Here is a 57671-nt window from a genome sequence, read left to right on the forward strand (position 1 = left end):
CTAAGGTGCAGATGGATATGGGCAATGATGTGTTTGTGAACACGAAATCGCAAGTTTACAAGGACACAGAGACCTATCAAAAAAACTTTGGTGGTGATTCTGCGTATATTTTGTTATCAGGGACTCAGGATAAACTGATTTCACATGAAACAATGCAGAAAATCCATAGTTTAGATGGCCGCCTGAACAAGATTGATAATGTTCGTGGAACCACTAACATTGTGAACGTGCTTAACGCAACGTTGAAGAATGGTAACGCCTCATCAGTACAGAGCACAGATCAAAATGGGTCTAGCCAAACAAAACTGATGAGCAGCTTATCTAAGAAACAAAAGCGACAGTTACAATCGACGCTTGCTCAGTCCTTGACGCCAGCTCAGCAACAGCAGGTGCAACAGTATACGTTAACTATTTTGACACCTGCTCAAAAACAGGCGTTGGCAGCCAAAGCCGCTAGTCAAATGGCCAGTCAGTTGAATCTAAAGCAACAACAGCAGATTCAAACCTACACGATGTCTTTGCTGACAGTGGGACAGCGCCAACAATTGACTAGTCAAGTAATGGCACAGGTGCCTCGTGTTGAAAAAATGTCGACACCAATGCTTAATGCGTTGATTTTTTCGAACAACGGCAAGGTACCTTCAGCGATGCAACAATTATTGCCGAAGGATGGCCGCCACGTTTTGGTAGTGGTTAATACTTCCGATAAAACGGACATGAGTACGTACGTTAAAATGACGCGGGATATCAATCACGCCATTAAGCAAACACACTTTCAAAAAGGTGTAAAAGTGCGTTTGGCGGGCTCACCAGCAATCACTAGTCAGGTTCAAACGCAGGTAACGCGAGCAATGATGATTATGCTTGGCCTTGCTATTGTTGTCATGGTGATCGTACTATCATTGATTTTCCGCGTTCGTCGTCGATTGTTCCCCCTGTTGTTTGTCGCTGTTAGTTTGATTTTGGACGTTTGGCTTCATGGGTTGGACGGGCATCTCACTAACATTGGCCACGATGGCGACATTACCCATTATTATTGGTTTGGGAACTGACTTTGGCGTTCAATTTCAAAATCGGTATGAAGAGACGTTTAGGCAACAACATAATCGTCAAGATGCCTTGAATACTGGAATTGGCAAGATGGGACCGGCTGTCGGGATTGCGTTGATTGTGATGACGTTTAGCTTCCTGACAATGTTCTTGTCAAAGGCGCCGATGATGCAACAATTCGGGCTAACGTTAGCTATTGGCGTTGTCAGTGCCTATCTGACAGAACTAATTTTGATGTTTAGTTTGTTACCGTTCTTTGATCGGCACGCTGAACCTGTAAAGACAGATGAGCCTCACAAACTGAGTCAACCATCCGGTTTGGCGAAGGTATTAGCGCGTTACGCGGCATTTGTGACCAAACACAGTGTTGTTGTGCTGATTATTGGTGTATTACTAGGCGGTGCCGGCTTTGCGGTGGAACATAACATTAACACTGAAACTGACATGACCAAGATGATTCCGCAACAGATGACTGCGCTTAAGGACACGAAGTATCTGCAAAAACAAATTGGTTCAACCACTTATATTACCTATTTGGTGAAGGCCGACGATGTTCGTGACAAACGTGTTATGCAGTATACGGATCAGTTTGGCCGGCAAGAACAACGACGATATCATGATGTGACTGATGTTACGAGCCTGCCGACCAGTTTGAATTTAAGCGGACAACAATTAGCCGATGCTAAACAAGGCGCCTTGAATAGTGGCGTTGCCAGTTTACCTAGCTCTATGAAGCAGGTCTTGATGAGCAATAATCAGCATTACGCGACACTGCAATTTAAAATCAATAAGAATTTGTCGAGTGCCGACCAACTTAAATTGATGAACAAAATCACCAAGGATATTAATTCCCCACACGGAATTCACGTTGCGCCAGCCGGAGCTGAGGTCATGATGCTGACAGGAATTCATAATATGACGGCAAACCATTGGCTGATTATTATTGCCGGGATTGCGATTATCTTCCTCGTTCTGTTTGTGATCTATCGAGATCCGCGATTCGCTATGTATCCGATTTTGCCGATTCTGTTAGTGCTGGGACTGTCACCGCTAACGTTATGGTTGATGGGCACATCATACAATCCGCTAACGATTTCGCTGAGTTCCTTAGTTCTTGGAATTGGGACTGAATTTACGATTCTAATTCTAGAGCGGTACCGGGAAGAACAAAAACGAGGTAAGTCGACAGTGGACGCGACGATCAGTGCTGTTTCATCCGTTGGACAGGCCATCTTCGTGTCTGGGATGACAGTTATTGGTGGCTTCTCCGCGATTATCTTTGCTAGTTTCCCTGTGCTGAAATCGTTTGGTCTAATCACTGTGATTGATACTGGCTTCTCGCTGATTAGTGCACTGACGATTCTGCCGGCCATCATTGTGTTCATGCATCGTGGTGACAAACGGAAACGCGTGTAATCATACTTGCTTTAATGTTAGCTTTGTTGTTAGCAAAAGAACCAAAAAACGTGTCACGCTGAAAGACAGTGTGGCATATTTTTTGGTTCAGTAGGATTATTTTTCTTAAAGCTAATTTACCTGTAATCACGAGTCTTGTCTGGGAAACTTAATGAGTTGCTGATGGCCAAGTTAAGTCGTATTCGGCTAGGGTTGCCGGAATGTTCGCCGCAATGTTTGCACAAGATGCAGGGTCATGAAAAGTGGCAGCCCCAACTTGAACAGCGTTTGCGCCAGCTAGCATGAGTTCTACAGCGTCCTTACTGGTAAAGACACCACCGACGCCGACAATGGGCAGTGTGGATGCCTGGCGAACTTGGTGCACCATATAGACGGCGAGTGGGTGAATTGCTTGTCCAGATAAGCCACCAGTGCCATGTGCCAAACGCGGTTTTTGCGTTGCGAGATCAATTTCCATGCCCAATAAGGTGTTAATGAGGACAAGACCGGCAGCCCCGCCAGCCTCGGCTGCTTTAGCAATCGGGACAATATCCGTTACATTCGGTGTGAGTTTGACAAACACTGGTTTATCCACGGCGGTCACAATTTTGGCGGTCAGAGTTTGAACAGTTGCTGGATCTGTGCCAAATGCAAGGCCGCCATGGTCGACATTAGGGCAGGAAACGTTGACCTCAATGAATTTAACGTTTGACGCTGTGGTTAGCTGTTTTGCAACCTCAACGTATTCATTCATGCTACCGCCTGCGACACTGCCGACAATTGGTAGATCAGGATAGTGGGTGGCAAGCCAAGGCAGCTTTTCGGTCATGACATTTTTAATGCCGGGATTTTTTAACCCAACGGCGTTTAGCCAGCCGGCAGTTGTGTTGGTTGTCGTTGGCCAAGGATTGCCTGTTCGTGGTTCAGCGGTCGTTGATTTAATTACTAAGGCACCAAGCGCATTGAGATCAGTCTTTTTGGCCAGTTCCTGACCGTAACCGACCGTGCCACTGGCTGCAATGACTGGATTTTTCAAACGCACACCTGCAAGTGTAATAGACATGTTAACCTCCTGATTATGATGAGTTGGGTTGTCGACGAGTATTGATTTACATTGATACTGGCTGCCAGTGCCAGGGGTCATTATGCCAGGCTTTGGCCAATTCGCAGTCTGTTTCACTTAACTCATGGTGGTTGGTGAGATGCTCAAGTAGTAGGTGATAGTCCAGTAATGGCGTCAGTGATGTTTTCGCTTGTTCAAAATTAGTCGTTGCGTCAGGCAAGTCATAACTAAAGACAGAAACGACACCGTCTACGTGGGCGCCAGCCGTGCTGACAGCCTTTGCTGCCCCCAGCACACTGCCCCCGGTTGAAATGAGATCGTCAATAAGCACAACATGATCCTTGGATGACAATGCCCCCTCAATTTGTTTGCCAGTCCCATGATCCTTTGGGTGGGAACGTACATAAATCAATGGCAGTGAAAGTGCCTCGGCTACCCATGCAGCATGTGGAATACCGGCAGTAGCGACCCCAGCGATGACCGTCGCATTTGGATATTGGCGTTTGATTAAGGCTGTGAGACCTGTTGCGATATGCTGACGCAACTCGGGATAGCTGATCGTCATCCGTAAGTCCGTGTAGACCGGCGAAATCATTCCGCTAGCATATTGAAATGGTTTGCTTGGGGATACTTTAACGGCCTTGATGGCAAGCAGTTCAGTGATGATTGTTTCAGTTAGGTCAGTTGTATTTGTGTTTGAGGTATTATCCGTGTTAGTCATGAATTAACCACTCCCTTTTGATTGTCATATAAGCGTCTGCAGGTTGATTAGATTGAGTTATTGGACGGCCAACGACGATGGCTGAACTGCCAGCCTCTGCCGCTTGCCGAGGTGTCATGACACGTTGCTGATCATCGGCCGGGTTCGTTGTTAACCGAATCCCGGGCGTGACCAACAGAAAGGTTTCGTTAACAAACGGTTTAATCGTTGTGACTTCCTGTGGGGAACAGATGACGCCATCTGCGCCTGCCGTTTCAGCCAGTTGAGCGAGTTGGCGAACCTGATCGGTCATTGGTAGGCTGACGTGCTGCTCATTAACTAACATCTTTTCTGAGATGGATGTTAGCTCGGTTACTGCCAGTAATTTTGGCGGCGTCACGTGCGCTTGCTGTGCGCCTTGCTGGAGGCCACGTTTGGCCGCCGCAATCATGGCCTTACCACCTAACGCGTGGACTGTAGTGTACTGGATGCTAAGTTGCCCGAGCTGGTAAGCAGCACGTTCCACAGCGTTGGGAATGTCATGTAGTTTCAAGTCTAAGAAGATGTCAAAGCCGCGTTGTTGAATGTGGCGAATCATTGCAGCACCTTCACTGTAGAATAGCTCCATACCGACTTTTACCGCAGGTCGGTCATCTGTTTGTGACAGTTGATCAAGTAATTGATCGACTGACGATGTTGTACTTACATCAAGGGCGACAATAATTGAATTCGTGCTGGCGTTCATGAAAACTTCCTTTCGACCACTTGGGCACAAAAAAATGGATCATCTGCCCGGCTAACCGTTCAGACGATCCATTACTGGCATACATTTCGCCGTAATATCGGATTGAATTTGAGCTAGCTTACCAACCTCACAGGATTGGTTTAAAGCGGCGCTTGTTTAATTGGGGATTATGATACTGTTTTTTTCAGCGGCATGCAAGAGGGAATTTTTTATGTGATACAAGTTATCAGAAACGCACACTTGCAAATTATTTTTCGACGTGGCATGATAAGCGACAAGAAAAAATAACGAATGTCAGTGAGCATTCATTTTGGAGGTAATCGTGATGAATCAAGCGCCAGTAGCTTCTGCGATCCATACAGACAGTCAACAGAAATGGACCATTGCATCCACCAGTGCCGGTTTTGCGTTGGAAAATATGGATGTGATGTTTTTGTCATTTGCATTAAGCTCAATTATCACAGAACTACATCTATCAGCAGGTCAGGCAGGAATGATTTCTTCAGTGACTAACCTAGGTATGCTGGCAGGTGGTTTACTATTTGGATTATTAGGTGACCGGTACGGAAGGGTAAAAATCTTTTCGTATACGGTCTTTATTTTTGCCATTGCGACCACGGCCATGGCATTTGCAAACTCAATTGGTTGGATCTACTTATTCCGATTTTTAACGGGAATTGGCGCTGGTGGTGAGTATGGTGTGGGCATTGCGCTGATTTCGGAACGATTTGCCGCCAACAAGATTGGTCGGATGACTTCGGTAGCTGCTATTGGCGGTCAAATTGGGGCAGCATTGGCAGCCGTTCTGGCGGCCGTCATTTTACCAACCTTGGGCTGGCACGCATTATTTTTCCTTGGCTTAATTCCAGTTACGTTGACCGTCATTATTCGGCGTCATGTGCACGAAACACCCGTATTCTTAACGGCTAAACGAAGTGCCAACACACAGTCGGTTAACCTACTGGTGTTGTTCAATAGTCCACGCAGGGCATACCAAACGGTTGGACTCATGTTGATGTCAGTGGTTCAAATTGCTGGTTATTTTGGGCTGATGAACTGGTTGCCGTCAATTATGCAAAAGCAGGCTCATGTATCGGTATCCGGATCGGCCATGTGGATGATTGCAACCATTGCCGGCATGGTCATGGGGATGTTCGTCTTTGGTAACGTACTAGATAACATTGGGCCTCGATGGGCGTTTGGCATTTTCCTCATCGGTGCAGCCATTTCGGTTTATATCTTCACACTGGCTAAAACAACAGCCACAATTCTGCCCGCCGGTGCACTAATCGGATTCTTTTCAAACGGCATGTTTGGCGGTTATGGTGCCGTAATCAGTGAACTTTATCCGGTCACGATTCGCTCAACGGCCAATAACTTGATTGTGAATGTTGGCCGTGCAATCGGGGGGTTCTCCTCGGTGGCAATTGGCCTACTTATGGAACACTTCACCTTGCCAGTTGTCATGGCTAGCTTGGCAGGATTATACATCTTTAGTTTTATCGTAATGTTGACGATTCCAGCCTTGGTCAAACGGGGTGTTACCGCTTAAACCAAATTAAGATTATTGGTTTCTCTAAGAATGAACAGTTTAGGATAACTCGTTTAACGTTTGTTTTACCGCAGTATTCTGACTCACGGTACAGATGGATGGAAGATATTTGACACAGGACGAAAAATGCCAAACAAAGAATATTACCCGGGAAATAATCCCTTTAAAACAAGACACATATAAAAAAAGACATTGTCCCGTGCACTGGCAGTTGTATACCATGCGTGGAGACAATGTCTTTTTAAGTCAGCTGAGGAAACTCTAATTAATCATTTGGATCCTCGTCACGCTTGCGGCGCCTAAGCCCTGCCAGTGCAAGCAATGTTCCCAATAAACCTAAACCAACTTCTGCTGCTACAGTATTGGCATGTTCGCCGGTGTGTGGCAATTCGGTCGTTTTTTCTTTATTAGCGAACGTGGGTTTCGATGTGACAGAACTGTCTGCGACGGATGGATCTTTTACAGAAGTGCTTTGATTATGCACATTGCTGGTCACAGCATCTGTAGCCGCACGTGACTTAAGCGTCTGCGCTTTCTGATGAACAAGTGATTGTGTTGTTTCACTATTGTTTTGCTTCTCAGAGACGTGTGGCACCGTTGCTGATTGTTGAACGGCTTGACTGAGTTGTGAAACATGAACCGATGATGAAGTGCTTTCGTGCTGTTTTGTGGTGGAAGCCTGACTCTGCACGGAAATATTGGCTTGCTGACTTGCTTGAGAACTCTGGCTCTCGTTGGCCGATTCAGGGACATTGGTTGCTGGACCCTTAACGGTTACTGTCGCCGTTTTCATGACAGGATCACCAAAAATATAAATAACTGTATAAACACCCGGCTTTAATGTGTTGACATTATCTGCGTTTTTGACAATTCCGTTTTGCATAATGAATTCTTGCCAGTTGACTGAGACACCACGATCATTTTTAGCATTGACGAAATTCATGCTTGGATTCCAAGTGTCTCCCTGTGTCAACGTAATATCAGTGACGTTGAGGTCAGCGTATGACTTGATGGTTAGTGGAGCCCCAAATGTCGTTACCGTGTAATTTTGAGCGTTTTTAACGGCAACATTAACATCATAAGTTCCTTTGTCTTCGTTCATATTAGAACGCGTGTAAACGAGCTCATAAGGGTTTGAATCTAGCCACCCAACAACATCACTGGCATAGTTATCTGGGTCACCAAACGTTTTTTCCGCGTGGTGCATCGTAACGGTTAGCGGAGCCGGTGTGACCTTGAATGCCGCAACGGCCGGGCCACCGACAATATCAAAATTAGAATTGGCTTCGCGGAATTTTGCCAATCCGCTTTCAGATAGTGAAACGGAATATTGACCAACGTCTCGTTTGTTTGCAGTCGGTGTCAAAATTGTAAAATCAGTTGCAGTTAAGTTAGCTGGCATTTTGATGAGGTTTGGAATGACGATTGTATAGACTGATGGAATGGGTTGAGCATCATAGGTTTTATCGGCCACGACTGGTTTGAATTCGTTGGCATTTACTTTAGCTTTTTGAATTGTATAAACACCAGATGTAACGCCATCGAATGAATAATCGATATTTTGGGCTCTTAATTTAGCAAGACCAATTTTATTCAATTGAATTGCGTAAGTGCCGGCGCCTGTCAAATCGGCAGTCCCCGTAATTGGGCTAACATCAAAATCATCAGATGTCAAAGCAGCTTGTTGCATGAAGGTTGGCATCGTTAATGCAAATAGGTTATCCGGAACTACTGCTGGTTGACCATCATAAACTTTCTGTGTGTTGCCAATCTTGATATCTGCTGTTGATACCGGTTTAACTGACACATATAAGGAACCTGTATCGGTTGCAACGTCGTAATTGTTGGTTAGCTCGTCTTCGTTATCAACAATAACCAGTAACTCATAATGCCCGTTTCGAATGTGAGTTGGATTGGATGCAATTTCAACATGGGCTTTCACCGAATCTGGCGAGATGAGTCCAGTAGTAGTGAATGAAAGATTCAAGTTTTGATCACCGACAACCGTGTGTTGATCCGTGGCTTTGAGAGAAAGCTTCTTTTTGTCAATGAAGTAAGTGCCCGGATGGACACTACTAATACTGTAATTTTTGTTGGTATCCTGAATCTTTTTTAAACCTGACGCAGCAATTTGAACCTGATAGGTTCCAGCCTGAATCATATAAGAACTGCCTTTTATAACATTTGTGATAACAAAGTCGTTACGATTTAAATCTGTTGGCATTTGAAGATTTTGTTCACTTTGAAATTGGATTGTTGGTAGTTCAGCAGTGCCATCATAAACTTTGCTAAATTTGACAATCGATACAGTCGCTACGGCAGGCGTGATCGTAAAAATTCCGTTGGTATTGGTAATAGTGTAATTACGGAGTGTTTGTAAATCTGCATTCACTTGCGATGTGACGCTGTAAGTACCAACTGATTCGCCAGCATCTCGACTGGTAGAAACCGTAATCACGTCGCTACCCTTTGTCCCAGTGATTGTAGCGGTTAGTTGTGGGTCCTTTTCGCCGAAAACCTTTGTCTTGTTAGTAGTGGTCACAATCAGATTAGCTGGCGTAATTTCATAATGACCTGAAATGTTAGTTAAGTCAGTTTGGGTAAATGCAGTTCCAAGCTGCGTTTGCACATGTTGAATACCGGTAGAAGTAAGGTGCCATGTGTATTGGCCGGCGTTACTTTCAGTTGTTGGGTCAACGTTTTGAGCAGATTCATTGGTAAAGGTGTAATCTTCTGCGGCTAATGAGACATTTGGAACAGTGCCGTTGTATGCCGTATTTACTGGTTGAATCTGCAATGTCGGCACATACTTGGATGAAATTGAGGCACCTTCATAGGAGCTTGAAGATGATCCGGTTGTTGGTGTTGCTTTATAGTCGATGGTGTAATAGTAGTTTACATCATCATTAGTCGTGGCGAAGATACCAGTAGCATTTGTTGGTGTTTCAATTAGCGTGTAACCGTCAATTTGTGCGGCACTCGTTGTGTATTGACTATTAAAATTACCACTCACAATCTTTGTAGCAGCAATTTTGTTGGTTGTGCCCGCAACGTAATAGTTAGCACTAACAGTTTCTTGAAGGGGTACATATTCGTAATTAACTTCTGCAGTATTTGTACCAAACGTGCCGTTGGCATTTGCGGGCGTAATGGCTAATTTATAACCGTCAACATTGGCCGCTGCGGCTGAGTACTTGCCATCAAAGAAACCATTCACAGTCGTTGACGCTGTAACCTTACTCGTAGTGCCCTTAAGGTAGTAGTTAACGCTAACTGATTCCGGAAGTGGCGCATATTCGTAAATAACTGGCGCGTTAGTAATGCCAAATGTGCCAGTAGCGTTTGCTGGTGTCCCAACTAATTTATAGCCGACGATATCTTTAGAAGCTGTCGTGTACTGAGTGTTGAAGTCACCTTTTACTGTAGCTGAATCTGCGAGTGCAGTTTCTGTACCTTGAACAAGATAGCGAGACTCCACGGATTCATTATCGGCCGTGTAGAAGTAATCAACGTCTGTGTTTGTTGTACCAAACGTCCCAGTGGCATTTGCCGGCGTTTCATCGAGTGTGTATCCAGCAACTTGAGCGGCAGGGGCCGCGTATTGAGTATTGAAATCACCATTTATAATCGTTGAATCTTTAATCTTGTTGGTCGTGCCTTTAAGGTAATAGTTAACGTTTACCGATTCTGACAGTGGTGTGTAGACGACGTTAACTGTGACCCCAGGGGTATCAGGAACAGCGGGCATGGTTTCTGGTAATGCATAACCCGAAATTGCCGGTAGGTTAACGCTAGTCTGAATTGATTGACCAGGTGTGCCTGTGCCAAGCAGTCCGTTAGCGATTTTATTACCCTTACTGTCGACTGGCAAAGCCGTGTAATTAACGGTGTAATAGTAATTAACGGTGTTTCCCGTTGGGGCGTAGATACCTTGGGCATTATCAGGTGTGGCTACTAACGTATAGCCATCAACGTCTGCAGCAGAAGTTTGATAATTTAAACCCGCGGCACCATTCGTAATGATTGAATCGACAATTTTAGTCGTCGTACCGTTGACATAATAATTAGCAGTGACAGTCGTATTTTGACGATATTTAACTGTTACCGACTGGTTTCCCTGATCCGTCAACGTATAACTGGTTGGTTGACTAGGTACAAGTGAGTACCCAACGACAGTGGGCTGTTCAATTGAGATGGTATTTCCTACCTGTTGGTCATTAACTGTCTTAGCAGGTACAGTTGCCAGTTGATTGCCGCCCTGGTCAACATAAGATACTGTCACGATTGGCGTAATTGTCAGTGTTCCATCAGCAGTCGTCACCGTGTAATTAGGATTTAGGCCATTGGTAACAGAAATTTTGTAGTTGCCAGGTTTTTCTCCTGTTTCACGTGTAACACTCACGCTTAAACTAAAATGCTTTGATACCAAGGAATCTAGCGTGTTCCAGAATCACGGTGGCACAGTTTTGGCACACCGGCACGCTATCAAATTATTTAACATTTTGCGGGGCCATAATGAGATTTCCAAGCCTCTCAGCAATCTCAACATTACTGTTAGGATATAGGTGCCCGTAAATACCTAAAGTGGTTCTAACATCAGCATGTCCTAAACGTTCTTTAATACGCAACGGATTCTCACCCATATGGATTAATAAAGACGCATGTGAATGTCGTAAAGCATGAACTGTTATACGATGCACATGCGCTTTTTCTGCTGCACTGTCGACCATTTTAGCTAAGCTGGATTGGGCTAAGGGGAGTCCATCCATGCTTAAAATAAAACTGGATTTATTCATGATGCGCTGGTCTTCGTACCAAGCCAACAGAATATCCATTGTTTGTTGGTCAAGACTCAGTGTTCGATAACCTGATTTAGTTTTAGGTGTGGAAAAAAAGAACTTATCTATGCCTTTACGAATGACGGTCTTATTGACTGTGATTGTATGATTATCCCAATCCAAATCTTCCCATTGCAAAGCTTTCGCTTCACCAGAACGTAAACCAGTCATGAATGAGATCCAGACACATACAAAAGTGAAATGATCGGGGAAACTATCAACTGATGCCGCCGCAATTACTTTTTCAAATTCTTCTTTAGTCCAAAAATCAATTTCGGGTTGATAAGCTTTGATGTTACCAACGATGCGGGCCGGATTCTTAGGAATAACTTCTAACGTTACAGCGCGCTGTAAAACCATAGACAGTGTCATAAAGATGCGACGAGCGTACAACGCCGAATGTCCTTCAAGTAAACTGTTTTGCCACTTTTGAACGGTTAACGAATCAAATGCCGTGATTTTCATATTCCAGAACTCTTTGAAATAGCGTTTCATCAATCTAGAACGATCATCAAAAGTCTGAATTTTAACCTGTGTCTTATACCAAGGTTTGAAGGTATTTTCGACAAAATCTTCAAAATTCACCAAATGCTCTTCTTTTTGACGCAATGTTTTAAAATCTGTGGCTAAAAGTTTGTAGTAGGCATCCTTTGCTTCAGCCTTAGTTCTAAAACCGCTACGTCGTCTTTGAATTCTTTTGCCAGTTTTGGGGTCAAATTTTAAGCTAGCTCGAAAAGCCCAGGTACCGTTTTCTTGTTTCTTAATAACTGCATTCATATTTGACATTGATAAAACTCCTATCTTGTTGGGATAGGCGTATTACCCGCCAAACCTTCTTGGACTGGAATGCCAAGAATTTCTTCAACTGCTGAAACTGGGACGCGTCCGAGTTTTCTCGTTCGATAATAGCCGTAGCCTTTCTCTACCATCAGTGCTTTTGCCTGACGGATAATGTCAGCAGAAAAACCGGGGCCATAACCTAAACTAATCAGCTCACGCTTTGTCAGTGTAATGGGCAAAATAGGCGCGTTCATAAAAAGTCTCCTTCCAGATGACGCTTGAAAGTAAACTTACAAGCTCATTGTACAAAATATAGTTAACAAGTGACACAGTAGAACCGGGTATGCCCGGTCAGTTATTAGTAGTTTAATGACTAGTTAAACCGCACAAAGCGCATGGGAATTTCACCCCTACTCGTTACGTGGTAGCCTCGCGGAAGTATCATTATTTATTTTTTTGTGGCACATTTTGGGTCTAAGAAATGTGATTAATAGCTGTTGATCGCTCGTACCCACAATTTGGCGGCAGTCATGGCGCAAATAGTAATCAACACAAAAAATAGGAAAGTATTTAACCAGTCTATGTAGTTTTCAAAGATCAGGGTCTTAAATATGACCTTCATACTTAATAAAGAGTAATTTTGACGCAAAAATGCAACCTCTCATTAAAGTTTTATTTAGACTCAGTAATATGAAATTTATCTGAAATTACCGTTGAAAGGCACACGTATGCTGTACTCAAAAAAACAGCCGTAACTTCCAATTACTTGAAAGCTACGGCTGTTTCAGTTTATTACCCTTTATGGGCAGTGATTATCGTATAACTGTGAGCATTGATTGTTAAAACAACCTCATTAAGTCGAATATACCAATTTTTACCGATTCGTTCGCTTGTCGCATCCGGATTCAACAGAAGTCCCACACACACCAATCAACCACATCTTTATCTGGAATGGTTAGTCCAAGATTCCGTTTGATTCGTCCTACTCCAAGAGTGGTGGAGTGAATTAAGGTTTTGCGATCCACCAGTTCACTAGCTGTAGACATTTAAAACTCCTTTACATTAGGGCTAGTCTTCATCCCAACGTTTTTTGAACTGAATCTCTTTTTGCGCCACCGGCCAGCGTTGTCCCATGAAACCTGTAAATTCGATACTCAGCTGTGTACGCTGTTTAATAGCCTTTATAACCGTTTCTAGATAGCCTAAGTCATAAGTATGCACACTATGCAATGGAATTGAGTGGGGACGTTTATGTTGAGGCTGTGTAATGAAAAAGAAGTTATAGACCTGGTCGTATTTGTTGTTCACACATTGAATGTGATACATGGTTCTTGGGACACGTTTAAACAGTGGCTCAATTCGTTCAATAATAGTATCAGCATCATTTTTCATTACTTAACCCTCAAGTAATTTGTGCCACCTTTACTGACATATTGTGCATTTGTTTCGTCTATCCAAGCATCAAACGATTTTTGAAATTGAACTAACCTTTCAGGGTCCGTCTTAGCAACTTGATAAAAAGGTAAGTCAGAAAGATGAAAAGTTGATCCACGACTGATCGATAGAAGTTGCGTTAGCCACCGCTGGTTGTTGTTTGTTAATGACATTCTTGTTACCTCCGTACAGAAATGATTAAACAAATTATACGAATGTACGTTCGCTTAGTCAAGAAAACAAAAACAGCAAAACCACATTTACATATATGGTTTTGCTGCCGATTACTTTTAAACAACGAAAATATATTTTATTTAGCGAGTGCCTGCAAAATCGCTGGTACAAACTGTGGCAAATCATCTGGAGTTCGGCTTGAAATTAAATTGCCATCTTCAACCACTGGTTGATCAAGTGTGATTGCGCCAGCCAAGTACAAGTCAGGACGAATTGATTCGTAACTTGTCAGCTTACGACCATTGATTAAACCAGATTGAATAAAGAATTGTGGCCCATGGCAAATTGTAAATAAAGAACGGTTATTGATTAAGAAATACCGCACAAAACTTACAAAGCGTTCATCCGTCCGGAGCTGGTCAGGCGAGAAACCACCCGGCAAAAACAGAGCATCGAAATCTTCAGGCTTAACATCATCAATAGCTGCATCAATGGAAAAACTTCTGCCCATGACACCACTAATATCGTCTGTAGAGCCATTGATTAACGTGACACTGTAACCAGCTTGGCGCATAGCGTCTGTGGGTACTGCAAGTTCGTCATCTTGAACCATGTTTGTTACTAAAACCGCAATTTTCTTTTCCATTTTCGTTTCCTCCTAATTATTTACCAGTAAATGAATATCACGAGTTATCGCTACTTCCTTTAATCGATGCAATACATCGGCTAACTGTTCATAATCGTGATGCTCAATATTGAGTTCAAGTTCCTCAATAAATCTGTTCTTCGTGTCTTTATTCATTCCATTAAACGCTAAGCAAGTATCCTTATGGTCAACAATACGCTGACCCCACGCTACCAACGGGTGTACCAAGTCAATACTGATTTTAGAAACATCCGCAGCCTTCTTAATCAGAATTTCGACAGTTGCCTCATTCTTTTCATACAGTGCTTTATATAGGCCACTTCGCAGATCTTGTAGTTCTTGTGGCAATGACAGTTCATAGTACATACGATCTAAACGGCATAACAGAATAGTTCCTTGCCCTAGCGTTGAAGAGGCAGTTTTGCGATTGATTTCCAATATTTTTTCAACATTCAGCTGTTTAAAGGGACCCTGATTACCATTTTCGTGATCCATGAAGCGTAAGATTTGGGCGCCACCGAGTCCAATGCCATCTGTGCCAGATAATACGATATCAGGCAAATGTTTGAATCTGAATCCTGCAGAAAAATACGTTAGCAATCCTTGTTCATGAGCTAGGTGCACCAGTTCCAGAGCATTCTGGTAGCCTAATTGTTCCATGATTGGGTCACTTGGATACCAGTCAGCCGTGCCATCAAATGTAACTTTTTCAAAACGTCCAGCTTTAGCTATTTCGATACCAAGTCTTGCAATATCCATGCGATCAGTGACTTTAACGGGCTGACCGTTGTTCTTAGCCATGACCGCTGGTCGATCATCAATCAATGGATAGTTGACACAAAAGGCAGCTGCTAGCACTTGTAAGTTACGGTCACGAACGACATTGGCGGACACCGCCTGCATATACTTAATTGCTTGCATGACCGTCATGCGTTCAATAGCAACTTTACATTCGGATAAACCATTCATAAAGATAGCTGAACAAACGCCCACAGTTGTGTGCACACTCTTAATAAACGAATTTTCAAATGTATCTTCGAACATCGGTCGGCCAACGTAACTGGAAACTGACGTATCCCGGCCAACTGCCATCTTCACTTTTCCCATCGTTGCTAAATCAGGCAGCCGATATGGCTCCACTTTTTCGCGGTTTGTTTCTGCTCCTCGTTCCAAGAACTCCACATGTACATTGGTACCATTGATGTATCGCATACTGTTTACTGTGCCGGTTAAATGACCTAATCCGGGATCAGTAATTGAAGCCTGCGTTTGAATCGCGCGGAAACCACTATTTCCCCAAGGAACAATCGGTGACTCCGCATATCCACGAAAGCCGACCATTTCAAAACCTACCTGAATTGCGATGTACTCAGCAATCGTTGGTTTGCGCTCTTCGTGTCTGATATGTTGAAACAAAACACTAGCGACATTAATAAAACGGTTATTGTCTAAACGCGGATACTCAAGAGTTTGAGTGTTATTTGTATCGTCGACAACGTCAACCAACAGCAGTGTACTGCTTTCTCTCAAAACTATTGATGCGTTTCCAGAATGGCGTGTCTGTAAGAAATCAATGATTTGGTCAGACAGGCGTAAAATATCACCAAAAACACGAATTAAAACACGAGTGTCATTATATGAATTGACCATTTCAAGTTTTCCTAGGAGCTCTTCAATAATGGGTTCCGTTTGTTGATCCCCGTAGTTTGCTTGCAAACGCTCAAACCGTTGTGTCAGTTCTTCGCTCATTTCATTGTTAACACGGCTAAACACTGGGCGATATTGTTGGTTGTCTGTAAAGCTTTCATCGGTTAGCTCTCGCTTTTCAACTAACTTACTTTCTAAACGGTATTGAATTTCAATTAAGGTATCGTAGATGGTTGATTTCAAAAATCCAGATGTTAACACTGTGTAACCTGATAAAATTTCAGGAACATAACGTCTGTAATACCGATCGTTACCTAGCATTTCATTTTCTCCCCATTTTTTTAATCATTCGTAACAACAATCTTGCCAATATTGTGATTCGTTTCAATAATCCTGTGAGCTTCTCTTAAATTAGCTGCGTTAATCGGTGACAAAGTTTTCGTTAATGTCGACTTAACAATCCCTTGATCCATTAGATTAGCGATTGCATTGAGAATTTCGTGTTGTGAGCTCATATCTTCTGTTTGAAAATATGATTTTGAATACATCCACTCCCAAGCAAAAGTAGCTCGCTTCTTAGTTAGCTTCTTTAAATCAATCGGACGTCTATTTTCTGTAATAGACGCAATACGACCATGCGGTTTAATCAAACTAGCGATTTCATTCCAATGTTCATCCAAATGACTGAGACCTAAAATATAATCCACGTCTTGAAACTCAAGATTGTGTAGTTGCTTAACTAAGTCTGTTGAATGATCAACAACAAAATCGGCTCCGTGATCCAAGACCCATTGATTAGATTCTTCATTTGAAGCGGTGGCAATAACCTTTAGTCCGGCAAAATGTGCTAATTGTGTAGCAATTGATCCAACTCCACCGGCACCGTTAATAATCAATATTGTATGTTGAGAATTTGTGTCACGATCCATGTAGTCAATTTGCAGTTGTTCAAAGAGTGCTTCCCAGGCCGTTAATGATGTTAGCGGCATTGCAGCAACCTGAGCATCATTAAATGCTTTGGGTGCATTACCAACAATGCGTTCATCAACGAGTTGATATTCACTATCACTGCCAGGGCGTTTAAAGGAGCCAGCGTAGAAAACACGGTCTCCTGGTTTAAAGAGTGTAACCTTTTCACCGACTGATTCGACAATGCCTTCAGCATCCCAGCCAATGACCTTTGGAGTTTCGAGAATTGCGTGTCCACCGCGGCGAACCCCAATATCGACTGGGTTGACCGACGTAGCGTGGACATGGACTAACAAATCATGACCTTTGGAGATAGGCATAGGTTCTGTAAAATCAATTAGTGATTCTTGATCCTCAATCGGCAAATGTTTCTTAAAACCGATTGCATTCATAGTCTTTAGCATTTTTATTCTTCCTCCCTTTCACCAATTGAGTATAGTGGCTTCATTTTTAACAACAATCGTGAATTTTTAATTACATAGTCACAAAAATGTTACTTGAGGCTAAATTAGAATTCAGAGTTGTGGTGATTTTTTATTCAGAGGATTACACTAACCCTGTTGCAGACATTTGAAATGAGGAGAATGAAGATGAAACGCCATATTTATAATTGCGAAGAAGGTTGTCCTGTCGAGAGTACCTTGCAGATTATTTCTGGAAAATGGAAAAGCGTTATTTTATATCACATCATTCAAGAAAACATTTGTCGTTTTAGTCAATTTCAACGCTGGATGCCGGAGTGCTCACATCGTATGCTAGCTCTTCAACTGGCAGAACTAGAGGAAGATGGTGTTGTTCAAAAACGAGTGTACCCAGTTATTCCGCCAAAAACCGAATATCGATTAACAGACTTTGGGAAAACCTTAGTACCCGTGATTGACGCAATGGAAAAGTGGGGCAACTTTTATAATCAAGTACATGAAGAGGATTATTCAGCGCCTCTGGATCAGACAATTAAAAACTAGATAGAATGCTAGCTGAATAAAAGTTTGGTTGTTATCAGTTATGCATTGAGCGTGATTTGGTTCTAAAACTTAAAAATATAACTCAAAAAGCAGCGCGACTCCCGAAGTAAAAGGAATCGTGCTGCTTTTGATGTACAACCGAAGCAAATGCGATTGTATTCAGTATTTAATTCTTACGCTTCTTAGAAATACCAAATACTGCTAATAAGCTCATCAAACCTGCGCCAACCATGCCAAGAATGCCAGTCTGATTTTCGCTGGTTTGTGGTAATGCCTGCGCATGCTTCATCGCAGCTGGCACCTCAGCCTTAACAGGGCGAAGATCGTCACTTTTAACTGGCTTTTGCGGTTCAGTCAAGTTAACGCTCTTGTTGCTGCTCTTAGCTACTTTCTGGGCTAACGGCAAAGCAATCGAAGGGGTGGATTGTTTTACAGTCGTTGATTGAGTAGTTTCAGATAACTTAGGTGTTTTCGCTGTTTCAACATGACCAGTTGTTTGCGTTTGAACATCAGCTGGTACGGCATGAACAACAGGCTGTGCGATAAATGATACTGGTTTACCATTAACTGTCCCTGTCACAACATAACTTGGTTCATTAGACGCAACTTGAACAGTTGGCTGTGTAGCAGCGCCGTTTGGTTGTGTCGTTGCAGTTTGTGCTGGTAACTTGATGTAATACAAGTTTATTGCATTACCCTTAGTTGCCTCATCAGCCACCGTATAAGTTGGATCACCAGTCATTGAGACTAATTCATAGCCTGTAATTTGATCGTTAGGAATATCGTAGTCTCCACCAACGGTCCCAAACAAATTGTCGTCAGTGCCAATTTCACCAACAATATGGTGAGCAGCATCAATCAGATAATGGTGCACTGCCAAATGAGCTTCTTGACCAACATAAGCCATCATCGAATCTGGCAAAGCATCGTTCAAAGTTGCTTTTAGCGATTCACCAATATAACCGTCGATCGTTGGTGTCTGTTCTGTCACATCCTGACCGTATAGTCCGCTAAATGTCAGGTTCGAAAGTTCAATCGTGTGCCACTGATTGTGATAGTCACGAACCGTAGCCAACAATTTAACCGTCTTGCTGAAGGAATCTGGTGTTAAGACCACTTCATAGACATTGTCATTAGTCGGTTTAACAGTCTGTGGTTGGTTAACCTGCTTAGAACTTGGTGCCAAGTGATAGTGAGGGCTTAAGGCTTGATCAATTACCCCAGTCGTGCTTGGCGTAACCTTAGAATCAACCTTAACTGTCACCTCATGTGTCCCTTGCAACGGCAATTTGTCTTCCGGATTAGTGGAGACAACCTTGATTGTGACCGGTTGTTCCTTCTTTTGGATCTCAACCGTCATGGTATTGGACTTGGTGTTCTCAATATCAGCACTTGGATAACTCTTGTAAACATACCCAGTTGGCAAAGCCGGTAAGCCCTTTTCGTGACCAGTAAAGACATACGTTGAGTTAAATGGCACTGCAACACTGACTTTAGCGGCATTCAGCGCGTCCGCGGCAGTACTGTTGTCTAACGCACTGAACTTCAAATCAAGAGTTTCACTGTCAGGTGCCAAGTAAACGGTAAATGTTGACGAACCATTGCCAGCCACTGTCACATCTGGATCAGCCTTTTCAGCCGTGGTTGCTACGTGATAGCCGTTGACTGTCAGCTTATTACCTAACAAACTTTGCGCATCAGCTAATGTGTACTTTGTATCAGTTGTCGCCGTTGTCTCTTGATCAGCTGGTAGCGTCACTGGCTGCTTGCCAGACTGCGTCAAGGCCGTTTTCACCGTGACTTTAGTATCCGTCTTAGGTGCCAACAAGACTTGATACGTGTCCTTAGTCTCATCGTTATTAACGGTAATAGTCTTAGCTTGCTTGTCTTTAGCAACCAATTGATACCCAGCTGGAACCGTAAACTTCGTCTGATCAACATCGCCATAGCCAAAGGTGGCGTCAACCGCACTCGTTTGGCTGAATGCTGGAATATTCAAATCCGCATTGTTTGTTGCCGCAACAGAAACTGCCACTGTCTTGACATCTGGGGCAATCAGCACGTTGTACGCATTGTCAGACGTCTTGATAGTTTCATCAGCAGCTTGCTTATTATCAGCGACTAATGAGTAACCAGTTGGTACATCAACCTTCAGCTTGGTCAAATCGGCCTTAGCCTGGGTGATACCGTATGAGCTATTCATATTAGCGCTGGTAGTTGCTGACTTATAGACTTTGCCACTGTCATTCGTCTTGACTAAGTTAAGCGTTACATTTTCAGCATCTGGTGCCTCAACAACTTGGTAAATATTCTTCGTGGCATCAGTTCCAATCGTCTTGCCAGTTGCCTGTTTATCAGCAGTTGCCAATGTGTAGCCTGGAATAGCAGTAATCTTCGCCACTGGAACATCAGCATAGCCAAAAGTACTGTCCATCTTTGCCGTAAACGGAATACTTTGTTGCACAGTCTTCGTTGGATCATCGCCACGAACTACTTGCACAGTCCCATTTTCATCTTGAGCGACCAACTGAACCACATAATTATTGTTGGCAGTGCCCACCGTAATGTCATCATTCTGTTTGGCTGCATAGTCATAACCAGCAAAGGTTGGTAACCCAGGAAGTGCCTTAACATCTTTAATGCCGAAGGTCGAATTGTAATTGGCTTTTACATCGCCATTCACTTTAAGTTTCGCAATAGTGGCATTTTTATTATCAGCGACAAATGACACAGTGATTGGTTCTGAATCGGGGCTAAGTTTCAAGGTGTAACTGTTGCCCGTTGTGGCAACGGTAATGTCTGGATTTTGCTTGTCCTTTGATTCAACTGTATAACCAGTCTCCGCTGGCATAGTTGTAATATTGCCAAAGCCGAACTGACTGTCCATCTTGGCCGTCGCAGTTGTTGGCGTGCCAGTCGCCATTGTGGTTGCCTTGCCATCAGTGTTTTCATAAGTCAGCGTCACGGTTTCATCTTTAGGTGCAATCGTTGCCGTGTAATTATTAGTCCCAGATAGACCAACTTTGTTGGTTGGCGTCACACTATCCAATGAGTAACCATCAGGAACGCTGATACTGCTCAATTGATCCTTACCAAAGGTAGTATTGTAATCGGCATTCGTGGTGTAAGTCCCGCTCGTACCCATTTTCTCTGCTTTAGTAATCCCTTTATTGCCATTGTTAGCCGTAAAGGTCACGGATACTGGTTCACTGATCGGTGCAATCATAACCTTGTAAGTGTTCTTAGTCGCATCGGTTCCAACTGTAATAAATGAGCTCTGTTGGGCAGCCTTGGCTAGTTCATAGCCAGTTGGCATATCAGGTACAATCACGTTGGTGTAATCAAAATGGGAGCCTGTATCGACCGAAGGTGTCTGAGTGGCAGGTAGGGTCGTTGCGCCATCAGTGGCGCCAAATGTAACCTGAACATTTTCCGCCGAAATATTTGTTGGCTTGATTGTTCCGTTGACAGCCGTCCCAACTGGCGTAGCCCCATCATTTGGCGCATTGTATAGCGTATAATTCAGGCCGCCAGAGTTTTGATAGTCGTCTTTTTTGGCATAGCCAATCAGAATTTCTTTGGGCAGCCCAGTTGTTGGATCATTGACAAACGAATGAACAGGCACGTAAGTGGTCAAAGGTGTCGATTGATCATTTGAACCCGGCAACGACTGTGGATCAATGGGAATTTCATTAGTAAAATGATCGATTCCAACTTTAGGTGCCTGATAAACGATTTTGCCATCAGGTTGAACGATAGGTTTCTGATAACTATCTTCAGATGGTTCAGCGGTATTTAAGTTGTTCAGTGAAACATCTGAAAGTTTGTCCAGTCCAAAACTCTTAAAAATGTTAGCAATTGGAGAATCCTTAAGAACATTGCTATCCAAAGAAGTCTTTAGCTGCGCATCGGTTAATTTTGTATCAGGTGTTGTCACAATCGGTGACACTTCTGATTCAGGCACAGGACCAAGTTCTTTACCAGTATCATCGACTAGCGTAGCTGTGTACAAATCAGTTGGGTCTGATGGATTAACCACTGTCCCAGAAAATTGTTTAGCTTGTGTGAACTTAAACCGTAAATACTTGCCTACATATTTAGATAAATCAATTCCGGTATTTTCGTCTCCGTAGATAGGCACATCAACGTAAAATCCCAAAGTTTGTCGATCTGTAATTCGCACTAACATGCGACCTAGTTTAGCGCTATCACGTTGATCAACCGCATTCTGATCACCGAAAGTCGGTGTAGCGGGTTGACTAGCATCGTACGGAGCATAGACGGCGCTAGTATAGGGCTTTACAGCTGAATTGGAACTATCGTAAACCGCATTAGTATCTACAGAAATCTGACCTGTCTTATTATCTAAATCGAACGATTTTGTCTGTGTTGTCATACTATCTTGTGAGGAAGCATTTGTAGTTGCAGCTGCCGTGGTGTTGGTAACAACAAAGGAATAATTTGTAGCCCGTTTTGACACAGCCTTAGTCACATTAGACGTGGCCGTTTCTTTATTATTTGAAATTGGTGCTACGACCTGATTAGCACTAGCAGGTGTTGACTGGACTGCCACTGACACAGGTTTATTAGCAATGCTCTTTGCTGCTGTGGAATCGTTGGCCGGGGCAGTACTGTTGCTGGCCTGGCTAGGCACAGCTGAACTGTTACTGATTACTCTACGTGTAACAGTTGATGAAGCCGAAGCCTGAGAGACGGGCGCAACTGATGCTGTGTTAGCACTCTGTGAAGTCTGATTCATTTTGCTAGTTTGCGAATCGCTAGGTGAAACCGACTTTGCAGCACTAGCAGAGTTGGCTTGTGAATCTGCTTTGAGCGGCATCGAATTATTACTAGTAGCTTGACTAGTCGCACTTGTATTACCGCGCGTAATTTGCACAGTCGTATCAGGGTCACTTGGACGGCCCGCATTTTGAGGAACCGCATCAGCTTCAGCAACTGGAATCGTACCAAAAACGATAATTGTTCCAGTCACAATTGTGCCCACGACCCAATGCCGGCCCTTTTTATACATTTTCTTACGTTCAACAGTCTCAGCTGTCATAATCTAGACCCCCATCGCGCTACTATTGATACTATTACCCAAAATGTATCGTAAGTTTAAGGCCAGTAAATCGTTGTCATTCGTGGCTCCGGTCATTTGATCATTTGTCGTATTACCTTGGTCCGCCGGATAAATCAGACCATTATGAGCTAAGATAACATGTTCAATCAGGTTGACTACTTGCGTCTTTGTTAACTCAGTCTCTTGGTTGCTAATTTTCAATTCAGTGCCTTTGACAGTCCAACCAGTCACCGTATTGTAATCGCCGGTGCCAACAAGATTGCCACCAATAATTGTTGTGTCTGCACTATTTCCAATCGCAAAACTCAGTTTATTGATAGTAGGGTTGCTATTTGCTAATTCATTGAGTTGTGAAACAGCATCCTGTAACAAGCTACTGATAGTGAAGCTACCATCATGAGTGACAATTGATCCATCTCCAGCCTTGACATTAATTATGGCTGGAACAGCATTCTTTTCAGTGGTAAACCCGGTCAACTGGTCCAAAGACTTTCCAATAGTCTTCAACGCCTTGGCATAGTCATTGATCTGACTCTCATATTTTTCAATATCTAAAGTGGAGTAGAGCATACTGGTAATTCCAGCAGTATTCAGACCAACGGTCAACGACTTCGTGGCAGTAAACGTCTTACCTGTAACATCCTTCACGGTACTAGTGATTGTGGTCGTTCCTGGAAGGAGTGCTTTAACAATGCCTTGATCGTTAACAGTGGCAACATCCGGATTACTTGATGTCCAAGTCATACTTTGATACCCAGGATCAACCGGATTAAAGTTGTTCGTTGGCGTCAAAACATTACCCATTAAGGCCGTGTTATCTGTGAGGTTAGCGTAGTCAAAACTAAAACTATTAATACTCTTAGCCGGATTAATAGTAATTGTTTTCACTTCTTGTGTCCCGAAGGAATTGAAGTGAATTTCGACTTTGCCGGCCTTTAAGGCCGTAAATGTTCCTGTATCTGTCAAAGATGCTTCGCCGTCTAATTCTTTTAAACTCAAGTCAGTTAAGTGACTCAAATTGAAATTAGTTACATCGCCAACAGTGGTACTAAAGTCGCCGGCTGACATTGGCATTTCCAACTCCAGGTCGCCCTTTTTCAATTCGGTAACTTGGAAGATGTACCATTTTCCTGACAACTCAGCTGAAAGTAAAATATCTTTTTGACTGGATAAGTTCTTATCCACAAATAGCGTACCTGCGTTATTAACAGGACTTGTTAATGGGTCACTAGAAGTCCAAGCATCTGCTGTTACAGCTTTGCCGTTTGCATCAATAAGCTGATAGTTATTTGCTGTACCGGCAAAAGCAAACAGTGGACCACTAATTTTAGTCACATTCGTAATTGGTACCGATTTAACAACCTTTAAATCAAATTGCTTGGTGACTGGGTTATTACCTTCTTGACTTGAGACAACAGTAATCGTAACTGTGCCTGGTTTCAGACCAGTAATAGTAGCTGGCCCATTATCAGCGTTGGAATCAAACGTAATAGAAGCAACTGACGGATCAGAACTCGTCCAAGTGTTTGTAAAGTGTGCGTTTACCGGGTCAATTGATTGAACAGTTGCAACAAAACTACCATTAACTTCGATTTGTTTATCAGCACTGACCTGTGTTGACTTCAGAGGAGCGTAATCAACGACATGAATTTTGGCCGTCTGAGAGCCAAGGTAGATCGTCCGCTTATCTGTAACTTGAGCCTGAATCTGGAAATCTCCCGGCTTCAAGAATGTAAAGACAGGATTGTGTGCGTCAGAACCAGTGGACATCGTGTAAATAGTTCCGTTATTAACTACTGGAACTGTTTTGCCAAATTGATTAGTTTGAACGACTTGCCATTGATAAGGTGCCAAATACTTTAATGCGTCGCCAGGCTCAACCGTAACTGATAATGGTGCTAACGCCGTATTCACATAAGCAAGTCGTGGAACATTGGTAACAACAACGTCTTTGGCTTGAATCAAATCAATAACGTTGACATTCTTAACAACTTTTTGAATATTGCCGGCCGCATCAGTGTAGTTCCAAATCAAATGTGCAAAGGTACTACCATCTTGTGGTGTTGCTTTAAGTGCTGTTACCAAATATTGGGTCTGGTTTTGCACATTTGATTGCCCAGAATAGTTCACAGACAGATACTGTGGGGTATCGGTAGTTACACCATTAAACGTCCAACCCAAATCACTGTCTGTATATGGATTAGTAATGTTGTAGTTTGAAACATATTGTTCATCATTTAATGCCATCGTATCTTTTGGCAATACAGTTTGAAAAATATCTGCTAATTTTGAAATATTGACAACAACATCTTCAAAGCTGGCAGTCACTGTCGCTCCCATGGGGTTAGTGGCCGTCCAGTTTGTGGTTATTTCTCCAGTTTTATAAAACTCAATCGAGAACTTATTATTTCCGAGACTAGTAATCTTACCATCAGCTGGGTTAATGGATCCTGTGAAATTATACTTAGTTGAATCTGGGACTGGGTAATTATTGGTTCCATCATTAGATGGGACATTATATAAATTGCTTAGGTCCATCGTTACTACTTTAGGAACATTTGCGTACCAACCATCATTATTGTTAATAGAGTCCCCGTAATTAAGTTCCCAACGAGTATCATGAATATAATAATAATCTTTAGGAGCTTCAACCGTTACGGTCACAGCCTTAGACAGGATTTGCCTACCGGTTGTTTTATCTGTAACCGTAATATCAATTGTCCCTTGTCCAGGCTCGACTCCAGTTAGTTTTCCGTTCACATCTGTAACAATATCCGGAGTTTCATTTTTATATGCAACATTATAAGTTCCATCTTTTAAACCGCCCTTACCGTGAAGTCCATCATTTCGATAATAACCGGCCGGAACAACCGCCTCACCAACACCACTAAATAAATCAACGTCGGGTTTGTTGACAGTCATTGTGCTGTTATAACTAAATTTTTGACCTTCATCAGTTAGGAACATTGTAATTACAGATGTTCCTGGCTTTAACGAAGTGAGTGTATGCCCAGATACGGAAACAACTGTGGGATCACTCGAAGTCAGTGTGTATTCATCTTGACTGAGCCGTGCTGTATCTTTAACAAGACCACCAAATGAATATACGCCATCAGGCTGTTGCACAGTGCCTGGATCATTCTCCCAATATGGTAGTCCAAAGTACATGCTCGTCATCTTTTCAGGAGTGTGCACTGACTGTTCAAAAGACACGATACTTGTCTTATTATTATTTCTTAACAGGCTAACCTGAACTGTTGTATGTCCAGACTTTAAGGCTTTAATTGCAATTTCTTTGGTTACGGGATCAAGAGTAGCAGTTGCTACCGTAGGATCGGAGCTTGTAACTGATAAATTATGATAAGTTGCATCACTCGGATTGGTGAAGGCTTGAACATTATACTGATTACCAACCCAAGTGTCTGCATTTTGTTGCCAGTCGTTTGAAATTCCCCAGTTTGTAATATTATCTGTCGTAGCAGGCTTGTAGTCAGATACTGTGTCCACAGAATTTGCTGGTGAAGCATTACTTGTGGAACTTTCAGAAGTGTTCGATGTACTGGTTGTTGAAACTGGTGATGCAGAGTTAGGCTCAGCGAGTAACTCAATGGTATTGGCCTGAGACGCTGGCTGATCAGTTTTTACATCAGTCTTTGATACGTTTGAAGTAGCTTTAGGTGCGGAAGCAGTAGCCGTCGTTCTGGCCTGACTAGCAGGAGCACTCGAAGCTGTTGTAGTTGTAGAACTAGTAACGGTTGTATTAGTCTTGACCGCGACAGAATTTGCTCGCTGTTGACTAGCCGGTGCGCTGCTATTATTGTTTGCTTTAGTCGCTTTACTAGTTGATACATAAACTGATTTAGCGGCTTCACTATTTGTCGAAAAAGTGGAAGTTTGACTAGTTACATTAGAGACGGAACTCTTTGCAGTTGACATTAGTGACGCTTGTGATTTAGCGGCAGGCATTGCACTAACAGGTGCCGCTGATTTTTGCGTATTAGTAGAGCTTGCTTGTGAACCTGCTGTTGAATCTTGGCTTGTGACCGTCGAAGTAGGAGCTACTTTATCAGTATTATCAGTAGTCGCTGTCTTTGTTTGAACAACCTGTGGCTGCTGGTTAGCAGTATCAGCTTGAGCAGTAGAAACAAAGCCGCCGAAACTTAACACGGCCGCAAAAATCCCCGCAAATAGCCACTTTTTGCCGGCTTTGTACATCTTATAGTGTTCTTTAACAGATGAATCAATATTTCCATTGTGCTTTAACATGGTAATTCCCCTCCTGATTTTAAATATCTAGGCTTGGGGTGTTAGCAGCTCAACATGAAATTTGCTGTGTTGTCAGCACTTAAAGTCGCTTTAATACTCTTACGCCTTTATATTAGTTCCTTGAATAAATAATTGTCAAAGAAAGTATCACTATATTTTTCAAATCGATATTTATAAAGCAATCTAACAAAGAAGTAACTTCCTTGCCGGCTTATCGTGCAGTTTCACAATAAAGAATGAGACTATACAAAATTAGAAGTAAATTCCATTACAAGTAAAAAATAAAAACACGATCTCAAAAAAGATCGTGTTTTTCGTTCAGCATTTCACCATCAGTCTGTTCGCTTTGAGGGGCGGTCTCTTGGCTTCTGAATTCTGTAAAATATCCAATATAGCCAGAAAACCCATGATTTTCAAACCAATCATGGCAAGAACATCATTATTATCTTCATCGATTTGTGGTAATGTTTGAATCTGTTTCATTGCGACTAATGAGTTGGAAGGGCTTAATAGACTGTTTACGTTAACTTTTCATCAAAAATAAGCCCCTTTGCGAAGTAATTAACCATCAGAATGTCACAATTGATTTTTTAATATCAAAGAATCAAAGTTCGTTACCCCGGTGAGAATATGCTTTTCCATAGATTAATTAACTATTTAAAAGCTTCTTTGCTGTCCCACTCAAAAGCATTTTGCGTTCTTCTTTCGAAAGCTTTAGTCCCTTTAAAATGTCCGTAGGCAATTGATCTCCAAAAGGATAGTCAGATCCGGCCATATAAGGACTTGTTCCATACCGGTCAAATAACATTTGAAGTGTCTTTTGATCGTACAGGCATAAATCATAATGAAAATGCGTAATGTAGTCTGATGGGAATGGCAATTCCACATTCATCATTGTTTCCTCAGGTCGATAAATTGCGTTACGGTCAACACGACCGGGATAGAGAGGCAGTGTGCCACCACCGTGTGTGAGCACAATATCCACATCACTAAATTTATCCATTTTTCCCTCATAAATCATAGAGGTCATAAACTTAGTTTCCTCAATGTTTTGACCAATGGAATTCCACATCACATATTTGCGATACCAAGGATCGCGAATGCCATCTGGATGCACAAAAGCAACCAACTTATACTTTTCAATCAATTTCCACAGATAGTCAAACGAGTTGTCGCTTAAATAAGTGTCACCAACACGCACAGGGAGTTCGACTACCTTCGTATGATAATCACGTACCATACGTTCCAACTCTTTACGAGTAGCATCCGGATTATTTAATGGCAGAATCATTGTCCCAATAAAACGTTTTGGATACTTCTTTACCCATTGCTGATACAAAAAGTCATTTAGTTTGCGAACGGCTTTGGGTTCATCTTTGCTAGACAGATAAAAGGTGCCTTGCATAACTGTTGACGATGAAATCACATGCTTTGTAACCCCGCGTTTGTCCATATCCTGAATTCGAACTTTGGGATCAAACACATTGTCAAAGCGACCGTCATCATTAAAAGGTGGGACGGGACCGTCACCAAAGTTTGCTAACGCATTATGTGGTAATGCTTGCTTAAGAAAATCGGCTTGCAAAAAGTGCGTATGAAAATCAATAATTTCTTCTGTCATTACAACTACCTCCTATTTTTGTTATAGAATCACTCACACATTAATTTAGAAAGTAAAACGGCGACCATTTTAATTAATGATCGTCGTTTTACTAGGTAATATTGTTTTTAAAACTTACGACCAGTTTCATCTTCACGACTACCTAAATCGTGTTTGTGTCGATACTTCTTGATACCAAGCAACGCTAGACTACTAGTAATAATACTTAATCCAGCTACCACCAATGAGCTAGAATTTTGCTCGCCAGTTTGTGGCAAACGAGAGGTACGTTGCTTTGACCCAGCTGTTGCCGCATGTCGCGGTGCATGACTGCGACGTAACTGCGTCATTGGTTGTTCTGTTAACTTAATGCCATGTGATGATTCAACTTGTTCAACTGGTGTTGATACTGGGTCGACGAGATCAGAAGGATCATCAACCACGGGCGGATCAACAGGATTGGCAGCCAAGACATCCGGATAATTTGGCATTTGAGTCGGCGTTACTTGAGGGACATCAGGATTGACAGGATCTGTTGGCACTATACCACCATCTGGGTCAATCGGACTGACAGGTGTACCAAAACCAGTAGTCGTTGGGGCATGTGGATCAGCTGGTTGTACAGTGTTGACCACACAATAGTAGTAATTAACCGTGATACCACCAACTTGATAAGTTCCATCAGCATTTGTTGGCATCGCAACCAGACGATAACCGGAAAATGACTTAGCTTGTGTCTGGTATGAATCACCGAAATCACCCGTTAAAGTGACTGTCGAATTGCCATCAACGGGCGTTGAACTATTCACAACATAATAGTGAACGGTAACAGTCTCAGTTTCAGGTGTGTAAACTACCTTAACTTGTCCTGGTTTATCCGGCACATTAGGAACGGTCGTAACTGTGTAGCCAGGAATCTTAGGCAAAGACGTCTTCGAATTAACTGGTTCACCAGGTGTCCCAGTTCCAGTCTGTGGTTTTACAGGTGGCGTATAACCAATAGGCGTCTTGCCACTTGGTGTCTCAATAACTGGTGTGTAATCAACTGTGTAATAGTAATTGACTGGTTTATTTGTGTCGCCAAGCGTCCCAGAAGCATTTTGGGGAGTCGCAACTAATGTGTAACCCGTAAGATCAAGCGCCGTAGTGGTGTATGCTAATCCAACCCCACTATCTGTCGTCTTAGATTTTGCAATCGGTGTATCTGTACCAACTAGGAAGTAATTAGCGATTACCGAGGCATTTTTACGGTACTTCAAGGTAACTGTCTGCTGGCTATCACTCGTGATTGTGTAACTAGTTGGCTGACCAATTTCAATCGTATACCCGTTAATCGACTTTTGCGTAACTGTAACCGTCGTATCAGGCTTATCGGTACTAGTCAGCGAGGTATCTGATTCTCCTGCAATTGGCTTGCCGTCTTGGTCTTCAATATGCAACGTGACAACTGGTGTAATGCTCAGCTTTCCGCCAGTATCTGTCAAAGTATAGTTTGGATTAGTACCATCTGTAACCGAAATTGCGTAATCACCCGGTGTTTCACCCCTAGCACGTGAAAGCGTGTAATTCAAGGTATCACCCTTAACTAGTCCCGATACAGACTTACCAACAACTGTACCTGTAGTAGCTGTTAATGTTGGATCAGTCGCACCAACAGACTTAGTTTGATCTTTGACAGTAACACTCACTGGTCGTGGTGTGATGGTAAACAACCCATCTTGAATATCATCGTCATCAACGGTGAAGTTCAAGTTTGCGGCTCGCAGTTTCTTGAGCCCGGCAGCGCTCAACTTAACAGCATATGAACCGACATTCTGGCTGTTAATTCCAGTCGTGTCGAAATCAGCGGCCGTGAATGTTTTTGGAATCGTGAAGGTACTGTAATCACTTGGTCCTTCCACAGTATATGTGGTTGGATCAGAGGCGGCCGTTCCATCGTAGACCTTAGTAGCCCCGATAATTGTCAAACTCTTTTTAGCCTGTGGCGTATCTGTCTTCGGCTTATTGTCGTTTGGCACACTAGGATTAGCCGGGTTCGTTGGCGTATTTGGTTTCGCCGTCGTCAGCGCTTGTGGATCAATCTCCAATAATCCAGCTGTCACAGTGATTGTGTAATTAGGATTGTCAGTATCCTTGGCCGTAATCGTCATTGGATAACTGCCAACATCCTTATCACTGGAAATATCTGTCAGACTATAAGTCAACGCCGCTCCATTAGCTGGCTTCCCAGTAACTGTGGCTGCATCATCAGTACCAGTATAAGCATTGCCGTCATACGTCTTCTTCAAAGTTGGTGCGGCAATCGTCACAGCGACCTTGTTAATCGTATACGTTCCCGTTAATTGCGTGTCATCAATTGAGAAGTTAGCGGCTTGCGTAACTTTACCACTGGCATCCTTGACTTCACCCAGTTGAGCGTCAATCTTGGCTTTACCGGTATCATTCACAGTCCAAGTGTACGTGCCAGCATCCTTGACTGAGGTGTAAGGAACCACATCGCCTTTAGCGTCCTTATAGGTAAAGTCAGTTTTAGGATCTAAAGAAATTGAGTCAGGCACCTTAGTCGTATCACTCTTTTGATTCTTGAAAGTGATGTTCGTAAAGTCCTTCTTGTCGGTACTTGAATCGTCAGTCCCAATATCGTTGCCGTTATAATCACGAATGCCATTGTTAACAGCAACATCCAACGGATCAGCTGTAATCGTATACTTGCCACTCTCTAAAGAATCATCAGATAACAAGAAGTTTAAGTTCTTATCATCACCATCTACATTCCCCAGTCGTTGATAAAGCACTTTTTTACCAGCAGCATTCAGCTTCCAGACATACGTCCCAACATTCTTAGCAGCACTCGCGGCAATTGGCGTTGTGCCATCGGCTAAAAAGTAATCATAATCTTGTGAATCAGTTAACTGTAGATCTTTAGGGATAACCGTTGATTTAGGATTACTTGACGTAAAGACTTCTGTTGGCACATAAGCTGAACCATCTGAATTAGTGCTATCGGCTGCAATTGATTTACTGCTATAAACTCTTGTTGTGTCCTGAGTTGTTGACTTAATTGGTGCTGGATTAATTGTTAACTTTCCAGCCACAATCTTATCGACAGTCGATTTGCCAGTAGCGTCAGTAATCGTGTAATCCGGGTTAGCGGCCTGCAAATCCTTAATACCTTGGTCACTAAGGGTGACAGTATAATCACCAACCGGATCTTGGGTTGGATCATTAGCAGTATTCGTTTTAGCATAGGTCCGCGTAAAATCGGCAGATTGCCAACCGGCCGCTGGCGCTTTCAACCATGATGACAAACCAGTCACAGTATACGGCGTTGTTGGATCGGTCATTCCATAAAACTTGGATTGCGTTCCGATTGTGGCCGCCACTTTTGCTGGGCCATAAGTCCATACCAGATTGTCGGCTACAGTGGCGCCACTATTATCGCCCCAGCCATGAGTGGCTGTATAAGTCGCTGTACCGTCAGCGTTCATTTTCAATTCTGATGCTGGAACCGCAGTGCCATTAAAGGTCGCACCAGTAACCACGTAACCGGCGACTGGTTTGGAGGTAACATCATCTGTACTCTTCAAGTTTTTACCAGTTAAGTCAGGATAAACCGGTTTGGTAATTCCTGCGGGCAGACCAGTGCTGTTTTGCGTCAAGTCATTGGTCAACGTCAAAGCTAAGTGAATCCCAGAATCAGCTGGTGAATCACTACTGGTACCGGCAATCAAAATCGCGCCATTTTGCAAACTGCTTTCTGGCGTTGAACTCGTATCTAACGTTGCCACGACATGCGCCGTACCATCCGTATTTAACGAGATGGTCATGGACTTAACGCTGCCCCAATTGTCAGAGCTGTACGAAGAATAGCCCTTTGCGACATCAGTTGCTGAAGAATCATTCGTCAATACTAAATTTTGACCTTGAGCTAATAACGTTAATTCTTGCGTGCTCAAAGCACTCGTTGGCACATCAAATGTGTAAGTGTGCGCTGTCGCATCATAGCCTGAACCACTCTTGGACACATCAATCGTGGCCGCTTTCGTGTAATTCTCTAAAGCAGGTTCAGCTTTTGTTTCAACATATAAGGCATTGTTTAAAACTGGAGTCGTACTGCCAGTGACTGTCTTTTGATCAGTTAACCAGCCGTTTAATGGCAGCCCTTCTTGATAAGCATCAGCCATGAAGTCCAGATCATCAGCCCGTGTTTTGGGTGTAAAGGTGACGGTGACCGTTTTGGCAGCTTTGTTCACAACCGTTTTAACATCATACTTCGTTGAAGTATTGGCGTCAGGTGTAAAGGTGACCGTATTCCAATCATAATCTGCAGCTTCTTTGCTCAGATCAATGGTTTCAGTCACACCATCAGCAATTGCTGCCGTCTTATTAACAGTAACCGTTGGCTTGTTAGGCGTCACGCCTTGAATAACCCCAACCGTCTTGGCGTACAGATATGTCTTGTCGTTTGTGCCAAACTCAACGGTGGCATTATCAATTTTGACAGCAGTTGGGTCGTTAGTTGCTGTTCCGTTAATTAGTTTGTAAGTAGCACCATCGAAGTTAGCTGTCTTATCAGCCGCAATTGTAGCGGGAACAGTAACTGTGTACGTACTGCCAAGAACGGCATTTGTCAGAGTATAAGCAGTTTTAATATCAGTGCCTGTAGCCGCATATGAAACATTTGTTGACTGATCATTTTGTTTAACCGTTGTATTAGCACCGCCCGCAGCGGCCTTGTACGCTACTGTGACATTGCCCTGCATGTTCATATTAAGAGTCAAGCCAGCTAAAGGCGGTACCGGATTGTCAGTACTATCTTTTGTGGTATCTGTGCCAGTATTCGAAGTAGTACTAGTTGCATCAGTAGTCTGTTTTTTCTTTAACGTTTCATCTGGCACATACTTATCACCTTTTGCATCGACAGTGAATGGCAACACTAGTTTAATAACATTAGTATTTGTCTTAACCTTGTAATTACTAGTGGCTTCATCGTCATCATAGGTAACGACAATATCACCGTCAGATTTTAGCGTAACGGCAGCAACACCTTGAGGCAGCGGCATTCCATTCATTGTACCGGTATAAGTTCTTGAGGTTGAGCCAGCTGATGTAGCCCATTTTTCAATAAACTTTGTGACCAAGTCATTAGGATCACTGGGTTTACTTGGATCTGAATTAACTAGTTTTTCCAGTGCTTCGTGAGTAAAGGTGTACTGATTATTGGTCACATCAGTCGTTGAAACATTGACATCTTTCGTGACAGCATTTTCTGATTTGACGTTGGCAGTAATAACTAAGTTCATGACATCGCCATATTTATCAACCATTGCCGCACGCGTAGCATCCTTAGCACCAGACCAATTAATTGTAATAGGACCGTTAGTTGCTGCAGCTAGCAAGGCTGCAATGTCGGCTTTATTCGTTGGTGTGTAGGTTAGCGTTTTAGTATTATCGTCATATGTCCAATTTTCATTGTTTAAAGCAGCTTTGTTAGCCTGATACCAACTCGTCCAGTCAAAGATAGCCGTCCCAATATTATCGCTAGCTGCTTTAACTGCTACATCTTTGCTTGCAGCTCGAACTGCTGGTGTGATAACCCCATCAGCATCAAAGGACGAAGTCGAAATCACTTGTCCAGCATTAACACCATCAGTATATTTACCTAACGCAATTGTCAGTGTTGGAGTTGACGTATCGATATTAATCGTCGCAGTTGTACCAGTCCCAGCGTTAGAAACGTTATTAGCAACGTATTGCAAAGTTGTGGTCGTGTTACGTGCTTGCCCATAATCCAAGCTCATGTCAGTAGCTCTCAATGCTGCTCGAAGATTATTAGTGGCCGTATCTTTGTCACTAGCATCATTAAAGAGTACCGACTTACCATTGGCGTCTTTTACCAAATTTATATCAGGACCAGTTGGATCAATAACTGTCCCTTGATATTGCAGACCATTAGTATTGGTACTGCCGTCATCATCATACGTACTGGTGATACCGTCCTTATTGATACCAACTGTCGTATCTGCACTAAAGACAACCCCTGGATGTAACGCACTAACAGGCGTCACAATCGTAGTTGACGTAAATGATGGTTCAACATTATTACCGACTGTGACACTGACATCCGCAGTAGTAGCCTGGTTTTGAACATTCAACTTATTCGCCATTGTTGACTGAACGCCGGTTTCACTAATCGTAATCGCGTCGTTAGCAGTTCGTGTAATTGTAACTGAAGAAGGCTTGGTCACAATTGCTGAGTCAGGAGTTCCATCGACAATTGGTGTAGCGGGGGCATCATCATTAGTAACAGTAATCAGTTTGTCATTAGCTTTTAAAATTAATTCGCCGGTTGGATTCGTTGTCGTTATGTTCTGTTTGTTGGCCGGTGACAGATTTCCTTTAGTGTCATAGACCGTATAGCCAATATCACCGTTTACATACAAAGTGACCACAGTATACGAACCATCCAAATTTGTGACCGTCTTTTGCGTATAAGAACCATAATGGTTGTTAACGTCACTACTTGGAATCAATTGAACAGACTGGTTTTTAATCACTTCACCCTTTGAATTTTTACTTTCAAAGAAACCAGCATATGTTTGGTCGGTTGTTAACTTATTGGTTGCTTGTCCATTTTTATCTGTGACATCAGGATTTTTAAAATCTGGATCAGCAACTTGTTGAATAATTGTGTTATATGCAATAAACGACTTGCGATAATCCCAACCATCCTGATACAAGTTACCTTTATTTGTTCCATCAACATCAACAACATTAGCCGTTTTTGCTTTGGCAGCTAAACTAGCAACATTGGCATTAGTGAAACGATAGCCAATTGTGCCATCTGGATTGGGAGTAAAACTGATTGTCGTTAATTTAGTTTTATCTGTCGGGTCTGTCGGATAAGCAGTAACTAGTGCTGTACCAATTGGCGCTTTGATGAGACCTGTGTCCACAGGCGTGGTTAAACTGCCACCACTAGTTACCACTTCCATCGTTGTGATATCACCGATTTTTTCACTATCAACCGGCTTAGCCCGATTCAAGGTCACCAAACTGGTCGTGCCATCGGCGTTATTATATGAAACTGAATAACTAGTCGATCCATCCGTGTTTGACGTAGTTGCCACATTAGGTTTTAAAGTATCAATAATTGCTGGTTGTGTGCCAGTTGTAACTGTATTGAGAGCAACCCGATTAAAGTTATAGGAAACTGTCCCATCATCATTCACTGTGGCTTTGACAGTTGTGTTTTCTTTACCATCGGTTGTTACACCAGCATGCAAGCCGATACTTGGATAACTTACGCTCGTCGTGTTTGTCGTTTGTGGAGTGCTGTCTTTTGATGTTGTCGAGCCATCAGCAGCTGTGATGTTATTAACAACGGTTTCAATCGTTGTCACTTGACCAATCTTCTGTTCAGTCTCTTGCAGGGCTGTCAGTTTACCAGTCGCCGGGTCTGGTTTTAGGTTAAGTACAGGTGCCGTTCGATTAATTGTAATGATCGTACTAGAGCCATCTGCGTTGGTGTAATTGACAGTCCAGACAGTTGAACCATCAGGATTAGTTGTCGTCAAAACAGGTGTTAAATTATCGGTGACATTACTAGTGTTTTCAAACGTATAGGTATCACCATCATTTGGTCCACTTAAAGCCGATTGTTTATCTGCAGGGGTGACATTAAGAGTCATTTGCACTTTAGCATAACCAGCTTCATAAGCCGGAATTGCCATGGCTTCTTCGTGAACATAACCATAATCAACCGCATTTTGAATCGTTCTAGTGGCAGCAGTATTTTCACCCTGTAGTTCGGTACCGGCAATTGTGGTTTGCGCCGTTGGCGTGACTACGGTCGCCATAGAAGCATTGCCATTCAGATCTTCCGAGTAAGGCGTAGTGTAGGTAGTATCACCATTCAAGATAGTATTTTGTGTGGCATCAATATGCGCAGTTAACTCTGGTTGTGGGTTTTTGCCATCGGATGCAATATATTGACCGATTGCAGTTTCGATAGCTCTGGCTTTTTCAATATCTTGTGCTACTGGGTCACCATAGTGTGAGTCACCATCTTGTTGAACGTAGTTATCAGCATCTTTAACAACTGAATCAATAACACTGACCAAATGATCCTCAGCATCTTTAACAACCAAATAGCCCTTGTATAAAGTGCTAAATACTTTGTAATAGACATAAGAGTTCTGCTTATAATAAGCCCATTGTTGAGCAGTCAAAATTCCTGGTTTGTCCGCACTTGGTAGCATATCTGCAAGATCGGCAAGTTTGGCACTATCTCCCTTGTTGACTGCTAGTTGAACATCCGCTAAGAAGTCGAGTTTAGCTTGGTTGGCAACATTCCACGCTATCTGATACATATCATTTTGGGCAGCAGTGGCAATCCAGTCAGCATTAGTATCGGAGTATCCCTGAGACTGAAAGTTCGTTCCAACACTCGCACTCTTGTTAACGCCATTTTCTGTATTAATACCATTGCGAGCAGTATTAAAGGTGTAACTTGTCCCTGTTAAAACTGAATAAATTGCTAAATCCAGAGGTGACTCCACACTGTTTGCATCAGTTATGACATTAAGTGGCGTGTTGCCACTCCCGAAGCTGCCAAGATGAGTTGTGGCGTCGTTGTCTGACTTTGGTTCATGACCAGTCAAGTATGCCTTGGCGAATCTATAAGCATTCTGATAGAGCGCTTGTTGATGTGTGTTTAAACTGTATTGATGCCCATTATAAGAATAGACAGGATAAGTTATATTACTGCCTACGGCGTCAGATGCATTCAATGCAAGGCTATTCCCAGCAAGAGCATCGGATGTAGCCTTGGCAAAAGCATCGTTAACAATGGTTTCCCACTCGTCATAATATGCGTGAAATGTAGCATTCGTTAAATCCTTTTCCAGTTGCGTTAAATTATCTACACTTGCAGCGCCTGTTAGTGCATTGACCGCAAAATTTGAAGAATTAGCCAAAAAGTTTTCATGAATTTTATCAAAAGTAATAAAGTACTGTGCTGGTATACCTTGTTGCATTTGAATCGTGGGTCCAGTTGTAATATTTTGCAGCGTAGACGCGTCTTTAGTTTCAGTACCAGCCGTAGTTATTGGGCTGCCTGATATAGTTCCTACTTGATATAAAAGCGTATCATTGCCGTAATCATCCGTATCCAAAGGATTGTTTTGCGGATTGAGTGTACTTAAAACAATTTTGCGTTCACTGTCCTGACCAGAAATCCAAAATAACGTCATCGCACGCCCGGCCTGATAAGCATCCTTAAGTTTAGAATCTGTTTCAGTATCAGTACTAAAACTATTAACTGCATTTAAAAGAGTCGCAAAATGCGGTAATACATTCCCGCTCGAATCAGTGCCTGCATCATTATAGCCCTGGGTCCCATAATATAAACTGTTGTCAGTATTATCAGTACTAGTTACTAGCCATAAATAGTCAGCTTCCGTTGTCAATGAGCCCTTGATGAACTCGCGAATTGTATCAGTATATCCATTTTGAATATCTGTGTTTGTTAGCTTATCATCACCCAATGCGGCAAAAGCATTACTGGATTTAATTTGTGTCCAGTTGATGCTAGACATAATATTATTGATCCAATTTTTGATAGTGTTCTGGGCCGAAGTAGTGGCTACGTTCAAATTTTCTTCAGTAGCACCCTTTGAAATAATCTTCTGAGCAGCGGTAAAGTCTGGTTTTTGAATATTAGTACCAATCCAATCAGATAAGGCTCCTCCAGCCGAATGACCACCTGTCCAGAACCCCTGTCCTAAGTCTGAAATAGCCGCATCAACGCCAGTAGTGTAATCTGTGTTAGTTGCCGCATCTATAATATTAATTACTGCTTTTTTTACATGTGCTTCAGATAATACTTTTTTTGCCTGTCGAATATCTTCGATGGAAGCTCCGCTTGGAAGACTTACAATCAACGTATCATTATTTGAATCTTCAATTTTTGTACCCTTAACAAACTTATTTGGATCAATCAAACTCAGTGTTTGCATGTTTTTGTTAGCAGACGAAGCTATCGCCACTAAGCTCATTGGGACTGATGACGATGCAGAATTTACCGTCACAGAAGACGTCGTAGCAATCTCCATCGTTTGAGAAGTTTCACTTTTGCGATTAACAACGGGGGTTGTTGTATCAGTCCATGCAGTATTTGTAGCAATGCTTTTAGCTAATGGAGCAGTACTAGTAGGTTGAACTGTTTGTAGCGAGGAAACAGTTGCCGCCGTGCTTTGAGTATTGTCCGCGGAAGCAGAGCTAGAATTAGACTTTGCCTGTCCTTTATTAGTTGAGTCATTCGAACTAACAGATGTAGCGGATTGTGAGCCTTCTGCCGCTTTATTTTCAGTACTGCTGTTAGAAGTATTACTTGATGCTAAAGAAGCCGCCTGAACTTTCTTGGCGACTGAGGTACTTGTTTCATTTGTTTGGCTTGCCTGAGAGTTAGCCTGACTAGCCGAACTAACACTTTTTGATTGTTCTGATGATGCCTTAGTTGAACTTGTGTCCTGTGAGCCGGTAGTCGCGGCATCACTTGAACTATAATTACTTGATATTACTGATTTTTCGTTACTTGTTTTGTTTAAATCTGCTGACGAGCTGATACTACTTGCTTTTGTTGATGACTGAATCACGGCGCTATTTTGCTGTGCGCTTGAACTGCCATTAGGCGATTCAGTATCTGTGTTAGCTTCTTCATCAGCTTTAACAGGCTTGATGGTTGACGTGGCTACAGCCGCGCCTAAACTTAGGATCACGATGTTCGCGAACAACCAAGTCTTGCCAGCCTTATACATCTTGTAATGATTTTTCTCAGCTACGTGTCTAAACTTGCTTTTTAGCATAACTGGCCTCCCAAATGAAACTCTGGATTCTCTTTGACTCTGACAAATATTTTCTTTTGGATTACACGTATGTGAAATTTTGACTGTTTAACATTTGCTAAACCTATATTTTTTGTCTGACTCATTTCGCCAATCGCATAATTGCAGCTTTTTCTTCTTGTTCGAATTCTTGTTTCATTTCATTTTGTAAGACACCTTGGACAGATGTTGAAATATCGGCGCTAAGTTCGATGTTATTAAAGTTGCTTTCCGCCGTTGGCGTAATTACTGTTCCCGTGTTGTCATTGGAATAGGCTCCAGTATAAGTTCGGTCAGCATTAAGTTTTAGATTAGTTGAAGTGTTTATCTTGACAGTCAAATCAGTGTATACAGATTGTGCTTTCTCAAAACTAATAAATGGAACATTGCCTTTATTTTGGTGAGTTATAGCAACATAGTTATCTGCGTCTTTAATAATTTCTTGTTTCAGTGTTCCTAAAGATTTATTAGTCAAATAAGTTTCAACTAACGTCTCAAATACCTTGTAATAAACATAGGAGTTCTGCTTATAAAAACTATATTGGGAACTAGTTAATATGCCTTGGTTGTTTTCTGATGGCAAAATGTTGTCGTTCAATATCAGCTCGGAACCCTGTTGATTCATAACTTTTGCATTTATATCGGTGAGAAAATCATTTTTTGCTTGCTGTGCTACTTCATAAATTTGTTCATACATATTTTTTTCAATCGGATTACTTAACCAATCTGTATTCGAATTCGATATTTTTCCAATCTGAAACGGTTTTGAGACTATTAAACTACTTCCGTTTATTGAATATTTATATGGCTTACCTGTTAATGTGGAGTAGATTGCAAGATCAAGTGGTGAAACTATTTTAAAACCGTTCTCAGTATTCTTTGCCTCTTGATTAATTGGTGTATTCCCGATGCCAATCGGGAATCCTTCCTGTGTAGAATAGTTGTAACCTGTTAGGTACATTTTTGCTAATCCATATGAATACATAAAAAGCCCTGAACGATCGTACCTAATGTTGCCTTGAATGTAATTTTGAGGCATGATTTCTTTTGCGCGTTCCGTTACATTATTGTTTCCGCGTTGTGTCAACAAAGCGGCACTATTACCAGCAAGTGCATCCTTTGTAGCAGCATCGACACCTTGTGTCACGATGTTCTGTAAGCTGCTGTAGTATGCGTCGAACACTGTCCTATAAACCAATTTTTCAAGTGAGTTATAGTTGTCAAAAGAGTTGTTTGTATCTGTCATAGAATAAGGCATTTGTCTGTTTGGATCAGAGACAGTGGCCGTTTTCCAAAGATAATCATGATTAGGGAAGCTTCGTCCAAAGAAAATTTGGTTTTCGACTAATGATAAATTCATTTCTGGCGTGCCATACAAACTAGCGATATTTCCAATCAATGAATCGTCAGTATCCACGAAGGATGTAAGCACTCGTGCGTTTAAAAAATCATCTACTTTTTGTATTGAGGTAGAATTTGCACATATTGCAGCGATGACAGCCTCAAATCCGGCGTTGAAGCTTGTGGCTAGGTTGGTAGCAATTGGAAATGTGCTTTCCATTGTCAACATTTGTGATCTCAACGTTGCAAACTTATCTACATAACCATCTATTCCATAGAAATTACTGCTATCAGACTCTGATATAGCATTCAATAGCCACAAGTAGTATGCATTCGCCGTCAATTGGCCTTCAAAGACACTCTTTAGGGTGTCTACGTAGCCGTTTTTTTCATCATCCGTAGCTAAAACCAGAGGATTATATTCGTCATATGCGGCTTTAAATGCATCGCTAGAGGACAACTGAGTCCAATTTACGTTCTTCGTTTGGTCTATAACCCAAGTTGCAATTCTTTGTTTAGCCTTTGCATCAGAATCTTGATTAATTGATCCATCAGCATTTAAAGATAACCCATTAAAACTAGAGCATAACTGACTCGCATCTACATCTCCCATCCATGACTTAATATCATAATTACCAGCATAACCACCATAAAAATTCCAGGTAAGAGCTTGAATAGCCTTTTGTTTGCCACTGTTATAAGCGGCATTAACGACCGCTTTAAGCGGTTCAACGGTGTCAGAACTATTTGTACCGCGCATATTTACAGACTGATTGTTTGATTGAATTGAATTAGATAATGCGTTATTCGCAGAAGAGTCAGCTTCTGTACCATCTTTGCCTGTCGCAGCGTTGCTGTCGTTGTTTGCCACACTAGTGAAAGCTTTCGATTTCAGGCTCGTCGCTTCATAAGTAGAATTAGCAGATGCAGATTTTGCAGCTGAACTAGAAAATGTCGGCTGAGAAGCGTTTTTGACACTTTCATTGCTTTGATTATCTTGCACATTAGTTGCATTTTCATTTGAAGATTGTTGACTACTTTTAACTGTTGGCACACTATTCTGAATAATCACTGGCGTCGTCGATTGAGGGGTAATAGCAACAGTAGAGGAGGAACTTGTTTGTATGGAAGTAGTTACGCTCTGCGCCATACTACTGGACGCAGCAGGCTGAGCACTACTTGAACTACTAGCAGAAGAGTCAGTCTTTGACACAGTCTGTTTTGTTGTAACAGCTTGTGTTGTTGGCGTTTCATCTGCTTGTGCAATTGTCGGTTTAGATGTGCTGACTGCTAGTCCAAGACTAAATGTAGCAATTCCAGCAAATAGCCAAAACTTTCCCGCCTTGTACATCTTGATATGTTCTTGTCGATTAGAATTTTGAATTTTGCTCATTGTTGGTGCCCCCGTATGTAAAGACTTTTTATTGTTTAAAAATTAACAAGGAGATACTGATTCGTACTTGAAGCTAATTGCGTCTCAGGTCAACAAAATGGTGACTTTGATGAAATTCAACCCATATTTATTTTTTCAATGACACAGTGAACTAATCGAACATGCAGGTTCCAAATTGACGTTGAAAGTATTAGCTTTAAAAGTTCATTTAAAAAGCTCATTTTTGAAAAGTATATAAATCAAACAATAATTACTTTCACAATAGGTCAACTTGTTAACAATTTCAAGGACAAGGACGCATTATATTCACTAATTGCACTCAATTGTTAATGCTTACCAGGCTTGTTAGGTTAGCAATATAAGCAATCTATACCGGCCTAGAATAATTAATTTCATATTTTAAATATTCGTAGGTAAAACTAATTTCATTTTAATTCAAAAAAGCCGGTAACCAAAATCATTCGGTCATCGGCAAATTTTAATTATTGTGCGATACAGAAATACTTGGATTGAACATATTTCTACAAGTCTGCATTATCACAATGCTTATCAATATTGAATTTACGCACTAGATAAACAAATAGCTCTCTTAGATCTTGATAACAGTCTTCATCAAATTGATTGTTGATAAATGCGTGTTTAATCAATAACGCGTCAAACCGCTTTAGAAGAAATGCCAAGGACTCTGTATCTCCATTTTGTGCTTCTTTAATGTATGGCAACAAGTCGATATATTCTCTCTTATTCATTTAGTTTCCTCTTGATACATGTTCAAGATTTTCGCCAATGTTTGATGTCGCCTTTTCGCAACTGCTTGCCGAGAGAGTCCTAATCCTAAAGCAATTTCAGCATCACTTCGCTTGGTAACGTATTTATCATACATAAGTTGTTTTTCTTCCTTAGTGATAGTACTAATGCACCAGGCTAACCGATCATTGGCAATATAATCTTCCATGTGTGCGATATTATTCTCAGTGAGCATTTCTAAATCTTTTATTTTTTCTTTACTCACCAGTTGATTAGCAATTCTTTCATTAAGTTCAACCTGAATAACCTGATTACTTCGTTTCCAATGATGGATAGCATGGTTGATGATTGATCTTTCAATATACTTCACAAATCTTTTATTAACCTCGCGTTCCTTAGACATAGTGTTCTCCTTTTACATACGCAATTTGTTGGCATATCACGCTGCAATCCGTAACAATAATTGAAAGATATTTGCCATTTGCGCTGGGGTCTCTTCGAAGTTTTGGGATTCCCAACTAAAAGTCAGTGCCGATAAGCCATTGGCAAGATAATCAACTTCGTAATTAGTTGGAACATCCAAGGACAGGACAATGTTGTGGTGCATGAGATAGGGTAGATATTCGATCATACATTGTGTCAAAATGTGTTCACGTTGATTGATTCTCAAAAGGTGAATTAACTCAGAGTGATGCATCATGAAATTGAAATAATACTTGTACAGTTCATTTGGAGTCTTTCTGGAAAGTGACTCTACTCGCTCAAACAGCAACTCAAAGTGGCTATCAAAATAAAGTTCGATAACTTGTTCTTTGGATTCAAAGTTTCTGTGGAAAGTACTTCGAGAAACCCCAGCTACACGACATAACTCTTTAATACGGATATCATCTATTTTCTTTTGGCGCATCAACGTGAGTAAAGCTGACAAAATAGAATTGCGTGCAACCTTGTTTTCATTATCCATCGGAAACATGTATAAAAGTGGAAACATGCGATCATCTCCTAAAAGTGTTGCATCATCGAATAATTTTGGGCAATCAAGTGCAAATTTCATCACGTCTGATGCGGTTTACACACAAATATCTGACTTTATTAATGCAATAATTAAGATTATAATAAGTGGCATATTCTAAAAAAATAGCCGCACATCACTGTATTGATGTGCAGGCCAAAATTTCTAAAATATTTCAAATAAAAAATCACAAAAGTTAGCTCGACGGCCATCTTTTGTGATTCAACGAAAATTGATTTACTTTTAATGCATTGGCATGCTAACGAACTCTAAATTAATTGGTCTGTTAGCATGTGAAACTTGGGCCGTAGTCTGGTTAGAATTTTCATTTTTTGTAACCTCTGCATTAGCACTCACAGTGCCAGCTAAGCCAACGCCTAATGCGACAGTCATTACTACCATAAGTTTGTTGAATTTTTTCATTGTCTCCACCCCTGTAATGTTTTTATTAGTAAATCCTTAAATCCGCGTCAATTATAGCACGTTATGATAATTTTTGTCATATTATCAATATTTATATTATTTTCTAGGAAGTGATTTTGTGATTGACGGTTCTATTATTCGTAAAAAAAGAAGATCAATGCACCTATCTCAAAGAGACCTTGCTGCCAACATCACAACGCAAACTACTATTAGTAACTTAGAGAATTCAAGTGGAATCCCTAACAGTGAGCTCTTTAATAAGATTCTTCGGCGACTAGGATTATCAATGGATGATGTATTCACCGAAGATACTGCCGAACCAGGTCCTTATTTGTCTAAAGCAGACGACGCTTCTAAAAATTTTGACCACCAGGGGGTTCTTGATATTCTAAAAAAGATTGAACCCAATGAGAATTTTACTGATGAAGATACTCTCCACTATGACTTTCTAAAAGCTGACGCAGAGATGTGGCTCACAAAAGACTACATGGGTGCAATTTTTAATTACAATAAAATGCAAGAGTTTGCGCGAAATAAAACTGACCTCAGCATATATTCTGTTCTTGCAGTATGTCAGCTTGGCACGGCATACTATTATTCCGAAAGAGTTGATTCAGCAATTCATTATTTTAATGAACTGCCAAAGTTACTTGAACAAATTGATATAGAGAACAATCTTTATTGGACACTATTCATCATGGATAATTTGACCAATTTTTGGTCCAAACAGCATGAATTCAAAAAGAGCATTGACTTTGGACAAAGGGCACTGGAAATAACCGAAAAGTATCACACCATCGATTTCGCTGATACTCTGAGTTTTACTGTGGGTGAAAACTATGCTTATTTAAAAGGTTGGGACAATAAAAAAGCTCAGGAATATCTAGCCCAGTCCTATTTTCTTGTTAAGTACACTGGTAGCAAAGTTGCTCAAAAAGTTATTAAAGAAAGACTAACTGAACATCATATTAGTTTTCAATGGTAGTTGATTGTATCAGGATAGCGAAAATGATCATATATACTAACCATGGTTCATCGCTCAATTAGTTAAATACTATGAAATCCCCGCAATGCGGGGATTTTTTTTTGCAAAGATCATGGTCCGTTTAACATCCTTGATAATAATATTTAAAATGCAATCAACTATAAACCAAATAAACAATAAAAGTATCTCGGCTACTCGTGCATATTTCTGTCACATTATGGTTTTCATCAAAGCAGTTGTTGGTCTTATTGAGAAGCTGCATCCTTTTTTGAAGAATTTTTTCATCACACAAACAAGTGCTAAAACGCGCTATTAATAGCAAAACAAGATAAATAAGTTCTGCTGACTTTTAAAAAGAGACGAGGCGTATTTTATTTAATTCATGATTAGTATTACAATCATATATAAATTACCTACGTTAATCATCCGAATAATGGACAAGCGGAAAGCTTCTCTTAGCATAAATCGCATACACTGATTAATTCCATCATTTTGACAAAGGACGTGACCAAATTGATTGATGGTAAAAGAGTAAAGATCACACGAATGAAACAACACGTTTCTCAACGCGCCTTAGCTGAGGGAATCACCAGTCAATCAACAATCAGCAAACTTGAAAATGAAAGTGTGGCACCAAATCCTGATGTGTTGGCACAAATCGCTGACAGACTAAACTTGAGCATGAGCGATATAGTCATGGACAATCTAAAATCTGCTGATACCTTACTGAAAGATACAGATTTAGCAATCGGCAAGCATGAACCCAAACGGGCTAACAAGTATTTAAACCAAATTAATATCGATGACATTTACACAAGTCATACAAAACTACATTACTTATTTTTGAAAAATGATATTAACTTTCTGCTCACGCAAGATGCCGATGAAGCCATTTTTAACTTTACACGATTACTTGATCAGGCTGATGCATTTAAGAGTACAGATAGTATTTATACGCATTTAGCACATTGTCAATTAGCAGAACTATATTTCTCTAAAGGTAATTTTGAAGCCACTCAATACTATCTAAAGCTTGTTCCTAAGAAATTCAGTCAAGTGGAAATTAGTGTCAATATGCATTGGATTATCTATCTCAAGCAACATGTTGCTCAGACTTTGTTTAACCTTCATCAATATTCGTCGAGCTTTGACTATGCTAAGCAAGCTTTAAGTCTTGCTAAGAAACGCGACACATTGGATTTAGTGGATTCATTAACGTTTCTAATTAGTCTTAACCTTAGTCATATGAATAACGGGTGGAAAAACATTCAGGCAGAACACTATCTAATGCAAGCCTGGGCATTAGCCGAATATACAGAAAATCGGGAACTTCAAAAAAAAATTTATGCAGTACTAAATAGTAATGAGTTAACAGCCGATTTCTCAATACAAGCTTTTGCAAAAGGTTCCCTATAATCTGCTGGTGACTTTTCAAAAGATCATTTGACGTAAATTTAAGACTTCAAAACAAACATTCTATCTTCTTACAGGAAGTGATTCATTTGATCAACAAGGAAATCGTACGAGCTGCTCGTAAAAGGCTATCTCTATCACAATATGATTTAGCAGCAGACATTACTACTCAGTCCACGGTTAGTCGCATGGAACGTGAAGGGGTGGCTCCTGCACCAGAAGTCACAGCTAAACTACTAAGTCGACTTCAGCTCAGATTAAGTGACGTGCTAATTAACCCAGTACCTGATTTCAAACTTTATTTCGATCAGGCTGATGAAGCTGCCATAGCATTTAATTATGAAAAGGTATTAGAAAACATTAATAAAATCGATCTAAACAAGCTTGTAACTGAGAACGATCGGCTGCATCTTGAATTTTTAAGGGCCAATGCCACTATGTGGACTAGTAAGGACTTCATGCAAGGCATGTTTGATTTTAAAAAATTACTAGACTCTGCCAAACATAATACGACCAGTATTTATTATGTCCTTTCTGTTTGTCAGTTGGGAAAAGCCTATTTTACCAATCAAAAAAATGACGCAGCAAAATATTATTTTGATCAACTGCCCGCGCTTCTCGATTATATGGATGTCTCTAAAAATTTATTCTGGGTCTTATCCATTTATGACAACCTAATAGACTTTTTATCAAAGATAGAAAAATATGATCAAAGTCTCAAATACGCAAAAGATGCGTTAACAATCAGTGAAAAGTATCAAACCTACGCTTTCGTTGCCAGCATCAGTGAAAATATTGGTCGAGATTATGCCATTTGCGAGAGTTGGAATTCTAAAAACACTCAGAGGTACTTCCTTCAATCGTGGGTATTCGCGCAAATAGAACATAATAATACGATGCTCCAAACTCTTAAAAATGAGTTTCAAAATCATGGTGGTTTGCTAATTTCACTGTAGGAAATCAAAAAAACAATCGCAAAAAGCATGATTTTTATGGGTTTAGAGAGGGGCTAATCAACATGTTAAATGGTCATATTATCCGTGATGCTCGCCTAAAGCTGCATTTAAGCCAAGCTGAGCTAGCTAAAGGTGTAACAAACAAAGAAACTGTCGGTTTTATTGAGCACAACATGGTTACACCACGCGCAAAAACAATTAATGGGATTTTAAAACGCTTAAACCTCAAATACGAGGACGTTGTGGCTGAGAAAAATCATGACGCCAATTTTGCCTTAAAAGATATTGAAAAGTTAATTATGAATCGACAGTATCAGGCCGCTTTATCGCGGTTAAAATCATTAAACGTTCAAACCTTAACCAGTCATACAAAACTAGAAGTTGACTTTCTGACCGCATTTGCCGATTTAAAGCTAACTCAAAACTACAATCAAGCCATCTTTGAATACAATCGGTCAATCACTGGTAGTAACACAAAATCGACTGATATTTTTAGCATTCTGATTATTGAACAATTGGGCATGATTTACTCGAAACAAGGGAAAAAAAGCAACGCAAGATTTTATCTTGATCAGATCCCCAGACTTTTACAAAACTCCGGTATTGATTCAAGTTCTTATTGGTTTAAATTTATTTACCACGATTTGTCTCAGTTTTACGCACAGGCCAACAAGAAACAAGGTAAACATTCGATTTTAAATGTTGTCCAAAAGTCCGTATAACAAAAATTTCATTTTATTGGGAAGTGAACTGCTATGATTGACGGTCACAAAATTCGTAAAGCCAGATTGGCAATGCACTTAACACAAATACAACTTGCAAAAGGTATTACCGACCGCTTAATAATTGGAAAAATTGAGAACAACAAAGAGGTTCCCCACGATAAGTTACTGCGAGCAATACTCACGCGACTCAATATCGATTACACTGACGTCTATTTTGATAGCAATCAAGTTGAGTTAGAGAAGTTAGATCAACTAATCATAGATGGACATTACATCTCAGCTAAAAATGCACTACCAGGAATCATGAAAAATATTGAAAATGAACACGATGAGTTACATGCAAAATTCTTAGAGTCTTATGTGTCATTCCGCCTGCGTTCAGACCATTATAATCAGGACTTACTTAATTTTCGCCAGTTAGCCGCGATTGAGGGCAAACATCCAGAGGACGTTTTTTCTTTTTTAGCAATTGATCAATTGGGCATGGTCAACGAGCGATTAGGAAATACTAAGCAGGCTGAAGCATTCTTTAAACAAGTAATTGAGTTTTTGCCACAAATCAAAGAAAAAGCCAATATTAATTGGATTGCATTCATCTATCGTGACCTAGCAGATCATTACAGTAACATTGAAGACTATGGACTCAGCAATAAATATGCAAAACAAGGATTGGAGCTAGCAAGCGAGCATAACAGCACCGTTCTAGCAGATTCATTGAGCTATGAAATTGCTCAAAATACCGCAAAATTAAACAGTTGGAATGATCCAAAGGCGATTGATTATTTAATTCAAGCATGGACTTTTGCAAATTTCACACTCAATTATGCCAATACAAAATTCTTTAAACACATTTTGGATACACATCATGTTGCAGTCTGTTAAGCCTCAGTGTCTTATGACAATCATAAATTGAACTGAAAGGATTGATGGCTTTGTACAATGGTCGTGTCATTCGTGACGCTCGTCTGGCTCAGCATTTAACACAAGCAGAACTAGGGGCTGGCATCTGTGACCAGCCCGCTATTAGTCACATTGAGAACAGCAATGAGTTACCCTCAGATCGCATTATCAAGATCCTTCTTAACCGCTTGAACTTACGCTATTCAGATGTTATAGACAACAAAAACGTCAATGCAAATTATGCACTGCCAGAAATTGAAGAGCTTATAAGCAAGCAGCAATATCAACTGGCAACGGAACGTTTAAAAGCTTTGGACAGAGACACATTAACGACTCACACCACCCTGGAAGCCGATTTTCTGATCGCATATGTGAACTTTCATTTAAATAAGAATTATGACCAGGCAATTTTTGAATTTAATCGTAATATCCTCGGTGACGAAAAACAATTGATTGATCCTTTCGAAATTCTGTCTTTGGATCAGTTAGGGCTTATTTATTGTTTAAAAAAAGAACTCGATAATGCCAGATTTTATTTTCAGCAAATACCTGACCTACTATCAAAAGCAAATATTGCTTCTAACACCTATTGGATTACACTAATTTATCATGACCTGGCCTTCTTTTATTCACGCACACACGAATATAAACTCAGCAATCACTATGCTAAACGCGGACTAGAGCTGCTTAAAGAAAATCATCAGAGTCAGTTCGTGGATTCACTCAGCTTTACGATTGGAAAAAACTATGCCAACACAACGCAGGACTGGAAGAAATCGAGTGCCAAACATTTTTTACAGCAAGCTATTACTTTTGGGAAATTCAAAGGCAACCTCGATTTAGTAAAACGTGCAGAAGCAATTATTGTGCAGCATGAACAATCGTATACAAATTAGTCGAACAGTCGTTGAATATCAGTCTAAATACCTGACTGAATATTCCAACGATTGTTTTCTTTTATTAGGTGTAGCTCAAATTGCGAAAGTTGCGTCATATTAGTCTCATTATCCAGGTATTTAACGGTAACACTGACCCTTAATCCCTGCTTTTCCTTGTGGAAGATTGGATTAACCAAGTCATCAAGCTTGTAGTCCTTATGCAGTGGCTGAATATTTTGATCGGCCACGTAGTACTTCAATTCATTCTGTGACCCTTGTGGATAGAGTGCGAAAAAGGTCTTGAGGAATTTCGTTGCGTCAGCCACGGTGTCTGGATTCACTGAGTTGTCGGTTTGTGACTGGGTTTCCTTAATATTGGCCTTACTTGGCGCCGCCGCAATCGTTGGATTCTTGGTAATGACTAAATTGCCTTGGTTACTTTCTTGCACGTTAACACTATAAGTACTTTGAACATGTTTGATTGACGGTTCGGACTTCTTGTCCTTATCGTCTTTTTTGTCGTCCTTTGGTCCTTTATCATGATCCACTTTCAAGGTTTGATTGATGGCAAATAGGACTTCGAATTGCTGCTTAGCAAGCTGTTTTACACGCCAAATCTTAACTTGGTCGATTGATGAGGTTGATGGAATATCGCTGCGCACCGTGTCGGCATCCAGTGTTTGTAAACTATTAGTGAGATAGTCTTTTAAATTAGCTTGCCGTTGGTCTAAGGCTTCGTGACTTGGTTCCCAGCTAAAGTAAACTTTCGCAAAGTCAGATACAAAGGTCGTCACGGCGTGTGTATCAACCACCACGGTACGCACCACTTCATGTTCATGAACGGTGTGCGTGTCAATTGCTGTAAAACTTTTATAGACACCAAAACTAGTGCCTAGTATTAAGACACTCCAACACAAGACGACTGTCTTCTTGCGCAAGCCAATGCGTTTGAACCGCAAACGCGGTTGTGGTGGTTTGACTTCTTTAGTTTCGCTGGTCTTTGCTACGGGTTTGTGTTTTTTAAACATTTTGATTGACTCCTTTTTGTTCGTAGGGTTTGTAGTAAGCTGGGTAATCACGTAAAAATCGTTTGAAGATTGTTTGGAGACGTAACCGTACATAATCGGCGGCGTCCATTGCCATATATTCGTCATACATATCGTCTTCTAAGAAAAATTTCTCAGCCATGAAGTGTTCACGCCCAATGATGAAATCATAATCACCTTTGATGAAGTGCTTATTCGCCAGCCATTCTTCGACATGGGTCACATGTTCATCAGCCATCAAATATTCTTGTCGATGACCAGCCTTTAACGTGGGTAATTGCGCTGCCAAGTATTCCAACTCTGTAGAAAGGTCATCCGTATTAGGCAGGCGTTGCTCAAAGAAGTGGATTCGTTCCCAAGTTGACGAAAAGTGATCGGTAATTTGTTTTTTTAGTAACTGATTATCGCCGTAGGATAAATCGATTTTTTCATCTTTGATGGTGGTAATCAGCGTTTCAGTCAACAGTCCCAACCAAGCTACATAGGAGTAGCCTTCGGTGTCTATCATCAAATGCACCTACTTTCTTAACCGGCCAGCACCGATTAAATGAGCTTGCCAGTATGCATTATTTAAGTCGGCATAGTCTAGTGGATCACCAGCGTTGTACATCTGGTTATGACCAACGTAAATACCCACGTGAGTCACGTAATCAGGGCAGACATAAGTTGAGTGGAAGAAGACTAAATCGCCTGGTTTTGCATCCTTTAAGCTAATGTGCTGGGTGACATCATATTGTTGTTGCGCTGTTCGAGGTAACTTGATGCCAACTTTACCAAAGGCCCATTGCGTAATGCCGGAACAGTCAAACCCAGTGGAAGGATTGCTACCACCAAAGACATAAGGCGTGCCTTTATATTTAACGGCCTACGCCATGACTTCTTTGACGGTTTTATCAGTAAACGTAAAATTGCCACTGACTTTACCCAGATATTGGGAAACTAGTTTGGCGTAAAACATATTGCCATAGGCATAACGCCACTTTTCCGGTGCAATCGGATTGGTATAAGTGACCCGACGCCCGCCAGCTTTTTCTTTCGCGAAGTCGGACCCGACATCAAACGTGTATTTACTGCCATGTTTAATCACGTAGTCTAAGAAGCCGCCGCCGTAGTTATAAGCCTGAATGGCCGCTTCAATCGCAATGTTATGTGATTTGGCATTGGTTGCTATTTCTGAGAAATACTTCACACCTTGTCTGACAGAAGCCTCAGTACTCAAACTACCTGGTGATTGACCTAATGATTCACTAGACTGCATGACATCACCACCTTTGCCACCGGATTCAACTTGAATGATGGCAAGAATGGTCATCACATCCTCTGGAATCCCAAACTGTTTACAATACTTTTCAACCATGTTTTTAAGCTTAAGGACTTCCGGCGACAACGCCTGACCACCACCGACTAGCTCTGTTGCCGGACCCGAACCAGAGTCGTCATCGTCGTCACTCGTAATGACAGCAAATAAAAGCCCGCCAATGAGAATCAGCGGGACAATAGCTGCTAAGAGCCATTTATTTAGTTTCATGTCGCCGATCCTTTCTGCCATTCACTAATCGTGGATTGATTTTACGTTTGAGCGTTGTGCGTGGTTTGACCATTGGCTGTCGCTCAGTAGTTACTTTAGTCGCTACTGGTTTCGGTTGCACTGGTTGACTAGGCACGATAGACTTTTGTGCCTGTATCTTACGTGCAGACTTGTCTTGTGCATCAGTAGTTGGTAGTGACTTATTTTTAGTATCTTTTGGCAATACCTTGTTAGTCACTGGTCGCTGCTTGTTTTGTTGCTGCTGGTCGCGCTCCTCACGTTGCGTTGACTTAGGGAGCTGCTTCTTGCCATTTTGGATATGATAACGGCGCGGATTCTTTGTTTCAGAATCTTTTATTTTGTCTGACTTAACCGGAATTGGCGGTGTCTGTGAATTAGGTTGCCGGTACAGCTTTTTATTGTCGTGACTCTTAGGACGATTAGCTTTAGGCGGTTGGTCAGTTCTTTTGAAGGGCACTGGAATAGGCATGATCCCTGGACGTTTATGCGGCTTCTGAGATGATTCAACAGATGAAGTTGGCCGTTTGGAGAATTGACGGCGATGTTTATCATCAATTGGATCAACCACCGGTACTTTTGCTTGCGGTTCTTGTTGTCGCTTAGTTAAGGCCAATTTGCGATCCTTAATTGTTTGACGGCGCCGCCGGTTAGCTTGATCACGTGCCAGTTCGTTCTCAATGCGTTGGTCCATTGCAGATTGTTTGAAGTCTTGCAGACCTTTTTTCGTTGCTTCTTTTTTCTTTTGCAGGCCATATTTCGTGTTGATCGGTAAATCCTTGAGCTGGTCTTTAGCTTTGAGTGCCTTGTCTTTCAGGCGTTCCTTAGTATCCATGAATTGACCGACTTTAGAACCAAACTGTTCGGCTTTACTCCGTGGATTGACTGGTGGTGTCTGTTGACCGGTCTGCTTATTACCAGTTGTCTGTGCCTGCGGGACTGCTTGTGGTCGGGCATGGGGACTAACTGGCGTTGTCGGACTGTTATTGACTGTTGCTGGTGAAGCCTTTCGTCTGGCTAAACTACTGAGTCCCTGACCAGCTAAAGCACCTAAACCAACTTTGGTCATGAAACGCCGTACTGTATTTTGACCGCGCCGATGGAGTTGACTCGCACCATTCTGAACGTCACTGCTGTGCAACGACATTAAGCCCATTAAATCTGACAGTTTGAGATAAATGCCGCCGAATACCACAATTTGTAAAAACGCGACTAAGAAGAATGGAGTAGTAGCGGACAGTCCATAAATCAAGGTGGACAGACAAAAGGCCATCGTCAGCACTAGCGTGATACCAGCGCGCATCATAATGACGTTAAATAGCTTCATAATGGTCGTTTTTAACATGCCATTGAAACTGGGTATCATCGCTAACAAACAGGCTATCGGTAAAAAGATGGCATAGATGATGAAGAGCACCTGACTGAAAATCATGATGGCTGTCAGGATAAACACAAAGATGGTAATCACGATATTAAATAAGACTATGAAGACCGTCACGCCCAAGCGATTAATGGTTTTCACCGCCGACAAGTTGTCATTATCTTTCTTCTCAATTTCATCCTTAACAAGTTCTGTTCGCGCTTTACCTTTATCTTTGAAGGGACTCGTTTTTGCTAACTTATCAATGCGATCCTGTCCGACCTTTTTCGGGTCGGAATCGCCGAACTGTAGTAGTGTCCACGGCTGCTTGACCTGAACGGTGAATAAGGTGTCCCGAATGGCATCCACGCCATTTTGTGAGTGCCCCTTATCATTTTGCATGATAAGCTTTGATCCGGTGTTCAGCGCTGAGGTCGCAATATCCGATGAAAAACCGTTCACTTTATCAATATAATTCGGCGCAAAGGCAATAAAACTAGCGGATACGATGAAAATCGTGACAAAGTTGACGATTGCCGAGATGGCTTTAGAGGTTTCATGCTTCAACATGCCGACATAAGCGACATAAACACCTAAAACTAAAATCAGTAATAACATCATGCCAGGGTAAAACCCAGTGCTAGAAAAGCCATGTTGACTAACACCAGCAAGGGTCTGGACGTTCTTGCCAATGGCATCACTGGTGTCTTTAATGAAGTCTAACGAATAAGCTTCTGACACCAGATAACCAGTAGCTGAAGACAGATAGACAGAGACTAACCACAGAAAGTTGGTAATGGCATAGACGCCAAACATCACGGACTTACCAATCCCATCACCCCAGTTCCACGGCAGCCAATCCCAACTAGAGTCCACGAAATAATCCAATTGATAATTATTTAACGGGTATTTGGAATACTCATTGTGCGTGTTGATTGTCTCTTCAACTAAACCACTGGCTTGAACTGTAATTCCAGTGGCTAACACAATTAAGAATGCGCATAGCAGCACTAACATGCTGATTTTAAGAACTCGCTTCCATTTGACTCGGTGCATCTAATCACCTCCGATAGCTGCTTGTGGTGGCCGGGTATCAAAAGCCCGATAGAGATGTTCAAAGATATATTCAAAGTGCAGTACGCCGACGTGTCCCCAGATATCTTGAAAGAGACATTCGCCGTTATCCAAGCTACGTAGACGGTTTTGATTCGCTTCGTCTTCTGCATCAAGGCCAAAGAAGGTCAATGTGTGCTTAATTTCATTGATATCAGTAGAACGAAAAGCGAACTTCATGCCGATATTGTTCTTCATTTTTTCGTCCAGTAAGTCATTGGCGTTCTGTGTGACCAGATAAACTCCGGCGTTCATGGAACGACCCTCACGAATGAGCTTCATCGACAAGGTTTTGCCTTGAGCGACATTCAAAAACGCCCACGCTTCGTCAAGGTCAACAATCTTGAAGCGTGAGCGGTCACTATGAATAAAGTCGATGGCAAAGGTTGAGATAATCATCAACATCGCCACAGACAACATTTCCACGGTAATATATTCATCTTGTGTTTTATCAGCATCCGGCAATACTAAGTCGGCAATCTGAATGATGTTAATATTCTTATCCAAAGAGATTGAATTATTGCTGGTACCATCGCTGAACAGGAGTGTGGCAAAATCATAATCCGTAAAAGACTCAATGTGGTCGGCAATGTGTTTGCTGATTGGCGTATCTTCTTTTCGTAGTTCATCAATGACTTTCAAAAGCCCGGGTTGTTCTCCTTGGGTGACGTTCCGAATTGCCTTACGCAACGTGGGAAATTTTTCCGCATCACGACTGGAAATCCCGGTTAAAAACGTCAATGTGTCAACCGCTAAGCTTTCTGAATCTTTGAGATTGTCCAAAATCTGATAAGGATCAAGTAGCCCACGGTTCTTATCATCACTGGTTAGGTTGACGACATTAATGTCATCCTTCATAAAGTCGAGTTCGTCACGCCAACCGGTTCGTTCAGATTTGGGGTCCAAGATCAGTGCCTGGGCACCATATAAAGTGGCGTAATAGACTAGCAGGTTATTACTAAAGGATTTCCCACCACCCAACGACCCCAGAAAGGCAGCCGATAAAGCATTCGTTACCGTGCCTTTGACACCCTGAGCGGCCAAATCTGGCTTGATGTACACATTCCGACCAGTATCAACGTTATACCCCACATAGATACCTTCCTTTTCGCCGAGCGCTTGCGTCGCCCCAAAACCAAGCGAAGCAATGAAATCACTGGTGACATATTGAATATAGTCATTGATGTAACGCTTTGAAGCTGGGATAAACTCTCCATGCAGTCCTAGCATGTCACCAAACGGACGAATGAGCTTGATGTTCAAGCTGTCGTAGAAGTCCATAATCTGATTGGCACGTTTGACCATTTCATCTTTTGTCTTGCCTGACACGCGAATCACATAAGAAATCTTGTACATGGCGTCTTTCGTCTGATCAAGGTTTGCTTCCAGTTCATCAACCGAGTCTAAGGCTTCACTCACACCACGTGACGTTTCGTTGTTCGATTCATAAGCGTGGTTATCAAGATCGCGCAATTCCTTTTTCTTATTGCGCACCTTCGTCAAAGCCCGTTTGTTGGTCACAATTTCCACATTCAGACTAGTGTCAATTGGAAAATTGAACTGTTGTTGTTGGAAGTAGAAGATTTCTGATCCTGGAAATTCTAATTCACCGACAATGTCGGACAATACCATGTACGTGACATAAGTGGTGTCCCAGCCATTAGTAATCTCGAGATAACGCTGCTTTTGATTAATCATGGCACGGGTTGGTTTAATGAGGTCATACCGTTTAATCCGCGTAGTTTTCTTCGTTTTGACCTGTGGTAAATGGTATTGGTAATCGTCATAGTCCTGTCCGGTCACACCGTACAAGTGATCCATCAAATAGCCAAAATCATTCTTGTCTAACTTGCGAATCTTAAAGCGGCGATTGACCTTATCTTCAAGGAAATGGGCGACTTTCATAAACCGTTCGACTTCATCATTATTCATCACCATGAAATCCCCAGCGAATTGTTCGTTAAAGGTATGCATAAAGTCCTGTAATCCCAGCACGAAATCATTCCAAACCGACTTTACAGTGACTTCGGTTTCTTTGAG

At 41.6% G+C, this 57671-nt stretch carries 36 protein-coding genes and 1 pseudogene (2 of these 37 running past the window's edge); 10 read left to right on the forward strand and 27 right to left on the reverse strand.

The window, feature by feature from the left end; translation table 11 throughout:
* Both GB993_RS13115 and GB993_RS00555 read left to right on the forward strand, forming a co-directional pair.
* On the forward strand, positions 1-1052 hold the 3' portion of the coding sequence (locus tag GB993_RS13115) for an MMPL family transporter (RefSeq protein WP_284142819.1). 103 nt of this gene lie to the left of the window's left edge; 1052 of the gene's 1155 nt are visible here — the last part of the coding sequence; its start codon lies beyond the left edge, outside the window; the stop codon is at positions 1050-1052.
* Positions 979-2466: an efflux RND transporter permease subunit gene (locus GB993_RS00555; RefSeq protein ID WP_284142820.1), complete on the forward strand. Its 1488-nt coding sequence runs from the start codon at positions 979-981 to the stop codon at positions 2464-2466. Before GB993_RS13115 ends, GB993_RS00555 begins: the two co-directional genes overlap by 74 nt.
* Before the next feature lie 148 nt (positions 2467-2614).
* Here the strand turns inward: GB993_RS00555 and GB993_RS00560 are convergent, their stop codons facing one another.
* The 3 genes from GB993_RS00560 to pyrF are packed head-to-tail and all read right to left on the reverse strand — an operon-like array spanning position 2615 to position 4953.
* Complete coding sequence (locus GB993_RS00560; RefSeq protein WP_161002644.1) at positions 2615-3508, reverse strand: dihydroorotate dehydrogenase; 894 nt, start codon at positions 3506-3508, stop codon at positions 2615-2617.
* 46 nt (positions 3509-3554) lie between these two features.
* Entirely contained in the window at positions 3555-4229 is a 675-nt protein-coding gene (gene pyrE, locus GB993_RS00565; RefSeq protein WP_161002645.1) for an orotate phosphoribosyltransferase, read from the reverse strand.
* Positions 4222-4953, reverse strand: a complete 732-nt coding sequence (pyrF, locus tag GB993_RS00570) for an orotidine-5'-phosphate decarboxylase (protein WP_161002646.1) — start codon at positions 4951-4953, stop codon at positions 4222-4224. The genes pyrE and pyrF overlap by 8 nt, the downstream gene beginning before the upstream one ends.
* A 325-nt stretch (positions 4954-5278) precedes the next feature.
* Between pyrF and GB993_RS00575 the strand changes: the two genes are divergently transcribed.
* Positions 5279-6505: an MFS transporter gene (locus GB993_RS00575; protein WP_161002819.1), complete on the forward strand. Its 1227-nt coding sequence runs from the start codon at positions 5279-5281 to the stop codon at positions 6503-6505.
* Positions 6506-6770: 265 nt separating this feature from the next.
* Here the strand turns inward: GB993_RS00575 and GB993_RS00580 are convergent, their stop codons facing one another.
* From GB993_RS00580 to GB993_RS00620, 10 genes are all read right to left on the reverse strand, one after another.
* Positions 6771-10907 carry a MucBP domain-containing protein gene (locus tag GB993_RS00580; protein ID WP_161002647.1) on the reverse strand — a complete coding sequence of 1379 codons (4137 nt, stop codon included), beginning with the start codon at positions 10905-10907 and terminating at the stop codon, positions 6771-6773.
* An 88-nt stretch (positions 10908-10995) separates the two neighbouring features.
* On the reverse strand, positions 10996-12129 hold the full coding sequence (locus tag GB993_RS00585) for a site-specific integrase (protein WP_161002648.1): 1134 nt from the start codon (positions 12127-12129) through the stop codon (positions 10996-10998).
* Positions 12130-12140: 11 nt separating this feature from the next.
* The gene (locus GB993_RS00590) at positions 12141-12377 is read right to left on the reverse strand and encodes a DUF3173 domain-containing protein (protein WP_161002649.1); all 237 of its coding nucleotides are present in this window, start codon (positions 12375-12377) and stop codon (positions 12141-12143) included.
* 538 nt (positions 12378-12915) lie between these two features.
* Positions 12916-13050 carry a DUF3781 domain-containing protein gene (locus tag GB993_RS13225; protein ID WP_431188872.1) on the reverse strand — a complete coding sequence of 45 codons (135 nt, stop codon included), beginning with the start codon at positions 13048-13050 and terminating at the stop codon, positions 12916-12918.
* On the reverse strand, positions 13029-13169 hold the full coding sequence (locus tag GB993_RS12995) for a DUF3781 domain-containing protein (protein ID WP_238331555.1): 141 nt from the start codon (positions 13167-13169) through the stop codon (positions 13029-13031). The genes GB993_RS13225 and GB993_RS12995 overlap by 22 nt, the downstream gene beginning before the upstream one ends.
* Before the next feature lie 22 nt (positions 13170-13191).
* Positions 13192-13515, reverse strand: a complete 324-nt coding sequence (locus GB993_RS00600) for an acetyl-CoA carboxylase (protein ID WP_161002650.1) — start codon at positions 13513-13515, stop codon at positions 13192-13194.
* Complete coding sequence (locus GB993_RS00605) at positions 13515-13730, reverse strand: hypothetical protein (protein ID WP_161002651.1); 216 nt, start codon at positions 13728-13730, stop codon at positions 13515-13517. The genes GB993_RS00600 and GB993_RS00605 overlap by 1 nt, the downstream gene beginning before the upstream one ends.
* Positions 13731-13867: 137 nt before the next feature.
* A complete protein-coding gene (locus tag GB993_RS00610; protein ID WP_161002652.1) occupies positions 13868-14377 on the reverse strand; it encodes a type 1 glutamine amidotransferase domain-containing protein in 510 nt (169 codons plus the stop codon).
* Positions 14378-14389: 12 nt separating this feature from the next.
* Entirely contained in the window at positions 14390-16345 is a 1956-nt protein-coding gene (locus tag GB993_RS00615) for a hypothetical protein (protein ID WP_161002653.1), read from the reverse strand.
* A 20-nt stretch (positions 16346-16365) separates the two neighbouring features.
* Entirely contained in the window at positions 16366-17385 is a 1020-nt protein-coding gene (locus GB993_RS00620; protein WP_161002820.1) for a zinc-binding alcohol dehydrogenase family protein, read from the reverse strand.
* Between the two features lie 198 nt (positions 17386-17583).
* Here GB993_RS00620 and GB993_RS00625 point away from each other — a divergent pair, with 198 nt between their 5' ends.
* The gene (locus GB993_RS00625; RefSeq protein ID WP_161002654.1) at positions 17584-17958 is read left to right on the forward strand and encodes a winged helix-turn-helix transcriptional regulator; all 375 of its coding nucleotides are present in this window, start codon (positions 17584-17586) and stop codon (positions 17956-17958) included.
* 166 nt (positions 17959-18124) lie between these two features.
* Here the strand turns inward: GB993_RS00625 and GB993_RS00630 are convergent, their stop codons facing one another.
* The 9 genes from GB993_RS00630 to GB993_RS00670 all read right to left on the reverse strand — a co-directional run bounded on the left by GB993_RS00630 (position 18125) and on the right by GB993_RS00670 (position 44709).
* Positions 18125-23020: a KxYKxGKxW signal peptide domain-containing protein gene (locus tag GB993_RS00630; RefSeq protein WP_161002821.1), complete on the reverse strand. Its 4896-nt coding sequence runs from the start codon at positions 23018-23020 to the stop codon at positions 18125-18127.
* Between the two features lie 3 nt (positions 23021-23023).
* Complete coding sequence (locus GB993_RS00635) at positions 23024-27307, reverse strand: Ig-like domain-containing protein (protein ID WP_161002822.1); 4284 nt, start codon at positions 27305-27307, stop codon at positions 23024-23026.
* A 649-nt stretch (positions 27308-27956) separates the two neighbouring features.
* Positions 27957-28928 carry an amidohydrolase family protein gene (locus tag GB993_RS00640; RefSeq protein WP_161002655.1) on the reverse strand — a complete coding sequence of 324 codons (972 nt, stop codon included), beginning with the start codon at positions 28926-28928 and terminating at the stop codon, positions 27957-27959.
* A 107-nt stretch (positions 28929-29035) separates the two neighbouring features.
* The gene (locus GB993_RS00645; RefSeq protein WP_161002656.1) at positions 29036-39775 is read right to left on the reverse strand and encodes an MBG domain-containing protein; all 10740 of its coding nucleotides are present in this window, start codon (positions 39773-39775) and stop codon (positions 29036-29038) included.
* A gap of 121 nt (positions 39776-39896) precedes the next feature.
* Entirely contained in the window at positions 39897-42527 is a 2631-nt protein-coding gene (locus tag GB993_RS00650; protein WP_161002657.1) for a KxYKxGKxW signal peptide domain-containing protein, read from the reverse strand.
* Between the two features lie 521 nt (positions 42528-43048).
* Positions 43049-43276: a helix-turn-helix domain-containing protein gene (locus tag GB993_RS00655; RefSeq protein WP_161002658.1), complete on the reverse strand. Its 228-nt coding sequence runs from the start codon at positions 43274-43276 to the stop codon at positions 43049-43051.
* Positions 43273-43677, reverse strand: coding sequence for a sigma-70 RNA polymerase sigma factor region 4 domain-containing protein (locus GB993_RS00660; RefSeq protein ID WP_161002659.1), 405 nt, complete (start codon positions 43675-43677; stop codon positions 43273-43275). The genes GB993_RS00655 and GB993_RS00660 overlap by 4 nt, the downstream gene beginning before the upstream one ends.
* A gap of 36 nt (positions 43678-43713) precedes the next feature.
* Positions 43714-44265 carry a TetR/AcrR family transcriptional regulator gene (locus GB993_RS00665; protein ID WP_161002660.1) on the reverse strand — a complete coding sequence of 184 codons (552 nt, stop codon included), beginning with the start codon at positions 44263-44265 and terminating at the stop codon, positions 43714-43716.
* A 264-nt stretch (positions 44266-44529) separates the two neighbouring features.
* On the reverse strand, positions 44530-44709 hold the full coding sequence (locus GB993_RS00670; protein ID WP_161002661.1) for a hypothetical protein: 180 nt from the start codon (positions 44707-44709) through the stop codon (positions 44530-44532).
* Positions 44710-44827: 118 nt separating this feature from the next.
* On the opposite strand from GB993_RS00670, the gene GB993_RS00675 reads away from it, so the two are divergent.
* From GB993_RS00675 to GB993_RS00700, 6 genes are all read left to right on the forward strand, one after another.
* Positions 44828-45694, forward strand: coding sequence for a helix-turn-helix domain-containing protein (locus GB993_RS00675; RefSeq protein WP_161002662.1), 867 nt, complete (start codon positions 44828-44830; stop codon positions 45692-45694).
* A 513-nt stretch (positions 45695-46207) separates the two neighbouring features.
* Positions 46208-47110 carry a helix-turn-helix domain-containing protein gene (locus GB993_RS00680; protein ID WP_161002663.1) on the forward strand — a complete coding sequence of 301 codons (903 nt, stop codon included), beginning with the start codon at positions 46208-46210 and terminating at the stop codon, positions 47108-47110.
* A gap of 86 nt (positions 47111-47196) precedes the next feature.
* Entirely contained in the window at positions 47197-48063 is an 867-nt protein-coding gene (locus GB993_RS00685; RefSeq protein ID WP_161002664.1) for a helix-turn-helix domain-containing protein, read from the forward strand.
* 62 nt (positions 48064-48125) lie between these two features.
* Entirely contained in the window at positions 48126-48785 is a 660-nt protein-coding gene (locus GB993_RS00690; RefSeq protein WP_161002665.1) for a helix-turn-helix transcriptional regulator, read from the forward strand.
* A gap of 33 nt (positions 48786-48818) precedes the next feature.
* The gene (locus GB993_RS00695) at positions 48819-49670 is read left to right on the forward strand and encodes a helix-turn-helix transcriptional regulator (protein ID WP_161002666.1); all 852 of its coding nucleotides are present in this window, start codon (positions 48819-48821) and stop codon (positions 49668-49670) included.
* 50 nt (positions 49671-49720) lie between these two features.
* Positions 49721-50584 carry a helix-turn-helix domain-containing protein gene (locus tag GB993_RS00700; protein WP_161002667.1) on the forward strand — a complete coding sequence of 288 codons (864 nt, stop codon included), beginning with the start codon at positions 49721-49723 and terminating at the stop codon, positions 50582-50584.
* A gap of 23 nt (positions 50585-50607) precedes the next feature.
* Here the strand turns inward: GB993_RS00700 and GB993_RS00705 are convergent, their stop codons facing one another.
* The 5 genes and pseudogenes from GB993_RS00705 to tcpF all read right to left on the reverse strand — a co-directional run.
* Positions 50608-51594 carry a conjugal transfer protein gene (locus tag GB993_RS00705; RefSeq protein ID WP_161002668.1) on the reverse strand — a complete coding sequence of 329 codons (987 nt, stop codon included), beginning with the start codon at positions 51592-51594 and terminating at the stop codon, positions 50608-50610.
* Positions 51587-52120 carry a hypothetical protein gene (locus GB993_RS00710; RefSeq protein WP_161002669.1) on the reverse strand — a complete coding sequence of 178 codons (534 nt, stop codon included), beginning with the start codon at positions 52118-52120 and terminating at the stop codon, positions 51587-51589. The genes GB993_RS00705 and GB993_RS00710 overlap by 8 nt, the downstream gene beginning before the upstream one ends.
* 9 nt (positions 52121-52129) lie before the next feature.
* A pseudogene (locus tag GB993_RS00715) lies at positions 52130-53140 on the reverse strand (bifunctional lytic transglycosylase/C40 family peptidase).
* Positions 53127-55574 carry a CD3337/EF1877 family mobilome membrane protein gene (locus GB993_RS00720; protein WP_161002670.1) on the reverse strand — a complete coding sequence of 816 codons (2448 nt, stop codon included), beginning with the start codon at positions 55572-55574 and terminating at the stop codon, positions 53127-53129. The pseudogene GB993_RS00715 and the gene GB993_RS00720 overlap by 14 nt, the downstream one beginning before the upstream one ends.
* Positions 55575-57671: the 3' portion of a conjugal transfer ATPase TcpF gene (gene tcpF, locus GB993_RS00725; RefSeq protein ID WP_161002671.1), read on the reverse strand. Its footprint extends 357 nt past the window's final position; the window shows 2097 of its 2454 coding nt (coding positions 358-2454); its start codon lies beyond the right edge, outside the window; its stop codon occupies positions 55575-55577.

This window comes from Furfurilactobacillus milii (assembly GCF_009864005.1).
Classification (GTDB): Bacteria; Bacillota; Bacilli; order Lactobacillales; family Lactobacillaceae; genus Furfurilactobacillus; species Furfurilactobacillus rossiae_B.

Bases quoted from the DNA above. Each gene is read 5' to 3' on its own strand.
- GB993_RS00555 (WP_284142820.1), top strand. From the start codon at position 979: ATGGGTTGGACGGGCATCTCACTAACATTGGCCACGATGGCGACATTA.
- GB993_RS00560 (WP_161002644.1), bottom strand. From the start codon at position 3,508: ATGTCTATTACACTTGCAGGTGTGCGTTTGAAAAATCCAGTCATTGCA.
- pyrE (WP_161002645.1), bottom strand. From the start codon at position 4,229: ATGACTAACACGGATAATACCTCAAACACAAATACAACTGACCTAACT.
- pyrF (WP_161002646.1), bottom strand. From the start codon at position 4,953: ATGAACGCCAGCACGAATTCAATTATTGTCGCCCTTGATGTAAGTACA.
- GB993_RS00575 (WP_161002819.1), top strand. From the start codon at position 5,279: ATGAATCAAGCGCCAGTAGCTTCTGCGATCCATACAGACAGTCAACAG.
- GB993_RS00585 (WP_161002648.1), bottom strand. From the start codon at position 12,129: ATGTCAAATATGAATGCAGTTATTAAGAAACAAGAAAACGGTACCTGG.
- GB993_RS00590 (WP_161002649.1), bottom strand. From the start codon at position 12,377: ATGAACGCGCCTATTTTGCCCATTACACTGACAAAGCGTGAGCTGATT.
- GB993_RS12995 (WP_238331555.1), bottom strand. From the start codon at position 13,169: ATGTCTACAGCTAGTGAACTGGTGGATCGCAAAACCTTAATTCACTCC.
- GB993_RS00600 (WP_161002650.1), bottom strand. From the start codon at position 13,515: ATGAAAAATGATGCTGATACTATTATTGAACGAATTGAGCCACTGTTT.
- GB993_RS00605 (WP_161002651.1), bottom strand. From the start codon at position 13,730: ATGTCATTAACAAACAACAACCAGCGGTGGCTAACGCAACTTCTATCG.
- GB993_RS00610 (WP_161002652.1), bottom strand. From the start codon at position 14,377: ATGGAAAAGAAAATTGCGGTTTTAGTAACAAACATGGTTCAAGATGAC.
- GB993_RS00615 (WP_161002653.1), bottom strand. From the start codon at position 16,345: ATGCTAGGTAACGATCGGTATTACAGACGTTATGTTCCTGAAATTTTA.
- GB993_RS00620 (WP_161002820.1), bottom strand. From the start codon at position 17,385: ATGAATGCAATCGGTTTTAAGAAACATTTGCCGATTGAGGATCAAGAA.
- GB993_RS00625 (WP_161002654.1), top strand. From the start codon at position 17,584: ATGAAACGCCATATTTATAATTGCGAAGAAGGTTGTCCTGTCGAGAGT.
- GB993_RS00630 (WP_161002821.1), bottom strand. From the start codon at position 23,020: ATGACAGCTGAGACTGTTGAACGTAAGAAAATGTATAAAAAGGGCCGG.
- GB993_RS00635 (WP_161002822.1), bottom strand. From the start codon at position 27,307: ATGTTAAAGCACAATGGAAATATTGATTCATCTGTTAAAGAACACTAT.
- GB993_RS00640 (WP_161002655.1), bottom strand. From the start codon at position 28,928: ATGACAGAAGAAATTATTGATTTTCATACGCACTTTTTGCAAGCCGAT.
- GB993_RS00645 (WP_161002656.1), bottom strand. From the start codon at position 39,775: ATGCTAAAAAGCAAGTTTAGACACGTAGCTGAGAAAAATCATTACAAG.
- GB993_RS00650 (WP_161002657.1), bottom strand. From the start codon at position 42,527: ATGAGCAAAATTCAAAATTCTAATCGACAAGAACATATCAAGATGTAC.
- GB993_RS00655 (WP_161002658.1), bottom strand. From the start codon at position 43,276: ATGAATAAGAGAGAATATATCGACTTGTTGCCATACATTAAAGAAGCA.
- GB993_RS00660 (WP_161002659.1), bottom strand. From the start codon at position 43,677: ATGTCTAAGGAACGCGAGGTTAATAAAAGATTTGTGAAGTATATTGAA.
- GB993_RS00665 (WP_161002660.1), bottom strand. From the start codon at position 44,265: ATGTTTCCACTTTTATACATGTTTCCGATGGATAATGAAAACAAGGTT.
- GB993_RS00670 (WP_161002661.1), bottom strand. From the start codon at position 44,709: ATGAAAAAATTCAACAAACTTATGGTAGTAATGACTGTCGCATTAGGC.
- GB993_RS00690 (WP_161002665.1), top strand. From the start codon at position 48,126: ATGTTAAATGGTCATATTATCCGTGATGCTCGCCTAAAGCTGCATTTA.
- GB993_RS00695 (WP_161002666.1), top strand. From the start codon at position 48,819: ATGATTGACGGTCACAAAATTCGTAAAGCCAGATTGGCAATGCACTTA.
- GB993_RS00705 (WP_161002668.1), bottom strand. From the start codon at position 51,594: ATGTTTAAAAAACACAAACCCGTAGCAAAGACCAGCGAAACTAAAGAA.
- GB993_RS00710 (WP_161002669.1), bottom strand. From the start codon at position 52,120: ATGATAGACACCGAAGGCTACTCCTATGTAGCTTGGTTGGGACTGTTG.
- GB993_RS00720 (WP_161002670.1), bottom strand. From the start codon at position 55,574: ATGCACCGAGTCAAATGGAAGCGAGTTCTTAAAATCAGCATGTTAGTG.